Raw genomic sequence first — 57,671 nt, forward strand, 5'->3', positions numbered from 1 at the left:
GTTCCAGGTGTCGCTGCCGCACGGCGCGCTCGGCGCCGCGTTGGGCTTCTGAGGGGACGGGCGATGGAAAACCTTCAATCGCTGCTGCACGGTTTCACCATCGCGATCACCGTTCCGCACCTGACGCTGATGGTAATCGGCGTCCTGCTCGGCATTCTGGTCGGCGTTCTGCCGGGTCTGGGCGCGCCAAACGGGGTATCGTTGTTGCTGCCGCTGACCTTCGGCATGCAGCCGGTATCGGCGATCATTCTGCTTTCGAGTATGTATTGGGGTGCGCTGTTCGGCGGCTCGGTAACCTCGATCCTGTTCAACATCCCGGGCGAGCCGTCGTCGGTCGCCACCACCTTCGACGGCTATCCGATGGCGCGTGACGGCCGGCCGACCACGGCGCTGGCCACCGCCTTCGGCTCGGCGGCGTTCGGTGCGCTTGTCGGCGTGATCCTGATTACGTTTCTGGCATCCTGGGTGGCGCAGGTAGCGCTCGCCTTCGGACCACCCGAATACTTCGCGGTATATTTCCTCGCCTTCGCCAGTTTCGTCGGCATGGGCGGTGCGGCGCCGATCAAGACGGTGGTCGCACTTGCGATCGGGTTTGCCATCGCCGCGATCGGCATCGACACGGTGTCGGGCAGCGTGCGCCTCACCATGGGTATCGACGAACTGGTGAAGGGCGTCAGCTTCGTCGTTGCCGTCATGGGACTGTTCGGCATCGGCGAGTTGCTGATTGCGGTGGAGGAGGAGTTCCAGGCCCGTGCGGTATCGTCGAGGGTCGATTGGAAGGAAGTCTTCCGGGCGCTGGGCCGTCTGCCGCGCCATGGCATTGCCTTGCTGCGCAGCGCCGCCATCGGCTGCTGGATGGGCATTACGCCGGGCGGTCCGACTGCCGCTTCCTTCATGAGCTATGGCATCGCCAAGCGCTTCTCGCGCAATGGCGCGCGTTTCGGCACGGGCGAGGCCGAGGGCATCGTCGCGCCGGAGACCGCCGACCATGCCGCCGGCACCAGCGCGCTATTGCCGATGCTCTCGCTCGGCATCCCCGGCTCGGCGACGGCCGCCGTCATGATGGGCGGGCTGATGATCTGGGGATTGAACCCCGGACCGATGCTGTTCGTCGACCAGAAGGATTTCGTCTGGGGGCTGATCGCCTCGATGTATGTCGGCAACATCGTTGCGGTTGTGCTCGTGTTGCTCACCGTTCCCGTGTTTGCCGCCCTGATGCGCATTCCCTTCGCCGTCATCGCCCCTCTGATCGTCATCATCTGCGTCGTCGGCGCCTATTCGGTCTCGAACTCCTATCTCGACGTCGTCCTGATGCTTGGCTTCGGTGTCGTCGGCTATCTCTTCAAGAAGCTGCACTATCCGTTGGCGCCGTTGGTGCTGGCGATCGTGATCGGCGACAAGGCCGAGGACGCCTTTCGGCAGGCCATGCTGATGTCGAAGGGATCGCTCGGGATATTCTTTGCGAACCGGCTGGTGACGACCCTCGTCCTGGCCGCGATGGCGTTGTTGCTGCTTCCGCTCGCCTTGCATGTTGTGCGCCTGCTGCGAAAACCGGATGAAGCCGCTCATGAAAAGGTGAGGATCATATGAACGTGCAGAGCCCCGGCAAGCCCGTGATCGCGCTGGCAATGGGAGATCCCGCCGGCATCAGCCCGGAGCTGACCGCGAAGCTCGTCTGCCTCGATGAAATCCGCTCTTGCGCACGCATGGTCGTGATCGGAGACCGCCGCATTTTTGACGAAGGCGCGCGGGTAGCCGGCGTCAAGGCGGACCTGCCAAATGTGACGCCATCCGCGGACCCTCGAACCATCGGGGGTGACGCCGCCTTCATGGATATTGGCCATCTCGATCCTGCCAGGATCGAACGGGGTGTCGCCAGCCAGGCCGGCGGCGCATTCGCGCTGGAGAATTACCGTCGCGCGCTCACGCTTGCGCGCGACGGTAAGGCGGATGCGGTCTGCTTCACGCCGTTCAACAAGAAGGCAATGCGGCTCGCGCGCGCGGAGTATGACGACGAGATTGCGTTCTCCACCGAGGTCGCCGGCCTGAAAACGCCGGCCAGCGAATTCAACGTGCTCGACCGGCTCTGGAATGCGCGCGTCACCTCGCACATCCCGCTCAGGGACGTGGCCTCGCGTCTCTCCGTCGAACGTATTCATCGCGCGCTGAAACTGACCGATGCCTGCATGCGACGGGCCGGTTTTGCCGCGCCCCGCATCGCGGTGGCCGGGCTCAACCCGCATGCCGGCGACGGCGGCAATTTCGGCCGCGAGGAGATCGATGTGATCGAACCCGCTGTCATGGCCGGCCGGGCCGAAGGAATAGCGGCGGAAGGGCCGTTTCCAGCCGATACCGTTTTCTTGCGCGCCAAGAACGGCGCCTTTGACGCGGTACTGACGATGTATCACGACCAGGGCCAGATCGCGATGAAGCTGATGGGCTTCGATCGCGGGGTGACAATCCTGGGTGGTTTCCCATTTCCGATCTGCACGCCGGCGCATGGCACGGCCTATGACATCGCAGGCCAGGGCGTCGCCTCGGTCGGCGCCAGCCGGGCGGCTTTGTTGCTCGCGGCCGAGATGGCGGGCGCGGCCAGGATGGGAAATCGGGCGGCGTGAGGTGCCCGCCTAACCGGCGGCCTTCAGCGCCGCAAAACCGCGATCGAGATCGGCCTTGAGGTCGTCGACATTCTCCAGACCGATGTGGAGCCGCAGCGTCGGCCCGCCGGGCGACCATTTGGTCGCAGTGCGGTAGGGATCGCAGTCGAACGGGATGATGAGGCTTTCGAAGCCGCCCCACGAAAAGCCCATGCCGAACAGCTTCACGGTATCGAGCAGGGCGTCGACCGCCTTCTGCGGCACCGGCTTCAACACAATGCTGAACAGGCCGGAGGCGCCGGTGAAGTCGCGCTTCCAGATCGCGTGGCCGGGATGGCTCTCGAGCGCCGGATGCAGGACCGACAAGACTTCGGGGCGGCCGGCCAGCCAGCGCGCCATTTCGAGGCCGGAGCGATAATGCTGCGCGAGCCGCACCGAAAGCGTGCGGGTGCCGCGCAGCGCCAGGAAGACGTCGTCGGGACCGGCGCAGACGCCAAGCAGGCGGATGCCCTCGGCGAGCAGCGGCCAGGCTTTCGCGTTCGCCGAGATCGTGCCGAACATGATGTCGGAATGGCCGCCGATATATTTGGTTGCGGCCTGCATGCTGATGTCGACGCCCTGGTCGAGCGAGCGGTGAAACAGTGGCGTCGCCCAGGTGTTGTCGTCGATGACGAGCGCGCCCCTCGCATGCGCGACTTCGGCGATGGCGGGGATGTCGGTCATTTCAAACGACTGCGAGCCGGGCGCCTCGACCAACACCGCCTTGGTGTTGGGCTTGAACAGGCTTTCGATCCCGGCGCCGATCAGCGGATCGAAATAGCTGACCTCGACGCCGTAGCGGGTCAGCATGCCGTTGCAGAAATTGCGCGACGGCCGATAGACGTTGTCGGTGACCAGCACATGATCGCCGGCACTCAGCACCGAAAGCAGGGTGGTGGTGATCGCGGCCAGCCCCGACGGCGCGAGGCCAACGCCGGCGCATTGCGGGCCTTCCAGCGCCATCAGCACGTCCTGCAGCGCCCGCGTGGTCGGAGAGCCGTGACGCCCGTAGGAGAATTCGGCGCGGTGGGCGTGCAGGTCCTCGGCGGTCGGATAGAGCACGGTCGAGCCGTGGAAGACCGCCGGGTTGACGAACCCCCGTTGCCCCTTGGTGTCGCGGCCGGTGGTGACCAGTCGGGTTTCGGCTTTTTGCGGGTTGGACGGACCGTCGTCGTTCGAAGAGCTCATGCGTTTGCATCATCCAAGACGTTATGCCGCAGCCACAACTTGATCGCGAAAAACACCGCCGGCGGCGGGTCGGGGCCGGGTGAGTTAATAACAAGATACAGAAGACGGCAGTCAACCCCTTGACCCGGCACGCCAGTCGTTCTGAGATGCGGGCCAACTAACAGTCGCTGCAAGTTGAGGGGCCTGCCGCGATATCAGATCCATTGCCTGACCGGATTGCACGTCAAACTGCACGGTCAGGATGACGCTTTTCAGCGAGGGATCAGCGGGTTGGCCCCACAACGTCAGGCGTTGCCTAAAAAACGATCCCCGGACGCCCCCTTGAAAGGCCTTACCCATGAAACGCGTATCTCTGGTTGTTACCCTCGCCTTGGCCGCCGGTCTCTCGGCCCAGGCCGCCTCGGCGCAAACCCTCAAGACAGTCAAGGACCGCGGCATGCTGTCGTGCGGCGTGAGCCAGGGCCTGCCGGGATTCTCGTCTCCGGACGACAAGGGTAACTGGACCGGGCTCGACGTCGACATCTGCCGCGCGATCGCGGCCGCCATCTTCAACGACGCCAGCAAGATCAAGTTCGTGCCGCTGTCGGCCAAGGACCGCTTCACCGCGCTGCAGTCGGGCGAAATCGACGTGTTGTCCCGCAACACCACCTGGACGCTGTCGCGCGATACCTCGCTCGGCGCCAATTTTACTGGCGTGACCTATTACGACGGCCAGGGCTTCATGGTGAAGAAGGCGCTGAAGGTGAATTCCGCGCTGGAATTGAACAGCGCGTCGGTTTGTGTGCAGCAAGGCACCACGACCGAGCAGAATCTGGCCGACTACTTCAAGGGCAACAACATGAAGTACGAGGTGATCGCTTTCGGCACCAATGACGAAACCGTCAAGGCCTATGAGTCCGGACGCTGCGACGTTTTCACCACCGATGTGTCCGGGCTTTATGCCGATCGTCTGAAGCTTGCGAACCCCGCCGATCATGTCGTGCTTCCGGAAGTAATCTCGAAAGAGCCGCTCGGCCCGATGGTGCGCCATGGCGACGACCAGTGGTTCGATATCGTGAAATGGACGCTTTACGGGATGATCACTGCGGAAGAGCTGGGCATTACCCAGAAGAACGTCGACGAGTTGGCGAAATCGGACAAGCCCGAGATGAAGCGGGTATTCGGCACCGACGGCAATCTCGGCGAACAGCTCGGCCTGACCAAGGATTGGGTGTCGCGGATCGTAAAGTCGGTCGGCAATTACGGCGAGTCCTTCGAGCGCAACGTCGGCACCGGTTCTAAACTCGGCATTGCCCGTGGCATCAACAACCTCTGGAGCAAGGGCGGCATCCAGTACGCACCGCCGATCCGCTAAGCGCCAGCGAGAGGGGCTGCGGCGATGGCCATCGAACCCCGAAAACCACCGTCGCTGCTACTTCCCAGGCTGCAGCGGGCGCTGGGCGGGCGGACGGGCTGGAGCGGTTTCGTGCTTCAGCTCCTGTTCGTCGCAGCCCTCGCCTGGATCTGCTACGAGATCGTCGCCAACGCCCGCGCCAATCTGCAAGCGCAGCGGATCACCGCGGGCTTCGGATTCCTCGCCAATACCGCGGGCTTTGACGTCAGCCAGAATCTGATCCCCTATTCGGGGTCCGACAGCTATACCCGCGTGTTTCTGGTCGGGTTGCTCAACACGCTGCTGGTCTCGGTCATCGGCATCTTCTTTGCGACCCTGATCGGGTTCATCGTCGCGCTCAGCCGCCTGTCGCCGAACTGGCTGCTGTCGCGGATCGCCGGCGGCTATGTCGAACTGATACGCAATCTGCCGCTGCTGTTTCAGATCCTGTTCTGGTATCTCGCCGTGCTCGCCGCGCTGCCCAATCCGCGGCAGAGCATTTCGATCTTCGACAGCTTCTTTCTAAGCAACCGCGGCCTGGTCATTCCAAAGCCGATCGGCACCCCCGGTTTTGAGCCGTTCGTCGTTGCGCTACTGGTGGCGATCGTTGCTGCGATTGCACTGTCGCGCTACGCGCGCCAGCAACTGTTCCAGAGTGGTAAGGTCATCAAGGTCTGGCCCTATGTGTTGGGTCTGGTGATCGGCCTGCCATTGATCAGCGCCCTGATCTTTGGTGCTCCGGTTTCGTTTGAAGTTCCCGCGTTGAAGGGGTTTAACTTCGCCGGCGGCGCGCGCGTCATTCCGGAATTCGTCGCCCTGGTGCTGGCGCTCTCGACCTACACGGCTGCTTTCATCGCCGAGATCGTGCGGGCCGGCATTCTGTCCGTCCACAAGGGACAGATGGAGGCTGGCTCCTCGCTCGGGCTGCAGCGCGGTTCGGTGCTGCGGCTGGTCGTGATCCCGCAGGCGATGCGTGTCATCCTGCCACCGCTCACCAACCAGTACCTCAACCTGACCAAGAATTCCTCGCTGGCAGTGGCGATCGGCTATCCCGACCTCGTCTCGGTATTTGCCGGCACGACGCTGAGCCAGACCGGGCAGGCGATCGAAATCATCGGCATCACCATGGGCGTCTATCTGCTGATCTCGCTGGTCACGAGCGCGATCATGAGTTTCTACGGATGGCGTATCAGCCGGAGTATGGGGTGATGAGCGAAACCGCACCATCCGTGTTCGTTCGCCAGGAACTCGTCGGCGAGCGGCCCGCGCCGGTAAAGACCACCGGCCTTGTCGGCTTCCTGCGCACGCGGCTGTTCAATTCGCCGACCAATATCCTGATCACCATCGTCAGCGCGTTGCTGCTCTGGTTCATCCTCGTGCCCGCGATCAAGTTCACGCTGATCGACGCGGTCTGGACCGGCAAGGATCGCACCGCCTGCCTTCCGAAAGGGCCGGGCGACGTGGTAGGCGCCTGCTGGCCGTTCATTCAGGCCAAGTTTTCGCAGTTCATCTACGGATTTTATCCCGAGCCGGAGCGCTGGCGGGTCAATCTGGTGTTCGCTCTTGCCGCGATCCTGCTGATACCACTGCTGATTCCGCGGCTGCCGGGTAAGGCTCCCAACGCCATTCTGTTCTTCCTCGCCTTGCCGGTCGTGGCGTTCTTTCTGCTGCATGGTGGCGGCCTCAACGGTTTCGGGGTGAGTTGGACCGCGGAGTTACTGTCGAGTCTGACAAGCGGAATCAAGAATGCCGGTGTTGCCGGCATCAATGCGAGCCATCCGATCTTTGGACCGTTTCTGTCTCTGCTCGGATGGTTGGGGTTCTCAGTGGGCGTCGTTCTTTCGTATGTCATCTGGCCGCTGACGTGGTTGCGTGACCAGATTCAGGCAACGGGCAGTCCGGTGTGGGCCGACCTCGCGGCGACTGCCGTGATCGTATCGGCATTACTGTTCTGGCTGGCTGGCGGCCTGCGTTCCGGCTGGCGCCCGCTTGTCATCTGCCTTGCGATCTTCGCCGGTATCGGCATCGTTATCGCGGTCATGGGGCTCGACCGTGGCGGATTGCCGGTGGTCAGCACGCGGTTGTGGGGTGGCTTGCTGGTGACGCTTGTGGTGTCGGTCGTCGGCATCGTCGCGTCGATGCCGGTCGGCATTGCGCTCGCGCTCGGCCGGCGTTCGTCGATTCCGCTGATCCGGATTTTCTCGATCGCCTTCATCGAGTTCTGGCGCGGCGTTCCGCTGATCACGGTGTTGTTCTTCGCAACCTACATGTTGCCGCTGTTCGTTCCGGCGGGTTTTACCATCGACGGGCTGATGCGGGCGCTGATCGGGATCGCGCTGTTTGCCGGCGCCTACCAGGCCGAAACCATCCGCGGCGGCCTGGCGGCGATCCCGCGCGGGCAGGGTGAGGCGGCGAGCGCACTCGGCCTCTCCTGGGCCAAGACCATGGCGCTGATCGTGATGCCGCAGGCGCTGCGTCACGTCATTCCCGGCCTCGTCAACAGCTTCATCGCGCTGTTCAAGGATACCTCGCTGGTTTCGATCGTCGCGCTGTTCGATTTGCTGGGGCAGCTCCGGGCCTCCTTCAGCGATCCAAACTGGTCCACGCCGACGACGCTGTTCACCGGCTTTGCCTTCACCGGAATCATCTATTTCGCCTTCTGCTTCGGGATGTCGCGTTACTCGCTGTTCGTCGAGAACAGGCTGAACGCGCATCGGCGCAACTGAGTATAGGACCATGACCACAAACCCGATCGTCGGCATCAACACCCTCAACAAGTGGTACGGGGACTTTCACGTGCTGCGCGACATCAACCTCGATGTCGCCAAGGGCGAGCGCATCGTGATCTGCGGTCCGTCGGGCTCGGGCAAGTCGACGCTGATCCGCTGCATCAATGCGCTGGAGGAATTCCAGGAAGGCAACATCGTCGTCGATGGCATTGAACTCGGGCCGAACCTTCGGAAGGTGGACGAGGTCCGGCGCGAAGTCGGCATGGTGTTCCAGAGCTTCAACCTGTTTCCGCATCTGACCGTGCTGGAGAACTGCACGCTGGCGCCGATCTGGGTGCGCAATATCCCCAAAAAAGACGCCGAGGCGGCCGCGATGAAATATCTGGAGCGGGTCAAGATCCCGCATCAGGCCAACAAATATCCGGGCCAGATGTCGGGCGGTCAGCAGCAGCGCGTCGCGATCGCCCGCGCGCTGACGATGAATCCCAAGGTGATGTTGTTCGACGAGCCGACCTCGGCGCTGGATCCCGAAATGGTCAAGGAAGTGCTCGACACCATGGTCGATCTCGCCAGGGAAGGCATGACCATGCTGGTCGTCACCCACGAAATGGGATTTGCCCGCGAAGTCGCCAATCGCGTCGTCTTCATGGATGCCGGCCAGGTGATCGAGTCAAACACGCCGCAGGAATTCTTCGCCAATCCGCAGCACGCCCGGACGAAGCTGTTTTTGAGCCAGATCCTGCGGCACTGATGGAGCCGTAGGGTGGGCAAAGCGCAGCGTGCCCACCAGCGGTGTCGCGGTTGATAGATGGTGGGCACGGCGCAAGGGCGCCTTTGCCCACCCTACAAAATTCGTCACACCTTCTCGAACGGCACGTCGATCTCGGTGCGCTTTTCCAGCCATGCCGGTACCGGCAGGTTCTTCGAGCGCATGAACTCCGGATTGAACAGTTTTGACTGATAGCGGTTGCCGGAGTCGGCGAGGATGGTGACGATGGTCTTGCCGGGCCCGAGCTGCTTCGCAAGCCGGATCGCGCCGGCGACATTGATGCCGGTCGAGCCGCCAAGGCACAGGCCTTCATGCTCGAGCAGGTCATAGATCACGTTCACGGCTTCCTCGTCCGAAATCAGGAACGCGTCGTCGACAACAGCGGTCTCGATGACGGGCGTGACGCGGCCGAGCCCGATGCCTTCTGTGATCGAGTCGCCCGGCGTCGATTTGGCGGTGCCGTGCTTGAACAGCTCGTACATCGCGAAGCCATGCGGATCAGCGCAGGCGGTGACGACGCCGCTGCTTTTTTCCTTCAGATAGCGGCTGGTGCCGGCGAGCGTGCCGCCGGTGCCGACCGAACAGATAAAGCCGTCGATCTTGCTGCCGGTCTGCTCCCAGATCTCCGGTCCGGTAGACTCGTAATGCGCCTTGGCGTTGTCGAGATTGTTCCACTGGTCGGCGAACAGCACGCCGTTCGGTTCGGTCTTGCGAAGCTGGGCGGCAAGCCGCCGCCCGACGTGCTGGTAGTTGTTAGGATTGGCGTAGGGCAGCTGCGGTACTTCGATCAGCTCGGCGCCGCACAGCCGCAGCATGTCCTTCTTTTCCTGGCTCTGCGTTTCCGGGATCAGGATCAGCGTGCGATAACCGCGCGCGCTGGCGACGACGGCGAGACCGATGCCGGTATTGCCCGCGGTCGATTCCACCACCAGCCCGCCCGGCTTGAGCTCGCCGCGCTTCTCGGCCTCCAGGATCATCCATTTGCCAGCGCGGTCTTTCACCGACTGACCCGGGTTCATGAATTCGGCCTTGCCGAGAATGGTGCAGCCGGTCAGCTCAGAAGCGCGCTTGAGTTTGATGAGCGGCGTGTTGCCGATCGCTTCGATGACGTCTTTGTTGAAGGCCATGTTTTGAAATTGCCGGTTTGTTTGCCTAATCGTTGAGCGACCCTAAAGGACCGCCGCAGGGCATACAAGCCAGCGCTGAAACAGGGCTGTCAGCCCGATTTCGCAAACACCACCTGACGCACGTCGATATTGCCGGACAGGAACCCCGCCTCGCAATATGCGAGGTAATACTCCCACAGCCGCCGGAAACGGTCGTCGAAGCCCGACGGCGTCAGATTGGGCCAGGCCGCGCGGAAATTGCTTCGCCAGATCGCAAGCGTCCTGGCATAATCTTGCCCGAAAATGCGTTCGCGGATGACGGGAACGCCGAAGCGTTCGCCGAGCGTTTTCAGGACCTGCGGCGAGGGCAGCATGCCGCCCGGAAAGACGTAGCGCTGGATGAAATCGACTTCGCGGCGATAGGTCTGGAACAGGCTGTCCTGGATGGTGATGGCCTGTATGCCGGCCAGCCCGCCGGGCAGCAGGCGGTCGCGCAACTGTGAAAAATAGTTCGGCCAGAATTGCTCGCCGACCGCCTCGATCATCTCGATCGAGGCGATCCGGTCATAGCGGTCGCGCTCGTCGCGATAGTCCTGCAGCCTGATCTCGACCTTGTCGCCGAGACCGGCATTGTGAATGCGCGCCTGCGCGAAATCGCGCTGCTCCTTGCTGATGGTGAGGCCGACGACTTTGGCGCCGAACGTCTTGGCGGCGTATTCGGCAAAGCCGCCCCATCCGCAGCCGATCTCCAGAAGCTTCTGGCCCGGCCGCAGATCGATGGCCTCGGCAAGCCGGCGATATTTGTTGTGCTGAGCGGCGGTCAGGTCTGCCGTGTCGTCCTCGAACAGCGCCGATGAATAGGTCATGCTGGGATCGAGCCACGCCGAATAGAACGCGTTGCCGATGTCGTAATGCGCATAGATGTTGCGGCGGGCCTGCCGCCGCGTATTGCGGTTGAGCCAGTGCCGGACGACCTGGAACGTGCGCGTCAGCGGTGTGCCGATCAGCATCTTCTGCATCCAGTCCTGATTGACGCAGAACAGATAGAGGAATTGCGTGAGGTCGGGCGTGTCCCATTCGCCGCGCAAATAGGCTTCCGCGATGCCGATGTCGCCGCCGCGCAGCAGCCGCGAGGCGAAGCCATAATCGTAAATCTTCATGGCAGCGGCGGGGCCTGGCGCATTGCCGCCCAGCCGCACAACGCGGCCGTCGGCCAGCGTCACGTCGAGCGTGCCATGTTGCAGCTTTGAACCAAAGCCCAGCGCCAGCCGGACCAGGCGGGGCAATTCCGGAAACGTCGCGTCTACGGTTTCCGATGTGACCGAAATCAACTCGGACATGGGCGATCCATCGAATTGCGGCTACCCGGACTTCGCATGGCCGATCGACCCTGCTTCAATCCTTGGCACGGGTGGACAACGCCGGCGAAGTATAATCGTTGCCTTTCCCAGTCGCCAAGCCGGTATTGAGGGCTGCGTCCCTCCGCGGCACCAGGCGAGCGCCCTTGAGCCAGAGCCGCAGTGCCTCCCAGTGGATCGCCGCCATGATCTTCATGGTGACCAGCGGGAGGGCGAAGAACGCGCGCAGCAACTCCCTGGTGTTGAGCGCGCGATGGCTGCCATTGAAAGTTGCAGCGAGCAGAGGGCCTTCGCGGTCGGTTTCCAGAATTCGCAACTGGACGCGCTCGCCTGGCGGCAGCACGCGAAAATGGTAGCGCATCGCCATCCCGATGAAGGGCGAGACGTAGAACAGCTTGTCCTGCTGCTGCCGCACGCCGGCGTCGCTGATTTCGCTCGATGTCACCGGCAGGACGTAAGGATGGATGTCGCCAAAGGTGTTGCGCACTTCATAAATCAGCAGTGCCAGCTCTCCATCAGCGCGATAGCAGAAATAGACGGAGAGCGGATTGAAGGTGTAGCCGAGCAGGCGGGGGTAACACAGCAGCAGCACCCGCCCGCCCGTGAGGTCGATGCCGCGCTCGGCCGCGCAACGTTGCGCGTAGGCGCGCAGGGATGATCCGTCCCGCCTGCCATGGTCGGTCTCGTGGAAGCTGTAGAGCGCCGCCCGGTTGACGCCGAACAGCGGCGATTGCCGGTCCGCGTCCGCCAGCCGGTCGAGATCGATCAAGAGGCTCATCACGCGATAGCTGAAGCGATGGCCCATCGGCTTCAGCCGCGCATGCATGACGCGGCCGACGTAAAGCGCCGCGGCGCCGGCGGGAGCGCCAGGTCGTTTTGATCCTGCCGGGGTTGCGCGCATGGCTACTCCGCGGCTTCCGCCAGTTCGGTCGGCGCTTGGCGCCATGGCGCCACCGCGCCGAGCGCCTCGGCGACCGCAAGGCCGGATCGCAATCCGTCCTCGTGGAATCCGTATCCGGTCCATGCGCCGCAGAACCAGGTATGTCGCCGGCCCTGAATTTCGGGCAGGCGCTTCTGGGCGGCAAAGGCGGCGGCATTATATTGCGGATGCTCGCACAGGTACTTGCCGAAGGTCAGCGTGGGATCGGGCGCGACCGGTGGGTTGAGGCTGACGAACAACGGCTTGTCGTCGTCGATGCCCTGCAGCTCGTTCATCCAGTAGGTCACGGACACATCGTTTTCGACGCTTGCCTGGCGCGGCCAGCGCAGGAAATTCCATGAAGCCCAGGCGCGCCGGCGCTTCGGCATCAGCGCGGGATCGCGGTGCAGATAGATCGTGTTGGGGGAATAGCCGATCGCGCCCAGTATGGCGCGCTCGCGGTCGTCAGCATCCGACAGCATTGCCAGTGCCTGGTCGCTGTGGGACGCAATCACGACATGATCGTAGGTGTTGGTCTTGCCGTGGCTGTCGTGGACGACGACGCCATGCGCGGCGCGCTCGATTGCGGTGACGGCGCAGCCAGGCTTGATCCGGTCGCGGAATGAAGCGGTGAGTTTTTCGACATAGTGCTGGCTGCCGCCTTTCACGGTGCGCCACACCGGGCGGTCATATTGCAGCAGACGATGGTTGGCGAAGAAGGCGACGAAATTCTCGGCCGGAAAATCCAGCATCTCGCTCGATGGCGCCGACCAGATCGCCGCGCCCATCGGCACCAGATAATCGGTCAACAGCCGCGGCGCGAAGTGGCGCGTGCGGAAGTATTCGCCGAGCGTCAGCCCGGCTAGTTTTCCGGCCGCGTAATCCTCGGTGCTCTGCTGGTTGAAGGTGAGGATGTCGCGCAGCATCCAGAGGTAGGAGGGCGACAACAGGTTGCTGGCTTGCGCGAACAATCCGCGTGCGGTCTCGAACCAGTTGTTGCCGCCGCCTTTCCACTCGAAGCGGCCGGTGTCCGCCGTCACCGCAAAGCTCATGCTGCTTTCGACGGTCTCGACACCGAGATGGGCGAACAGCGCGGTCAGGTCCGGATAGTTCAGTTCGTTGTAGACGATGAAGCCGATGTCGACCGCAAGCCGCACGCCGTCATAGTCGATGCTGACGGTATGGCTGTGGCCGCCGGGCCTGAGTTCGCGGTCGTAGACGGTGACCGGATAATGATTCGACAAGGTCCAGGCGGCGGCATTGCCGCTGATTCCCGTCCCGACCACCGCGACCCGCATTTTTGGCCCTCCATGGCACGCTGCGAGATACGGGGGGCTGTTCCCTGAGTTTCAAATCGGCCACAGGCACAGATTCGCTGTAGGACAGGCCGATGCGGGACGTCAGAACAGGGGAAAAACCTCAGAAAACCCCCATGAAATCTTCGTAAGATTTCGGCGATCCTGCCGCGTCCCGAGATTGTTCCAACCCCTATAAAATAAGGGTAAGTGAGCTAATTGGCGGCTGTTTTACGTGTCCAAACCAACGATCGGTGAAGGGCCGCGCGGGGCTGTCCGCGCCCCAGTCGCAAGGGTAGTATGGTGTTTCGGATCCAACGGAAGCATCACCCCGTGAACGTTACGCAGGCCATCAGGAGTAGCGCTCGTCGTGCGCCGAGCCGGGATTTGCCCGGTGGAGAACGGGTGTGACCCAGCGAACTGCAACTGCTGCGATAGATGGCTGGCTTGCTCTGGTTCCCGCTGGCAGGCGGCTGGCGCGATCCCTTGCGGTGCTTGGCCTCGTCGCCAGCTCGGCGGGCTGCATCCTGACCAAGGATCTTCCCGATCCTGCGCTCGACATACCCGAAGGTTACAAGGCGGCGGCGCGGCCTTCGAAGGCAGCGGATGCGCCGCCAACGCTCGACTGGTGGCGCGGCTTTCGTTCGCGGGAGCTAACGGGGCTGATGGAGGAGGCACAGACCGTCAATCTGGATATTGCCGCCGCCACCGCGCGGTTCAAGCAGGCCGATGCGCAGGCGCGAATCGCCGGCGCGGCGCTGTTGCCGAGCCTCAGCGGCACCGGTCAGGAAGCCTATTCCCGCACCTCGGGCTCCAGCGCCAGCGGCTTGAGCATTGGCGGCCGTGAGGTGGTCAACTATTCGGCCTCGCTGAGCGCCAGCTACGAGCTGGACTTCTGGGGCAAGAACCGCGACGCCGCGCAAGCCGCGGAAGAGACCGCGGTCGCCAACCGCTTCGATCGCGACGTCGTCGCGCTGACCACGCTGACGACGGTTGCCAACGCCTATTTCCAGGTACTGGCGGCGCAGGACCGGATCCGCACCGCGCAGCGAAACATCGCCAGCGCCGAGCGCATCCTCAATGCCATCAAGGAACGTCTCAGAGCCGGCACCGGCACCGACCTCGACGTCGCGCAGCAGGAAAGCGTGGTCGCCAACCAGCGCGCGCTGGTGCCGCCGCTGCGCCAGACGCTCGACCAGAACATCAACGCGCTGGCAACGCTGGTGTCGCGACCGCCGGAAGCGGTGCGCGTGACCGGCGGTTCGCTCAACCAGATCGCTTCGCCGCGCGTCACGCCCGGCCTGCCATCGGAACTGCTGACGCAGCGTCCCGATATCCGCCGCCAGGAAGCCCAGCTTGCCTCGGCGACCGCCAATGTCGGCAACGCCCGCGCGCAGTTCTTTCCGAGCATTCAACTGACCGGGCAGGGCGGCTATCAGAGCTCGGCGTTGACGTCGCTGTTTCAGCCGCACGCCGCGTTCTTCAGCATGGTCGGCAGCCTGACCCAGCCGATCTTCGACGGCGGCCGGATCCTCGGCAATTTCGAGTTCACCAAGGCGCGGCAGGACGAACTGCTGCAGACCTATCGCAAGACGGTGGTGCAATCCTTTGCCGATGTCGACAATGCCCTGATGTCGATCCGACAGACCACGGAGAGGCTGCGGCTGCAGCGCGAGGTGGTGGCGGCATCGCGGCGGGCCTTCGAATTGTCCGAACAGCAGCTGCGGGCCGGAACCGCCGATATCGTAACTGTGCTAAATACGCAGCAGACATTATTCCAGGCTGAAGATTTGCTGTGGCAGGCTCAACTGGCACGGCTGCTTGCGATCGTCAGCCTCTATCAGGCGCTGGGGGGCGGCTGGGAGCCCAGGATGGAGAGGCCGGTCAATGCTCTTTAAGCCGGAACTAAAGGACGACGCGAAGACGGCGGGCAAGCGCGTCGCGCGTGGCATTGGCCGGCGGATGGTGTCGCTAACGATCACGCTGCTGATCCTCGGCGGGCTCGGCTATCTCGGCTGGAACGCCTTTCAGCAGAAGCAGACCGGCCGTGGCGGGCCCGGCGCACGCCCCGACCTCCCGGTGCCGGTGCTGGCGGCTGTGCCGCGCACGCAGGATGTCCCTGTTTATCTCGATGCGGTGGGCTCGGTCCGCGCGCTGAACACGGTGACGGTGCGCGCCCAGGTCGACGGCAAACTGATCAAGGTGAATTTCGTCGAGGGCCAGGACGTCAAGAAGGACGACGTGCTCGGCGAGATCGATCCCGTAATCTATCAGGCGCAGTATGACCAGGCGGTGGCGAAGAAGGCGCAGGATGAAGCCCTGCTTGCCAACCAGAAGCTTGATCTGGCGCGCTATCAGCAGCTTGCGGCATCGAACGCCGGCTCCAAGCAGCAGGCCGATACGCAGCGCGCGGTGGTGGCCCAGCAGGAGGCGCTGGTAAATGCCGACCAGGCTGCGATCGACAACGCAAAGGCGACCCTCGGCTATACCAAGATCATCGCGCCGTTGTCGGGGCGCGCCGGCCTGCGCCAGGTCGACCAAGGCAACATCATCCGCGCGGCTGATGTAACGGGTCTTGTGATCATCACCCAGTTGCAGCCGATCGCGGTGCAATTCAGCCTGCCGCAGCAGCAGATCGTGCGGGTCAACGCCGCCGCCGGCAAGGGTGTGCTGGCGGTGGACGTGTTCGGCAATGACGGCGTGACGGTCGTCGATACAGGTACGCTCAAGGGCATCGACAACCAGGTCGATCCGACCACGGGCACACTGAAGCTGAAGGCCGAATTTCCGAACGCCAAGTTCCAGCTCTGGCCCGGACAGTTCGTCAATGTGCGGTTGAAGGTCGAAACGCTGGAGAAGGCGATCGTGGTGCCGACGTCGGCCGTGCAGCGCGGCCCGGCCGGCACGTTCAGCTATGTGATCGGCCCCGACAATGTCGCGACCGCCAAGCCGGTCGTGGTGACGCAGCAGAACGAAAGCGATGCCGTCATCGCGAGCGGCCTTTCCACCTCCGACCGTGTCGTGACGACAGGCTTTGCCAACCTATCCGACGGTGCCAGGGTCCTGATCGGCACCGACGACCGGGCGCCGACCGCCGATCTCGCGCCGCGCAAGCGCAGCCGCAGCCCTGACGCCAAGGGAGATGCCAAGGGTGGTCAGGGCAAGGATGGCGAGCACCGCGGCAAGCGCGAGCGCGGCGAGGGCGATCAGAAGGGACAAACCGGCCCGGCACCGGCCGAGCCATCGGGCGGCGCTGCGAAATCGCAGCCATGATCGACGCGCCGCACGCCCATAAATGAATTCGCAAGTGAGGACGCAACCATGAGCGTCTCCGAACCGTTCATCCGCCGGCCGATCGCGACCTCGCTATTGGGGATCGCGCTGATGATTGGCGGCGCGCTCGGCTATTGGGCGCTGCCGGTATCGGCGCTGCCGCAGGTCGATTTTCCGACCGTGCAGGTGACGACGCAGCTGCCGGGCGCCAGCCCCGACGTGATCGCGTCACTGATCACGGCGCCGCTGGAACGCCAGCTCGGACAGATTCCGTCGCTGTCGTCGATGCAGTCGACCTCCTCGTTCGGCGTCAGCCAGATTTCGCTGCAGTTCGACCTCAACCGTGACATCGACGGCGCCACCCAGGACGTGCAGGCCGCGATCAACGCCGCCGCGGGAATCCTGCCGAAAAACCTGCCGTATCCGCCGACCTACGCCAAGGTGAACCCGGCGGACGCGCCGGTCCTGACGCTGGCGTTGACGTCGGACACGATTTCGCTGCGCGCCATGAGCGATATTGCCGACACCATCCTCGGCCAGCGGCTCAGCCAGATTTCCGGCGTCGGGCGTGTTGCAATACTCGGCGGGCTCAAGCCCGCGGTACGGGTGCAGGCCGATCTGGCGCGGCTCGCCGCCTACGGCATCTCGATGGAGGATCTGCGCAACGCCATCGCGGGCGCCAACGTCTCCGGGCCGAAGGGATCGCTCGACGGCGCGCACCAAGCCTACACCATCGCCGCCAATGACCAGATCGCGGCGGCGGAGGCCTACAAGCCGATCATCATCGCCTACCGCAACGGCTCGCCCGTCACGATCGGCGACGTCGCCATCATCATCGATGGGCTGGAGAACGATCGCACCGGCGGCTGGTATCAGGGCACGCCGGCCGTAATCATCGACATCCAGCGGCAACCCGGCGCCAACGTGATCGAGGTGGTCCGGCAGATCCGTGCGGAAATTCCCAAGGTGCAGCGCGCGATTCCGGCGGGCGTCAACCTGACCATCGTCTCCGACCGCACCGTCACCATTCGCGCTTCCGTCCACGACGTGCAGTTCACGCTGATCCTTTCGGTGGTGCTGGTCACGCTGGTGGTGCTGCTGTTCCTGCGGTCGCTGCGCGCGACCCTGATCGCGGGCGTGGCGCTGCCGCTGTCGCTGATCACGAGCTTCGGCATCATGTATTTCGCCGGCTTCAGTCTCGACAATCTGTCGCTGATGGCGCTGACGATCGGCACCGGATTCGTGGTCGACGATGCCATCGTGATGATCGAGAACATCGTCCGCCACATGGAGAACGGCGAATCCGTGATGGAGGCGTCGCTAAAGGGCGCCAGCGAAATCGGCTTCACCGTGATTTCGCTCACCGTGTCGCTGATCGCGGTCTTCATCCCGCTGCTGTTCATGTCCGGACTGGTCGGGCGCATGTTCCGAGAATTCGCGCTCACGCTGACGATCGCGGTTGTGACCTCGGCGATCGTATCGCTGACGCTGACGCCGATGATGTGTTCGCGGCTGTTGAAACATGTCGGCGAGGAGATGACGGTCCCGGGGCTTGCCGCGGTCAGCCGCTTCATCGACCGCATGGTCGCGTTCTACCACCGTACGCTGTTATGGGTGCTGCAGCGCCAGCGCGCGACGCTGGTGGTGACGTTCGCGACCATCGCCGCGACGCTTGTCTTGTATGTGATCGCGCCGAAAGGCTTTCTGCCGCTGCAGGACACCGCGTCGATCACGGCGGTGACCGAGGCCGGGCCCGATGTTTCCTTTGCCGAGATGCAAAGCCGGCAGGCGACGGCGGCGGCCGCGATCCAGGCCGATCCTGACGTGGTCGGCGTGGTCTCCGTGATCGGGGCCGGATCAGTCAATCCGACCACCAATGTCGGGCGTCTGGTGATGACGCTGCGGCCGCGCGGCGAACGGCAAGACGACATTTCCGTCGTGGTCGACCGGCTGAAGCAACGCACCGCATCGATCCCCGGGATGACCATCTATTTCCAGCCGGTGCAGGACGTGCAGATCTCGACCCAGTCGAGCCGTTCGCAGTACCAGTATACGCTGACCGGCACCGATGCGGCGCAGGTGGCGCTGTGGTCGCAGAAGCTGGTTGCCGAAATGCGCCGGGATCCGCTGTTCCGCGACGTCTCGTCAGAAGCGCAGGAAGGCGGCTTGCGCGCCGCACTCAACATCGATCGTCAACGCGCGGGCCAGCTCGGCGTCAGCCTGCAGGCGGTCAACGACACCCTCAACGACGCCTTCGCGCAGCGGCAGATTTCGACGATCTACGGCCAGGCCAACCAGTATCGCGTGGTGCTGGAGGCGATGCCGATGTACCAGCGCGATCCGTCGATCCTGTCAAAGCTCTATCTCCCGGGGGCCGCGAGTACGACCGCAGGCGCCCCCGGCGCCCAGGTGCCGCTGTCGGCGGTGGCGACGTTGACCCGCACCACCGCGCCGCTGGCGATCTCGCATCTCGCGCAGTTTCCGGCGGTGTCGCTCAGTTTCAACCTCGCGCCCGGCGAGGCGCTGGGCGATGCCGTCGCGGCGGTCAAGAAGATCGAGACCAGCATCGGCATGCCCGGCAGTATCGTCGGTGTCTACGCAGGCGATGCGGCCGAGTTCTCGAAATCGCTGGCCGGCCAGCCTTGGCTCATTCTGGCGGCGATCGTCACCATCTACATCGTGCTCGGCGTGCTCTACGAGAGCTACATCCACCCGATCACCATTCTCTCGACGCTGCCGTCTGCAGGCGTCGGCGCCATTCTGGCGCTGATGCTGTTCGGGCAGGACCTGTCTGTGATCGGCCTGATCGGCATCATCCTGTTGATGGGCATCGTCAAGAAGAACGCGATCATGATGATCGATTTCGCGCTGGAGGCGGAGCGGCATCAGGGCATGTCGCCTCATGAAGCCATCGTGCAAGCCTGCCTGTTGCGGTTCCGCCCGATCATGATGACGACGCTGGCGGCGTTGTTCGGTGCGCTGCCGCTGGCGATCGAAAGCGGCACCGGCGCCGAGCTACGCTTTCCGCTCGGCATTTCCATCATCGGCGGCCTGCTGCTGAGCCAGGTGCTGACGCTCTACACGACGCCGGTGATCTATCTGGCGCTTGACCGGCTCAATCGCAAAATCGAGAAGGCAGTGCCGGATCCAGGGCCCCCCGGGCCGACGGTCGCCGGCGCGACCGAGGGGATGCAGTAGATGGCATCGATCTCGGAGCCCTTCATTCGCCGGCCGGTGGGCACCACGTTGCTGGCGATCGGGCTCTTTCTGGTCGGCATCGTCGCCTATGTCTTCCTGCCGGTCTCGTCGGTACCCAACGTCGAGTTTCCGATGATCCGGGTCTCGGCGACGCGGCCGGGCGCGGACCCTTCCGTGATGGCGGCCACCGTGGCAGCCCCCTTGGAGCGGCGGCTCGGTCAGATCGCCGGCATCGACCAGATCACCTCGACCAGTTCGCTCGGCACCACCAGCATCCAGCTTCAATTCTCCATCGGCCGCGACATCGACCGCGCCGCGCGCGACGTGCAGGCCGCGATCAACGCGTCGCTGGCCGATCTGCCGACCGACCTGCCGTCGCTGCCGAGGTTCCGCAAGTCCAATCCCGCGGCATCGCCGGTGTTCGTGCTGGCGCTGACCTCAAAAACCCTGACGACCAGCGCGATGTACGACGTCGCGGATACCGTGATCGCGCAGCGTATCTCGCAGGTGCCGGGCGTCGGCGAAGTCACTGTTTCTGGCGCCGACCAGCCGGCGGTGCGTATCGCGCTCAACCCCGTGGCGCTGTCGAATGCTGATATCGCCACCGACGACGTGCGGCTCGCGATCATCAACGCCAATCCACTGGGGCCGGTCGGGATCTTCAACGGCGGCCGCCAGAGCGAGACGATTTCGACCAACAAGCAGATGCGCACCGCGGCCGAATTCCGCGACATCATCATCAAGAGCTCGGCCGGCAATTTCGTTCGCCTGGCCGACGTCGCCGACGTCGAAGATTCCGTCCGCAACAGCCGCTCGATCGCCTGGTTCAACAAGCAGCCGGCGGTGCTGATCCAGATCACCAAGCAGGGCGACGCCAACGTGATCGACACTGTCGACCGGGTCCGGGCGCTGCTGCCGGAACTGAAAGAGTGGCTGCCCGCCGGGGTGGAGATTTCGACGCTCGTCGACCGCACCGGCACCATCCGCGCCAGCGTGCTCGACATGCAGTTCACGCTGCTGGCGACGGCGTTCCTGGTGATGGTGGTGGTGTTCGCGTTCCTGCGGCGGGTGACGCCGACCATTGCGGCCGGCGTCTCGGTGCCGCTGGCGCTGGCCGGCACCTGCGCCGGCATGTGGCTCGCGGGATTCTCGATCGACAATCTGTCGCTGATGGCGCTGGCGATCTCTGTCGGATTCGTGGTCGACGACGCCATCGTCATGATCGAGAACATGTACCGCAACCTCGAGCAGGGCATGGCGCCGTATCCGGCGGCGCTCGAGGGTGCCAAGCAGATCGGCTTTACCGTGCTGTCGATCAGCCTGTCCTTGATCGCCGCGTTCACGCCGCTGATCTTCATGGACGGGATCGTCGGCCGGCTGTTGCGCGAGTTCTCGCTGACGCTGACCTTTGCCATCGTGGTGTCGACCGTGGTCTCGCTCACGGTCACGCCGATGATCTGCGCGCACTACATCAAGGAGGCGACGTCGGACCGTGCGACCTGGTTCGACCGCCTGGTCGAGGGCACGCTGTCGCGCATCGTTTCTTTCTATACCTGGACGCTGCGGGTAGTGCTGGGCTTCCCGTTCCTGACGTTGGTCGTGTTCTTTGCGACCATCGCGCTGACGGTGGTGCTCTATATCAAGACGCCGAAGGGTTACTTCCCGACCGACGACAGCGGCTTTGTGATCGGCTCCACGCGGGCATCCCCCGACACCTCGTTCCAGGCGATGCTCGGGCTGCAGCAGCAACTGGCCGACATCGTCATGGCCGATCCGGCAGTCGCCAGCATCGGCTCGTCTCTCGGCGGCAGCGGCGGTCCGGGCGGCGGCTCCAACCGCGGCACCATGTTCATTAGCCTGAAGCCGCCCGAGGAGCGGGCAGGCATGTCGACGGCGCAAGTGATCGATCGTCTGCGCAGAAGTCTCTACCGGGTGGCCGGCATCCGCCTGTTCATGTTCGCGGCACAGGACATCCGTACCGGCGGCCGGCAAAGCGATTCCGACTATCAATATACGCTGTCGAGCACCGACCTCGACCTGTTGCAGAAATGGGCGCCGCTGGTCGCCAAGCGCATGGAGACGGTGGAGGGCATCACCGACATTTCCAGCGACCGCGACCCTGGCGGGCTGCAATTGTCGCTGGTGATCGACCGCAAGACCGCCTCGAGCCTCGGCGTTCGCGTCCAGGATATCGACAACGCCCTGAACAACGCATTCGCGCAACGACAGATCTCGATCATCTATACCCAGCGCAACCAGTACATGGTGGTGCTTGAAATAGACCCGAAATTCCAGAGCGATCCCTCAAATCTGGAGCGCATCTTCGTGGCTGGCGCCAATGACGCCCAGGTGCCGCTATCGGCCGTGGTGCGCTACCAGCGCGGCCTGTCGCCGCTCGCGGTGTATCACTCGCAATCGTTTCCCTCGACGACGGTCTCGTTCAATCTGCTGCCCGACGTGCCGCTGGAGGTCGCAACCACAAACATCCAGCGCGCCGTCGAGGAACTGCACATGCCGGAAGGCATCCGCGGCAGTTTTGATGGCAATGCCGGCGATTTCAACAAGACCAGCGGGCGGCAGCCGCTGCTGATCCTGGGTGCGCTGGTCGCGATGTATATCGTGCTCGGCGTGCTCTATGAGAGCCTGGCGCACCCGATCACGATCATCTCGACCTTGCCGTCCGCAGGCCTCGGCGCGCTGCTGGCGCTGCAGCTGACCAACACGCCGCTGACGGTGATCGCCTTTGTCGGCATCATCCTGTTGATCGGCATCGTCAAGAAGAACGGCATCATGATGGTCGATTTCGCGCTCGATGCCGAGCGCAATCGCGGCCTGTCGTCGGCGGACGCGATCTTCGAGGCGTGCCGCGCCCGCTTCCGGCCGATCCTGATGACGACGATGGCGGCCTTGTTTGCCGGCATTCCGCTGGTCATTGCCACCGGCCCCGGCACCGAGCTGCGCCGGCCGCTCGGCATCACCATCATCGGCGGATTGCTCGTTTCGCAGATCCTGACGCTGTACACGACGCCGGTGATCTACCTCCTGATCGACCGGCTGCGGCAGCGATCCCGGCCGGCCGCAGTCGCCGCGCCCGCCGAATAGAGCATTTTCGAGCGAAAGCCTGCCCCGGACTTGATCCGGGGTGGACTCCGGTTCGCGTGAAGAAAACGCGTCAAAACAAAAGACTAGAGCCCCGTTCTGATTCAATCAGAACCGGGCTCTAGTTGAATTACTGGCCACGAAGCGTATAGCGGGCGGATGTCAGAACAAGCCAATCCCAAGTTCGGCGTCCCCAAGCCCGGAGCCGCCGTGGAGGTGGTCCCGGACTGTCCGCATTGCGGCAAACCGCTGCCGCTCTGCATCTGCGACAGCGTCACGCCGATCGAAAGCAGGACCTCGCTCCTGATCCTGCAGCACCCGCAGGAGCAGGACAGGGCGCTCGGCACCGCGCGGCTGACGGCGATGCATTTCAAGGATGCGGTCGTCAAAATCGGCCTGTCCTGGCCAAGCCTCTCCAAGGCGCTGGGACGAACCGTGCACGATCCCTCGCGCTGGGCGGTGCTTTATCTTGGCTCGGCCAAGGTCGCCGATCTCGATACCGATGCCGAGATCGTCGCGATCAACCGCAAGGGCGAGGTCGAGCCGCACCAGCGCGCCATCCTCTCCGACATCGAAGGCATCGTGCTGCTCGACGGAACCTGGAGCCAGGCCAAGGCGCTGTGGTGGCGCAACGCGTGGATGCTGAAGTGCCAGCGGGTGGTCCTCGGACCCAAGCGGCCGTCACGCTACGGCAAGCTCCGCAAGGAGCCGCGCCGTGACGGCCTCTCCACCATCGAGGCCGCTGCCCTGCTGCTGGCGGGGCTCGAAAAGCGGCCCGAGATTGCGGAGGCGCTCAACGCCAGCTTCGATCGAATGCTGGCGCGGTATCGGGAAGTGCAAGCCGAGTTGCCCGAGCTCGCGCCCAAGCCGAAAAAGCGGGACTATCGTCGTCGCAAGCGAGCCTGACTTCCGATTTTTCAATCAGAGGGTGTCAACGTGGTGCACGCATCTCGCTGCGTGTCCAATGTTGCACCGTTACCCGCGGGGTTCCAATGCATGCATCAGGGCATAGGTAATCCTAGTTTGCCCGGAAACGTCTGTGGACAATGGTGACACCGCTCTTGACGGTGATAAATTCCTCATCCTCCGCGTAACAATTTGGAGCTTAGTCGATGACTTTAAGCACAGAAATTCTGACGCGTTCTCCCTTACTCAACGCTGATGAACTCGAAGGAGAGATCGGTGACATTATCCAGAGAACTCGGCGAGGGCCCGTCATCCGGGGACTGTCCGAGAGCCACGATCATCCGTTGCCGAGGGGCCCGATGCCCGATTACGTCGAGCACAAGGAAGGCGTCAATCAAGTCGGCAAGCTCTCAGCCGAAGCCGTGGTCCGCGAATACGACGCGGCGGTGAAAGAGATTGAAGCACTCGGTGCCGAACTGGCCGAGGCCGCCAAGAAATGCGAGGCGATGGTTGCCGGCGTTCACGCCATGGTGACCGAGATCAAGGAATTGGCGGCAAATTATCGCGAGGAAGGCAAGCGCTACTTCTTGCAGATCGAGGATTGTTCCCTGATGACATCCGAAGTCCGCAGCGTCTGCGAGATGCTCAAAAAGAAAATTGCCGCGGGCAGTAGTCTCGCCGCCTGATGTTCCGGCTATGGCCGGTTCTGCTGATGGCCGCGCCGTTCGTCGTCGCGGCCATCAGCTGGGTATTCTAGACGCACCGGGAAAGGCCGCGGTCCAGATAGCGCAAGCCGCGATGGTTGCTCCATTCTTTCGCTCGCACTATGAGGGGTGCGTCGGATGCAGGCGGAGCAACGAGATGGGATTGGTTGCGCATTTGCGCCTGTCGAAACAGGCTTTGATCGATCTGGTTTTCTTCTGCGGCGTTCCGATCGTGCTGGCGATGCTTTCGGCCATTCTCGGACCCTATATGGCCATCATGGGAGCTGCCGGCGCGACGGCCTATGTCCTCTCGCTCGCCATTGTCCCCTGGTGGCTGACCGGCCTGGTCACCCAATTGGTGAGCCAGAGGGGCGGGGGCAAACTGCCGCTTTGGCTGATTGCGGCTATCGGTGCCATCGCCTCCGGCCCGTTCGTGTCGCTGTACGTGTATGTCGTCAATTCGATCGCAGGAGACATCTGGCCCGCTCTGGGCGGCTCACTGCCGGCTATGTTCAGCGCGGGACATATCAAATCCGCCGCCTTGTCCGAGGGGCGCGCCATCGTTCTCTGGATCGCCTTCGTTGTCATTTTCCATGAGACGCTGGGCTGGATGAGGTTTGCTCCGCCAACCAGGGAAGCGAGCCGCGAAGACCGCTTTCAACTGAACGGCGCTGAATGGACAGCAGAAGACGATGCCCTGCTGCGATCGTTGATTGGAAGCGGCAAGCCGCCGAGGACCATCGCGCTCGAAATGAAGCGGACGGTCGGGGGCATTCGGGCAAGGACTGCCAAGCTGGGCCTTCGGAACAACCGTCTCGGCAATACGTCCGCCGACTGAAGTGCGGGGCCGGGCGGAAGATCTGGACTGTTTCAGTTTGCTAACCAGTGCGACGCAGGACCGGCGCTGCTTGGTTGCCTATCGGGGGCGGGGCGTATATGAGTGCGCCCGATGGGGCCACGTGGCGGAGTGGTTACGCAACGGTCTGCAAAACCGTGTACACCAGTTCAATTCTGGTCGTGGCCTCCATCCATACAATCAATGGCTTAGGCCGATTATATGACAGGCCGCAGTAAGCTATCCGCGGTCAGCAGGCGGCGTACCAGCCCTCGGGAAACGGAACCAGCGGCCAAGGGCCCCGGTTGTCGTTGGCAGCACGCGGCGACGGATAAGAGCGCTGGGTCTGGACCACGAAATTATCCTCCGGGGTTGGCGCAATGGCCGTCTGCACGGCTTCCAGCAGCAAATCGTATTCAACTTCGCTCATCGCGCTCTCCGGGTTCCAGAGGCGATGGTCGCAAAAGGATTTTGTTTCCAGATTGAGCGGATTGCTCGAATTTTAACGATTCGGCGACCGCGGCAAAGCTGGTTACTAAAGTGTTGAGTTCCCGCGCAGTTAGTAACCCCGCGCTCGCGGGGCGCCGTGTGAGAAAAATCACATTTTACAAAAATTAGTTCGCGTATTCGGCTGGATGACGCCCGCCTTGTCAAGGTGGGTATGATCCAGGGAGACGCGGTCATGAAGGCAAGGTTTGCGCGAAGTGCGGCACTTCTCCGTCGTTCCCGCCGGGCTTCGACGCTCGGCTTTCTGCTCACACTGATGGCGAGCGGCACGGCCGGCGCTCAGCAAGGCACCCCCGAACAGCGCCGGGCCTGCACGCCCGACGTCTACCGCCTGTGCGCCGGCGAGATCCCGAACGCCCGAGCGATTACCACATGCCTGCGCCGGCAGAAGGGGAGCCTGAGCCCGGCCTGCGCGGCGGTGTTCGGGCAGTAAGAACCGACCGCTTCCTTACATCTCCAGCGCGGCCAGATTCTTCGGCAGCATCCGCTTGAACAGAGTGAGAATGCGGGCCGCTTCCTTCGCGTCCTGCGTGATCGCGTGGCGGACGGTCGCGGCGATCAGCGTCATGATCAGTTGGGAAAACGAGGCGAGGGCGGTGGTGGGCGCGTCGGGTGCGATACGCCGCAGCGCGTCGCCGAGCAGCCCGGCGAGATAGGCGCCGTCCTCCTCGTCGAGTTTTTGCAACGGCCGGTCGGCCTGCGTCGCTTGCCAGATGTCGCGCATGACCGGCACGTCCATGAACATCCGGTAGTAGCTGTCGGTAATGCGACACAACGCCGGATGCAGATCCCGGGTCGTCTTGACCGCGGCGAGGTCGCGCCGGACGCAGTCGCGCCCAACCGCGTTGTAGCGTTCCGCCAGCGTGCCGATAATCGCGGTCTTGTCCGGAAAGTATTGGTAGAGCGAACCGAACGGCACGCCGCTGCGGTCGACGACGTCGCTCATGCGGAAGGCTTCGCTGCCTTTTTCAGCCATCAGCTCGGCCGCGCTGCTGAGAATTTTCTCGAACCGCTCGCGGCTGCGCTGCTGGGTCGGGACGAGTCGCGCCAGTCCCGAAGCGGCGGCTGCGGCGGTTTTCTGTCCGGCTTTTCCCCTCGGCATCGGTCCTCTCACATAAAAGCGACTTGACGTTACTAATACGAGAGTTTATCGGGTTTAGCAAATACGAGATGTTCTCGTATTGCACCCGAAGAGGATGATCCATGTCAGAACTTCCGATCCTGATCATCGGCGGCGCGGGCAAGACCGGCGCGCGCGTCAACGCGCTGCTGAGGGCGAGCGGCGTCCCGACGCGGCCGGTGTCGCGTTCGACGCCCACGCCGTTCGACTGGACCCGTCCCGAGACATGGCCGTCCGCACTTGCCGGCGTCTCGATGGCCTACGTCACCTACCAGCCGGACCTTGCGGTCGAAGGCGCCAGCGATGCGATCGCCGAGGTGAGCCGGTTGGCGCGTGAGAACGGGCTCGAGCGCGTCGTATTGCTGTCGGGCCGCGGCGAGCCGGGTGCGCAACGGGCGGAGGCGGCGTTGCAGCAATCCGGCGTTCCCTGGACCATCGTGCGCGCAAGCTGGTTCGACCAGAATTTCTCCGAGGGCTATCTGCTCGACGGCGTGCTGGCCGGTGAGATCGCCTTGCCGGCCGGAGCCGTACCCGAACCGTTCATCGACGCCGATGACATCGCCGAGGTCGTCGTCGCCGCGCTGACGAACCGGCGCCATGTCGGCAAGCTCTATGAGGTGACGGGGCCGCGCGCGCTGACTTTTGCGCAGGCGGTGGCCGAGATCGGCCGCGCTGCGGGGCGGCCGATCCACTATCGGCAAATCGGTTCGGAAGAATTTGCCGACGGCATGCGGCCCCATGTGCCTGAGGAGTACATCGCGCTTCTGCTCGAGTTGTTCACCGTCGTGCTCGACGGGCGCAATTCCGATGTCGCGCACGGTGTCGAACAGGCGCTCGGCCGGCCCGCGCGGGACTTTGCCGATTACGCCCGCCGAACCGCTGCGACCGGTGTCTGGAGGGCATGATCATGCTGCAGATGTTGATTGTCGGCCTGCTTTGGTTTTCCGCTGTCGGATGCGGCCTGCTAGCCGGTCTCTATTTCGCGTTTTCGGCCTTCATCATGACGGCGCTTGGCCGCATCGGGCAGGCGGCGGGCATCGCGGCGATGAATGCGATCAACGTTTCGATCGTGCAGTCGCTGTTCATGCCGATCTTCCTGGGAACGACGGCTGCGAGCGCAGCGCTGGCGGTGATCGGAGTTTTTCGATGGAGCGAGGCGGGCGCGACGGCGATGGTGGCGGGCGGCGTCCTCTATGTGCTCGGCATGTTCGTCGTCACCATGATCTTCAACGTGCCCCTGAATAATGCGCTGGCCGCGGCCGATCCCGCAAGCCAGGAGGCCGCCTCGCTATGGGCGCGCTATCTGACGGACTGGACGGTGTGGAACCACGTGCGGACGGTTTCATCCACGGTGGCCTGCGCGCTGTTTATTGCGGCGATTGCGGCAAGTTAGGGCGCCAGAGATGCGACAAAACAAAAGCCGCCCGAACCGGGGCGGCTTTTGCGGGGGGCAGCGTGCGAGATCAGGCAGCCGTAAGAGCTTTCCCACTCCGCTTGCGGCGATAGGCCATGAAGCCGACGCCGGCGAAGCCGAGGATCATCATCGCCCAGGTCGACGGTTCCGGTACGGGGGGGATTGCGGGTCCGACCTTGAAGTCTGCCACTATCTTGAGCGTCGACGTGCCACCCTCTGGGTTCGTCCATTTGCCGCTGTATTTGTCGTACCATCCATCGCCATATTCAACGAAGTGAATGTCTTTAACTGTAACGCCGTCGAGCGTGAATGGACCGAGGTTTTTGAGCAATGACTGGCTGATGTTGAACACGTTGTCAGGCGACGGGTTGGTCGTCTGCTGGATGTTCAGGTCGAACACTTGAAAATCAGACGAGTTGCTCGGCTCAGTGAAGTTCAGCGTGAAAGTGTATTTGACGTTGAAGTTCTGGTCGGTGTTGTAGGTGGCGAGGTTCACCCAGGTGATCTTGCCGATGAGGTAGTCGTTCTTGTTGGTCGAGACATCGGTACCGATGATGTCCGTGATGGTCAGCGTGCTCGGCTTGTTGTTATTCGTCGCGCCAGACATTCTGAGCACGTTGCCGTCATCGCTAATGGAGCAGGCGGGGTTACCGCCGTTGCAATTCGCGACGTCGGAAAAATTGCCGTTGCCAGTGAAGCTCACGAGCGCTGCATTTGCCGGTGAATGCACGAGACCGGCGAGCAACCCTGCGGTTAGAATTTTAAATACCTTGCCCATGGCGGGACACCCCGGTTTATTAACGATTTATTATAATGGCACCCTTTCAGGTGCAATATACCCAGTCAAGGGAGTTTATTTAAATTCTCATAATTAAATATCAATCCCCCGGTTGTATGGTGAATGATGTTCGCCTGGAAGGAAGCGGGTCCCGCTGAACGGGCGGCTTTTCAAAGTCCGATGGCCACGGGCCAGAACACCGGCCGGCGCCGTTTCGTGCGCGCAGGCGCGACAGCTTGCGAATTGCGGACGTCCAGCGGCTGCAGGGAGACGGTCGATGCTGGTCTGCGGGCTGCATCAGGAAAGATATTCGGCAAGGGCGTCCGTGACGTATTGCTCGAGGAGTACGCTCGCGCCGTGACCAGGCTAGACGACGTTATCGACGATCTCGTTGACGATCGTTTTCCGAAAGTTCCGCCCGATACTGTTCGGTATGGCGTCCGCCTCGCGCTCGCGGAGTTGGGAAAGGAAGGCACGCCCCGGCAAGAGCGGCTTGAGCGGAAATTCCGGCGGCTTGAACAATTGCGTGCCAAGCCTCCGATGGAGGATTGCGTTTTTTGAAAGAGCTTGGTTCGCCTTGACAGGGGGCGGTTCCGAATTTTCCCGCCTTCGCGGTCCGAGCGGCGGCAGAAAATTTCCGCGTGTTTTTATACCAAACGGTATGAAACCCGACGGCAACCCGGCACCAAACCTGCCGATCCTAATGGAACCTCTGCCAATCCAGAGCAACCGCCAACGCTTGCTGGTCGCATCCAGCGACATGCCGCCTAGCAAGCGCTGTCACCTCGGCCCGCCGAACCCGCATCCGAAGATCGTGAAGTTCAGCAATCAACTGGGTGATTTCCTCGACGCTTTGAAGCAAAGCCTGTTCACGACAACCACTCATAAACGCTACCTGACAAAACCAGAAGTGCAATGCGCTACGAACACATGCACTAGGTATTTGAATTTTCCAACGCCGGAGGAATACGGTTCGACAAAAGGAGAATGCTGCAGGCCGCTGCGATAGCGGCCAGGCAAGGCCCACAAACGTCGAGGCCGAGCGGCCGATCAATTAACTCGGGTGAGAGGCTTGCCCGCCAGGGCGGCCCGGTTCGCTTCCGGCGTTCAGCCGAGGCAATCGAGTTCGGCAATCCAGCTTTGCACGCCGATCACGACCTTGAACGGCTCGGCAGGGACGTGAAATGGCGGCGCTGTTTCGGGTCAAGCATGGCGCGACGATAGCACCGATCGTTAGGAGGCACTGCCCTTGGCCATGCGCGCAATTAACGCTGACCCGGCGCTTGCGGCTGCGGTCAATGCGATCCGGCTGCGGAATTTTGCCTCAACTGGGCGGAGGTGCCGGCTGCCGGCTCTTCCAGGAACTCCGTCACCAGATGGCGGGCATAATCAAGGACCGTCAAAGCCTCGGCAGTATTGTCGGGTAGCTGTGAGACAATCACGATCGCCTGCCGCCGCAGATGGCTGTGTTCTTGCGAATTTGGCATTCCCCAAACTCCCTCCCAGCGGCCCCAGCGCCCCATCGTCGGCCGCCGCCTAGGCAGATTGACGTCGAAATGCTGGGGAAGATTGGGCGGTACGCGGGCGGAAATAAGCACAGGTGACGCTGCTGGACAGGCTGTCTTTTTAGCTGGTGAACAGTACCTCCTGGCGCAGCCGTTTTGTCTTGCCGGTGATCGCCCGCGCGCGGGCGCTGTGGCGCGAAAACACAAATCATTGGCGCGCGATCACAAGCCTCAATCCGATGGGTCGGGTAACACACCAACGCCGCCGAGGCGCGCGTAGCCATTGCAACACCATCTGGCCGACCCGGACTATGACCCGAGACGACGCGCTTATCTGGCTTTCGCTTGCCGGGTTGTTCGCTTCCTACTGTACGGCGATCTCGGTGTCATTTCCGCTTTGAAACCAGCATCAACTAGCAGCACCGACGATGGACCGCGACGACGCACTTTTTTGGCTTTCGCTCTTTTGGTTTGTTGCCCTCTGCGGTTTGGCGATTTGGGAGCTGCTATCCGCTCGATAGCTGGCAGTAGCGACGGCCAGCAATGGTGGCCGCAGTCGCCGAGGTCAGGATGCGAGGTTTTCGCGAGGCGCTGCGAGCCGGCAGCCGATAGCGTCCCGATTTTTAGGAACATCCTAAATCCGCTGTAAGACGGTAATGATCTCTTAACGCCTACGGCAAGTAGCCGTCGCTAAATCGTCATAGCGACGGCTTTTTGCCACCAAGCTGCCACGAGCTTGGCCGACGAATCGCGCGTGTTTGAAATCCCACCTTTTCATTCGCGGGAGATACTGAAGTGGCGATAGGGACAGTGAAGTGGTTTAATGCAACCAAAGGGTACGGGTTTATCCAGCCGGACAGCGGCGGCAAGGATGTTTTCGTGCACATTTCAGCGGTTGAGAAAGCCGGTCTGGGCAGCCTCAATGAGGGTGCCAAGGTGAGCTATGAAGAAGTGAGCAACCGGGGCAAAACGTCCGCGGAAAATCTAAGGGTCGGGTGAGCTCATGCCCGCCGGTTCCACGCTGGCGGGCTTCTTTTGTATTGGGGGCGGGCCGCCCCGAGGGCTCGAAGCGACCCCTGATCGCGCAGTACGCGGGCCAAACTTGGGACTGGCCAATCTGCGTGACTTGCAGCCACGTTATGCCTGTTTAGATCGGCCGCAACGAAACTCGCGTGTTAAGCTTGATGTCCGCGTTGCGGGTTAATTCTGGAACACTTGGGTTCGGCCTTGCCGGCGGGTCACGAGCTTCCGGCCGCGGTAGCGGGACGGGATCTTCAAACCGGGTGGGCCAGGGCAAAGCGAGCCTTCAAAAACAAGAGCAGAACTTCTTGCTTTAGTCGGTCCAGGTGCGATCTCCGCACTGCGGGCATTCAAATATATGAATCACAATTCCGCTTTCAGATTCCATGATCGTCCGGACGAGAGTGAGTTTTCCTCCGCAGAAACGGCAGTCATGGTTTGATTGGTCGTGAACAGTGGCAATCTTCTCAGCTCGAAATAGCTCCATGGCGGGCCCCAAGGAGTAAGATACGGAGCATGGGTTTCGGAAGTGGTAAACAAGCCTTACGGCGCCTTGCGGCGCCGTAGTCTTACGGGAGGACCGTCCCAGCGGTGCGAGAGGCCGTCATTCCCCATGCGCCGGTGCGGCTATCAAGGCCGAAACGGCCCCGGCGCGGAGGCTGGGAGTGCGCGTGCCGGAGCCGTCCCCTTGCGCGCCCTATCCGAGCGCAGGGTCTACACTATCGGGGAAGATTAGAGCCGGGCCGGCCCTCATTGTCATACCCGGAACTTTGGCGGGGTAATCCCTTCGACATATACGCCTAGTCTAATGGAACTTGACGCCGATCAAGCGTTCCGTTCGCCATATCACCGTGCACCCGTGCCTCAACCGGTCAGCACCGATCAGCAGGGTAAATTGCGCCGGGATGCCCAGCGGGCTGGCCACCTCCAGCGACGCCCCAGTGTCGGACTGCTTACGAATGAGACAGGCGATCGTGCGCCCGTTGAACTCGATGCTTCCTGACTTCAAATCGCTTCATTCCAACTAGGCATCACCTCGCGGCGTTATCCCAATTCGAACGGAATATGATCGCTCGGCGGCGTTGGTATTTCCCCGGTCGGCTGCTTAAATGCCGGCTAGCTAAACCTGACGCAGATTTGTGACGCTTTGATTACAAGAGGCCCGTCGTCGTCCATCGAAGAACGGCCTGATATCGGCGCCCCGATGGCCGCAAACCTGACAGATGAACCTTGGCTCCAGATCAGATAGGCGAACGTCGTCGCCCCACGGTTCAGCGTCGATCAAAACGGAATGCGCACACTTGTAATCACCGCAGTAGACGATGAGCCGGGTAGGGCCGGACTCCCGCATTTCCTTGAGGGTGATTTTCTGGGCACGACGAGCAGAACGACAAGGCCGATTGTGTCGGCTGTCCATGACACGCCCCGCGAACGTCTGCAGGATTCTGTGCAGGCACCAAATCCGCGGCCGACTTGGCCGCTCGAATTTTTCGCTAAGTGATTGATGTGATTTGGCTCCCCGGGCTGGATTCGAACCAGCGACCATTCGATTAACAGTCGAATGCTCTACCGCTGAGCTACCGAGGAACAGGCGAAACAAAGGTTCGCGAGCGGGGAGCGTATAACAAAGCCTTTCGGGCTTGCAAAGGACCAAATCACCAGCTGTGCGCTTAGGTGAAGCTGGGCCGGAAAGCCGCTGCGCTACAACGATTTGTCGTGGTTTTCGACCCCCGGGGCAACAGTAGCTGGAACCCGGCCTGTCCAATCCGTCACACACAGGTGTGATGGATCGGGCCGCCAATTCGACTCAATCGCCCAAAAGGCTCCGTGATGTCGGGGTTTCACAGGAGCTGATTCGATGCCAGCCATTGCGACCGACCTGATCCGCGCGGTGCCTTCGATCGTCCCAAGCGACATTCCCGCCATGAGTGACGACGAATGCCTGCTTCGGCTCGCGCGAGCCATTGAAGAAGAGCATGATACCGAACATCTGAATGAGGTCGCGCGGCTGATCGCCCGGCTCGCCGTGACGATCGAGTAGGCGGCTTCCCGGCCTCTCGCGACGGTTCGGCAACAGGCGCCCGCATGTTGCGTTTTGCCGACGCTTGTACCAAAGATGACCCCGGTTTCAGCTCTTCCGGCGGCCACGCCGCATGCTCTCAGGGTCTTAGCCTATGTCCGGTTTTGCGACCGCGCGCCAGAAAATGGTCGATGGTCAGGTGCGTCCGAGTGACGTGACCGATATCCGAATTCTCGATGCCATGCTGGCGGTGCCGCGCGAGGCCTTCGTTCCCGAAAACAAGCAGGCTCTGGCCTATCTGGATCTCGATCTCGACGTCAGCGAAGGCGGCGCGGCCAAGCGGTTCCTGATCAAGCCGGTGGTGCTGGCGAAGATGCTGCAGGCGGCTGACATCAAGGCGACGGACCGCGTCTTGGTGGTGGGCTGTGCCACCGGATACGCCGCCGCCGTGATCGCCCGATTCGCCGCCCAGGTGACCGCGACGGAGAGCGATTCGGCGCTGGCGGCGAAGGCGCAGGCGATTTTGGCCAGCAATGGCTGTGGAAATGTGACGGTCCGCGCCGCGGCGCCGGCCGATGGAGACCCGGCAAGCGCGCCGTATGATGTCATCGTGCTGGACGGCGCAACCGAGGTCGTGCCGGAGCAGCTCTACGGGCAATTGCGCAGCGGTGGCCGGTTGGTGGGCGTTTTTGCGACGTCGCGACCGGCGCGGGCCACCATCGTGACCGCTTCGCATGGCGATTTCGGTCACCGGACGCTGTTCGATGCCGCTGCCCCGGTGCTGCCCGGCATGGAACTCGTTCCCGCCTTCGTTTTCTAGCGTTTCGCCCCTTCCACGCCCAATAATCGCCCTCCGTAGTCAGCTAAATCCTCTTCGAAATCAGAAGTGTGGCCGGATTGCCCCACGTGAAGAGTTTCGACGGCGTTTGCTTGCGGGGGTGTTCCGTCCAGGCTACGTGCGGAATAAGGTGAGCCGGGACTCACTTCAAGTGAAGCGACGTTCGGTTAATGATCGTGTGCGACCATGGTCATCGGCCGGCGACCAAAAATGATTGGATTGCTTGGGATGCGTGGGGTGAAGGAATTTGCCGGAGCTGCGGCTTCGGTCCTTCTATTAGTGTGCATGGGCTCGACGCCCGTCTTGGCCGACACGATTGAGGCAGCGCTGGTACGCGCCTATCAGAACAATCCGCAGCTCAATGCGCAGCGCGCGCAGGTGCGCATCACCGACGAGAACGTGCCGCAGGCGCTGTCGGGCTATCGCCCGAGGGTCTCGGTCACGGCGAGTGCGGGCTACCAATATACGGACTCGCTGAGCACGCAGGGCGGCGGCCCCAACGAAGTCGCGAGAACCGTTATTAACGGCGCCAATCCGCCGCGCAGCGTCGGCGCGACCATTACGCAGACGCTCTTCAACGGCCAGCAGACCGCGAACAGGACCAGAGCCGCGGAGAGCCAGGTTTCCGGCGCGCGCGAAGCCCTGCGGTCGCTCGAATCGACCGTGCTGCTCAGCGGCGCCACGATCTACATGGACTACCTGCGCGATTCCGCGATCGTCGAGGTGCAGAAGAGCAACGTGCGCGTGCTCGAGCAGACGCTGAAGCAGACGCGCGACCGCTTCAATGTCGGAGAAGTCACGCGCACCGACGTTGCGCAGTCGGAAGCCCAGCTCGCCGCCGGCAAAACGCAGCTCCTCACCGCAGAAGCCAACCTCAACACGACGCGCTCGAATTTCCGCCGCATCATCGGCAACGAGCCGCAAAACCTGGCGCCGGGCTCACCGGTCGACCGCTTCCTGCCGGCGACACTGCCGGCCGCCGTCGAGCTCGGCCTGTTACAAAATCCGAACGTCACCGCAGCGATGTTCGGCATCGACGTCAGCTACCTCCAGGTCAAGGTGGCCGAAGGCGCGCTGTTGCCGGTGGTCACGCTGCAGGCCTCCGTGCAACAGTCCTATGAGCAGAGCCTGATCCAGTACCGCTCGTTCGGCGCGTCCGCGGTCGCGCAGCTCAACGTTCCAATCTATCAGGGCGGCGCTGAATACTCGCTGATCCGCCAGTCCAAGGAGACGGCGGCGCAGCAGCGCCTCGTGCTCGATCAGACCCGGGATCAGACCCGCGCCAACGTGGTCACGGCTTGGGGGCAGCTCGTTGCCGGCAAGGCGCAGGTGCAATCAGCGCAATCGCAGGTGCAGGCGTCGGAAATCGCGCTCAACGGCGTGCGCGAGGAAGCCAAGGCCGGACAGCGCACCACGCTCGACGTGCTGAATGCCCAGCAGGCGCTGGTGAATGCGCGCGTTGCGCTCGTCACCGCGCAGCATGATCGCGTGGTGGCGTCATACTCTGTGCTGAACCAGATCGGACGTCTGTCGCCGCAGGTGCTCAACCTGCCCACCACGGTCTACGATCCGAGCGTGCACTATCATCAGGTGCGCGATAGCTGGGCTGGCGTTCGCACACCCGACGGCCGCTGATCTCCGAGTCAATTTCCGCACAGGCGGGATGAAATCGTCGCCCGGCGCCTGAAGCGCCGGGCGCTTTGCTTGCAATCAATTGTGGCCATGACGTACCGTTTCTGTGGCGAGCTGAGCGATTCGTGGCCTGCGTCTGTGCATCTCGCAGACGCCGGGTTGGGGGGCGCCTTGAGGGGGAGCAGGACCTGCGCGCGATGCAGCGGGCGGGCTTGATCTGGGGACAAGTTGGGCTTGTGCGATGAAAATCCCGGCCTGCATATCCGGAACCGGCAATTCCTTCGCGGCTTTGGTGTAAAATGGTTTCGATGTGGAGTCGGAGATGACGCAACCTGCAAAGGTCCAAGAGCCCTCGATGGAGGAGATTCTGGCGTCGATCCGTCGCATCATTGCCGACGACGAGGCAAAGCCTGCGGCTGCCGAAAAGCCGGCGAGCCCGGCGGCTGCCGCAAAGCCGGCCGTGATGAAGGATATTCCGCCGTCGGCGATTGCTCCCGCACCGAAGCCGGTTGCCGCGCCGAAACCAGCCCCGCCACCGCCGCCTGCACCCGAACCGGTCGCCAGCAACAACCAGGACGACATCGACGCGATGCTGGCGAGCCTCGATGCGGCGACGCCCGAGGCGGACATCAGGCCGGCGCCGCAGCCCGAGGCCGAACCCGACGTATTCGAACTTACTGACGAGATGGCGTTGCCTGATCCGACACCAGCCCCTGCCGCAGCAACATTCAACAAGGTCGAACCGCAGGACGACATCGAATTCACCGAAGCCAAGGCGTCACGTCGCCAGCCGGCCTATGAGCCATCGATGGAAAGCCCACCAGCGCGACCGATTTTATCGCATTCGACCGTCTCCGCCGTGGAATCCGCCTTCAACTCGCTGGCCAATACCGTGCTGAGCAACAATGCGCGTACGCTGGAAGATCTGGTCAAGGAAATGCTGCGGCCAATGCTGAAGTCCTGGCTCGACGACAATTTGCCGGGACTGGTGGAGCGGATCGTCAAGGCCGAAATCGAGCGGGTTTCGCGCGGCGGGCGCTAGTCCCAAGGTTGCGCCGAGACAGCGTCAAGGCAGCCTCGGCGGGCGTCGATCGGCAACCCATTCGGACCTTCAAACCGGCGTTACCTCGGCTCCCCGCTGCCCCCCGACTGAGTTGTCAGGTTGACTTGAGGCGCTGTGGCGGCTTTCTAGGGCGCGGCCCGGCGCCGATCGCATCCAAACCGGGCGCTACCACGGTGATTTGATTCACATCCTTTGGGCGGGCCGGCGACGGCTTGGCTCGAGAGCGCCCCCTACATCCTCAATTGCAGTGCCATGATCGAGAAAAACTACCAGCCCGCCGATATCGAAGCCCGCATGTCCCGGATCTGGGAGGAGAGCGGCGCGTTCGAGGCCGGCCGCCCGGAACGAAAAGACGCTACGCCGTTCACCATTGTGATCCCGCCGCCGAACGTGACGGGCTCGCTGCATATGGGCCACGCGCTGAACAACACGCTGCAGGACATTCTATGCCGCTTCGAGCGGATGCGCGGCCGCGACGTGCTGTGGCAGCCCGGCACCGACCATGCCGGCATCGCGACCCAGATGGTGGTCGAGCGGCAATTGATGGAACGGCAGGAGCACCGGCGCGACCTCGGCCGCGCCAAATTCCTTGAACGCGTCTGGCAATGGAAGGCCGAGAGCGGTGGCACCATCGTCAACCAGTTGAAGCGGCTGGGCGCTTCCTGCGACTGGTCGCGCGAGCGCTTTACGATGGACGAGGGCCTGTCGCGCGCGGTCGTGAAGGTGTTCGTCCAGTTGCACCGCGAAGGCCTGATCTACAAGGACAAGCGGCTGGTCAACTGGGATCCGAAGCTGGTGACCGCGATCTCCGATCTCGAAGTGCAGCAGGTCGAGGTCAAGGGCAGTCTCTGGTATCTGCGCTATCCGATCGAGGGCAAGACTTTCAGCCCCGACGATCCCTCGACGTTTGTCGTCGTGGCGACGACGCGACCCGAGACGATGCTCGGCGACACGGCGGTTGCTATACATCCTGACAACGAACGGATCGGGCATCTGATCGGCCAGCACGTCATCCTGCCGCTGGTCGGCCGCCGCATCCCGATCATCAGCGACGACTACGCCGATCCGGAGAAGGGATCTGGCGCGGTCAAGATTACGCCGGCGCACGACTTCAACGACTTCGAGGTCGGCAAGCGTCACGGCCTGCCGCAGATCAACGTGTTCGATCGCGAGGGGAGCATGGCCCTCGTCGACAACGAGGATTATCTGCGCGGATTGCCCGAGGGCGCGGACCAGCTTGCGGAGGAACTCCACAATGTCGAGCGCTTCGCCGCGCGCAAGAAGATCGTGGCGCGGCTGGAGGATTTCGGCTTCCTGGAGAAGATCGAGCCGAACACGCATATGGTGCCGCATGGCGACCGCTCCAACGTGGTCATCGAGCCCTATCTGACCGACCAGTGGTATGTCGACGCCAGGACCATGGCGCAGCCGGCGATCGCGGCCGTGCGCTCGGGCGCGACCACCTTCGTGCCGAAGAATTGGGAAAAGACCTATTTCGAATGGATGGAAAACATCCAGCCCTGGTGCATCTCGCGCCAGCTCTGGTGGGGCCATCAGATCCCGGCGTGGTACGGGCCCGACGGCAAGGTGTTCGTCGCCGAGACCGAAGAGGAAGCGGTCGGCAACGCGCTCGGTTACTACGTCGAGCAGGAAGTCATCACGGAAGAGCAGGGGCGCGAAATGGCGCAAGACCCTGCCAAACGTGACGGCTTCATCACGCGCGATGAAGACGTGCTCGACACCTGGTTCTCTTCCGGGCTGTGGCCGTTCTCGACGCTCGGCTGGCCCGACGAAACGAGCGAAGTGAAGCGCTACTACCCGACCAACGTGCTCGTCACGGGATGGGACATCATCTTCTTCTGGGTCGCCCGGATGATGATGATGGGCCTGCACTTCATGAAGGACGCGCCGTTCTCGACCGTCTACATCCACCGACTGGTTCGCGACGAGAAGGGCGCGAAGATGTCGAAGTCGAAAGGCAACGTCATCGATCCCCTCGGCGTCATCGACGACTTCGGCGCGGACGCGCTGCGCTTCGCGCTGGCGCGCGGCGCGGCCCATAACCACGACATCAAGCTGTCGCCGCAGCTCGTCGAAACCAATCGCAATTTTGCGACCAAGCTCTGGAACGCCTGCCGCTTCGCCGAAATGAACGGCTGTGAGATGCCGGCGGGATTTGAGCCGACGCAGGCAAAGGAAACCTTGAACCGCTGGATCGCACATGAGACTTCGCGGGCCACACGGGAAGTGACCGAGGCGATCGAGGGCTACCGCTTCAACGATGCGGCCAATGCCATCTACCGCTTCGTCTGGAACGTCTATTGCGACTGGTATGTCGAACTCGCAAAGCCCGTGCTGATGGGCGAAGAGGGCGCCGCGAAGGCGGAGACCCGCGCCATGACTGCCTGGGCGCGGGACGAGATCCTCAAGCTGCTGCATCCGTTCATGCCCTTCATCACCGAAGAGCTCTGGGCGGTGACGGCCAAGCGCGACGGCCTGCTGGTGCTGGCCGAATGGCCGCGCAAGGCGAGTTCGGTGACCGCCGAGCAGATCGCTGCGATGGCGCTGGCAGGACCTGGCGATCCGCTGATCGCGCCGGTCATGGCCGCGCTCGATGCCGGCGATTTCAGCGACCCCGCGGCCGAGGCCGAAATCGGCTGGGTGGTGGATCTCGTCACCGCCATCCGTTCGGTGCGCTCGGAAATGAACATCCCGCCGGCAACGTTGATCCCGCTGGTGCTCTCGGGTGCGTCCGCGGAAACCAAGGAGCGCGCGGAGCGCTGGAACGACACCGTGAAACGCCTGGCGCGTTTGGCGGAAATTTCTTTCGCCGATCGCCCGCCGGAAGGCGCCGTGCAACTGCTCGTGCGCGGCGAGGTGGTGGCGCTGCCGCTGAAAGGCGTGATCGACCTTTCGGCCGAAAAGGCCCGGCTCGACAAGGAAATCGTCAAGGCCGACGCCGACATCAAGCGGGTCGACGCCAAACTCTCCAACGAGAAATTCGTGGCGAACGCGCCCGAGGAGATCGTCGAGGAAGAAAAGGAAAAGCGCGCGGCGGCGGTCGCGCGCAAGGCGAAGCTCCAGGAAGCGCTGGAGCGGCTGAAGATGGCGTCCTGACGCAAGGCGCTGAACTATCCGCGTCATTGCGAGCGAAGCGAAGCAATCCATGCCGCCGCGAGGAAGCGTGGATTGCTTCGTCGCTTTCGCTCCTCGCAATGACGACGGAGATTTCTCAGTCATCATCGAGGGCCTGTTCGATGCTGGATCACGTCTCCATCACGGTTTCAGACTTTGCGGCCGCCGAGCGCTTCTACGACGCAATCATGAAGACGCTCGACGTGGTCAAGGTCGGCAGAAGCGACCGCTGGCTCGGCTATGGCGAACGGGCTGACGCTGACCATCCGGACCGGGTCTACATCGCCATCTACAGGGGCGCGAGGCCAGACGAGGCCACCAGCCGGCATTGGTGCTTCAAGGCGAAATCGCGAAGCGAGGTGGACGCGTTCTGGCACGCCGGTATCTCTGCCGGCGGCACCGATGACGGGCCACCCGGCCTGCGCCACTATCACGCCGCCTACTACGGCGCATTTTTGCGCGATCCCGACGGCAACAAGGTCGAGGCGGTGTGCCACCACGCGGTGTAGCAAGCGCAAAGGAATCGCAGCCCGGAAGAGCGAAGCGACATCCGCTGTTGTGGTGGCTCGATACTTGGGGCGTGAATCCATAAATTCAGAGCGGACGGCGGACGGCCGCTTGGTGCGCGTTCCGGACTCAAGCCGGACGTCGCGCGAAGTCGGAAAGTGCCAACACGATAAAAGAAAAGCCGCCTAACGGCGGCTTTCAAATCCAAAACTGCGCAACCTCGTCAGGCTGTGCGCATCGCGCTATTGCGACGGCGATAGGCCATGAAGCCAACGCCGGCAAAGCCGAGGATCATCATCGCCCAGGTAGAGGGCTCGGGGACGGCTCCCACCGCGCCGACGGCGGTGAACGTTTCGGCTCCTCCATCAGCGCCGGAGAGCGATGCATAAATTCCGACATGGCCGGTCTGCCCTGCCGCGTTGAGCAAAGCTTGCAACGCAGCCAGTTCAATTGCGTCCGAGGGGGCCACACCGATCAAAAAGCCTGCCGAGCCTTGTCCGGGCTGGACGGTAGGATAGTTCAATGCGCCAAGATCATTGGTTATGGAACCTACAAAATCGCCCCCGGCAGTAAAGAAGTTCAGGGTTATCGTATCGATCGTGATCCCGGCATTTGGTCCGCCGCCTTCATTGCCGTTAAACAGAACTAGAACATCAGATGCGCTGCTCCATCCGAGAGCGCCAAGCTGGGGGGTGCTGTGTTTCGAATTGTCTCCAACCGGATCTTGCAAGTTACCCTCGGACGAGAACGATCCGCCGAGATATGAAGTGAAACCTGCCTCCGTTCCTGCATTCTGAAGCGTGATTAGGTTGAAGTCCGTCGCGCCTGACCCCTGACCTCCGGCGCTCGCCTCACCGAGGCTGACCAAACTCGCGTGCGCGGGCACACCGGCTGTCGCAGCGATCACATTGAATGCAACAATCGCGATTAACTTGTTTAATTTCGCCATGACGCGACTCCAATAAAATCAACTGATTAGAATTTTACTTAGAATTTTTCTAATTAAGGCCCAGATGCCCCCGTGAGTCAATTAAAACCGGGAAAAACTGGCAAATTGTAAAAAGACTAGATATTTGAATATGTTGTCGAATGCTAAGACTGTATTTCAGCCTTTAAGGTCATCAATCCCAACCAATGCGTGTAAGCAAACACGCTATGGGCTAGGGACCGTCGAAATCGATAGGCCCCTGGGGCGCTGCGCCAATGCGTGATTTCCCCCCGTTGGGGCGGGTTGCGGTGGACGCGGCAGCGTCAGGCGCGAACGGTGTTCGCAGGGCGGTCTCCCGTGAGCGAGCACAGCGCGCAGACGAACGGCGCTTAAACGCTTTCACCATTGCTTCGGCCGGCACGCACTTGGCTGGTTGAAGTCTGTGGTGAGGGAAGCTGCGTACGGCAAAACCGTGTGGTCCTGGCACCCGTGGCTGGTGTCAAGCTGACGGAGGTTTGCAACGCCCAACCGGGTCATGCGAGCCATCAATTCGTCAGCGATGGAGGCAAGAGGAATTCGTCTCCAGGGAGAGCGCGGCATAAGCCGTCAAACCATTGCGCAGGGAATGCCGGAGTGCTCCGGCTGTACCTGTATGCTCGTGTGCGCATTCTTGAGTGCATCTTGCACACGAGACCGCGGGTGCTAGCCGGCACCCGGCATTCCCTGTGCCCTCTCATTTCTGGAGGGCAAACTTCAAGCAACCCTCGGGCGCAACGCGCCGCGAGATCGCGAAGGTGTATCTAGTAGGATGGGTGGAGCGAAGCGATACCCATCAATGCTGGTGCGTAGGGCGATGGGTATCGCTTCGCTCCACCCATCCTACGGACTTCGCTCGCGATGACGGTCTCATGCTCCAGTTGTCAAAACGGCTTGCTCAAGAACCTCGACCCCTTCAAGCCGTAGCGCCACGGCAGATCGACCGCTTTTGTAATTCCGATCCGTACGCCCGCAGCGATGTCGGGTTTGCCGAGCCTCGCATGCAGCGCGAACGGCGGGTGATCGAGCGGCAATTCGTTTTGTTTGACCGAGATGCCCAGCGCCTCGCAGAGCTTGCCCGGGCCGGAGCACAGCGCGCGCTCCTCCTGCAACCCCCGGCGGCGGCGCATCGCAGGCAGACCGTGGGTCGGCTGCAGCGCTCGGATCAGCACGGCGCTCGCCGAGCCTTCCGCCTCGCAGACGAAATTCACGCACCAGTGGATGCCATAGGAGCGGTAGACATAGGCAAAACCCGGCGGGCCGAACATAATCCGGTTGCGCGGCGTCGGCCCATTGAAGGAATGCGCGGCCGGATCGGTGTGATGATACGCCTCGACTTCGGTGATGATGCCGCCAACGCCGTCGACCAGGAGCGTCGCCCCGATCAGGTCGGGCGCGACCTCGTGCACGCTGCGGCCAAAGAACGAGCGTTTCAGCGACTTGCCGAGGCGAGAGGCGGCGACATCGGCCGGCTTCGAATTTTGAGGCATTTTCAGGTGGGAATCACGGCGGAACAGGTGGAAACTGCCAATATCTTGCACGTTTCTGCTAGGCTCGGCGAGCCCGGGTTGCGGGGATCAGCGACACGGATTAGCTAAGTGCTTCAGCAATATCCCGGACTCAGCATGGTCGTCCTCGTCGATACCGTCTCCCTAAACCAGGTGCGCCCGCGTCACCCCGAAAAGGTGAACCGGCCGGATGCGCTGTCGCCGCCCAAACCGGACTGGATCAGGGTGCGGGCGCCGAACACCCGCGGCTATGCGGACACGAGAAAGATCGTCAAGGAGAACGGCCTCGTCACGGTGTGCGAAGAGGCGGGCTGCCCGAATATCGGCGAGTGCTGGGACAAGAAGCACGCGACCTTCATGATCATGGGGGATACCTGCACGCGGGCCTGCGCATTCTGCAACGTCAAGACCGGCATGCCCGGCGCGCTCGACGCCGCCGAGCCGGAACACGTCGCGGAGGCCACCTTCAAGCTTGGGCTTGCTCATGTCGTCGTGACCTCGGTCGATCGCGACGATCTCGCCGATGGCGGCGCGGAGCATTTTGCGCAAGTGATCCGCGCCATCCGCGCACGTTGCCCGACCACGACCATCGAAATCCTCACGCCCGACTTCCTGCGCAAGGAAGGCGCGCTGGAAGTGGTCGCGGCGGCAAAACCCGACGTGTTCAACCACAATCTGGAAACCGTGCCGGCGCGCTATCTCACCGTGCGCCCGGGCGCGCGCTATTTCCATTCGATCCGGCTGTTGCAACGGGTCAAGGAGATCGATCCCACCATCTTCACCAAGTCAGGCATCATGGTCGGCCTCGGCGAGGAGCGGCATGAGGTGCTGCAGGTGATGGACGATCTGCGCTCGGCCGAGGTCGATTTCCTGACCATCGGACAATATCTGCAGCCGACCCGCAAGCATCACGCCGTGATGCGCTACGTCACCCCGGATGAATTCGCGGGCTACGAGAAGGTCGCCTACACCAAGGGCTTTCTGATGGTGTCGGCGAGCCCCTTGACCCGCTCGTCGCACCACGCGGGCGAGGATTTTGCCAAGCTGCAGGCGGCGCGCCTCGCACGGGCCCGCTAGCCTCGGATTGAACCAATGCAACGCGTTCTCGTCATGGGATCGTCGGGGTCCGGCAAGTCGACATTTGCCAGGCGGCTGTCGGAGATGACGGGCATTCCCTTCGTTTCGCTGGATGCGCTGTACTGGAAGCCCGGCTGGGTCGCCTCTGACAATGCCGAGTTCGGGCAGCGCGTGGCCGAGGTCGCACGCCAGCCGCAATGGGTCATGGACGGCAACTACACGAGGCACGGCGCCGGCGAATTGCGCCGCCATTCCAGCGACACCGTGATCTGGTTCGACCTGCCGCGCAGGAGCTGCATGTTCGGCATCATGAAGCGGATCGCCGGCAGCTACGGCAATGTCCGCCCCGAAATGGCCGAAGGCTGCCCGGAGAGAATCGATTTCGAATTCTTTCGCTATGTTTGGACCTATCGCCGGCAACAACGGCCGAAACTCCTGGACTATTTTCAGGGGTTGCGCGCCGATCAGTCGCTGGTGTGTTTCACCGACCGGGCGCAGGCGAACGACTATCTAAGGGAAATCGCGTTCAGGCAGAAACGGGCGAGTATCCACTGATGCCGCGCTTTTCCAGCAAGCGCCGGGTTCATCATACCGCGTCGCAGATGTTCGATCTGGTCGCCGACGTCGAGCGCTATCCGGAATTCGTGCCGCTGTGCCAGTCGCTGAGGATACGTCAGCGCACGTCGAGGGGAGACGGCACGGAAATCATCGTCGCCGACATGACCGTGTCGTTCAAGCTGGTGCGGGAATCCTTCACCAGCCGGGTGACGCTGGACCGGCCGAACCTGAAGATCATGGTCGAATATCTGAAGGGCCCGTTCAGCAATCTCGAAAACCGCTGGACGTTCGAGCCGAAATCCGAAACCGACTGCGACGTCGGGTTCTTCCTGTCCTACGAATTCAGAAGCCGGATGCTGGCGATGCTGATGGGAACGATGTTCGATGCCGCGTTCCAGCGCTTTGCCGCGGCGTTCGAAAAGCGGGCGGATGCGGTTTACGGGAAGGGTGGGGCGCTATCAGGCAAGCCTGGCTAGACATCAGCGAAGTCAGCGCGATCGGCCAGGCGCTGCGCGGCATTGTCATAGTGCTTGCGCGCTTTTTCCCGCGCTGCGACGGGGTCGCCGCGCTTGATGGCTTCGACCAACCGCGCCTGCTCCTCGATCGCGACCGCGGCGAGTTCCGTTGCTTTGGTATTCTTGACAGCGACCGATCGAAGTTTTTCGGCGATCTGGCTGTCGATCATCACGATAAAATTGAGCGCGTGTTCGTTGTCAGCCACTTTGGCGATGGCGTGGATGAGCTGGCGCTCGGCCTCGAAATGACGCTCGGCGCCGTGATCGCTATCGCCGATCGCGTCCCGCATCTCCTTGAGAATGGCTTCCATACGGGCGATGTCGCGGTTGGATCGCGCCTGCGCCGCATCCGCCGCGACCTCGATGACGACGCCGTTCCGCAAACGCAAGAGCTTCAACAGCTCCTTGCGCTTCTTGAAGCATTCCGGGCTGATCCGAAACGCCGTGCGTTCCTGCGGCTGTGCGATGAAGGCGCCGACACCGACGCGACTTTGGACGATGCCATCATATTTGAGCTGCGAAATCGCTTCGCGCACGACGGTTCGCGCGACGCCGAATTCGGTCGCCAGCGCCTGTTCGGACGGCAGGCGATCGCCGGGCCGAAGCTCGCCCGCGAACAGGGCGCTGGTCAGGCTGGCGACGATCTCCTGCGGCAACGAAGGACCGCGCTCGAGGGATTTGAATTTCACCAGATAGTCCTGTCCCAGATGGCGTCGCCGGCTGTATCCGCCGTTGCGATCCTCGCCAGTCGGCAGGCAGGCTTATCCAAATAAGACTGGCGGCGCAATGGATTAATCGGGTTGTCAGACAGCCTGCGGGCATGGTAGCCGAGCAGAAAAGAGGGGGCTGGCGGCAGAGCGATGCTGCCATCGCCGAATGATGCGAATTCCAAGACCGTCAAATCACAGGGAAGGCCGGAGATGACGACATTCGAACGCGTTGGCTTTATCGGCCTCGGCGGAATGGGACGAGGGTTGGTGAAGAATCTCGTCGCCAAAGGCGTGGCGGTCACCGCCTATGATCTCAACCCGGCCGCTGTGGCGGTCGCCAAATCGTTTGGCGCGACCGCTGCCAGGAGCGTTCAGGAGATCCGCGACAATTGCCGCATCATCATGATTTGCGTCAATGAAGCCGAGGATGTCGAGGCGTTGATGATCTGCGGCGACGGGCTGCTTGCCGGCCCGGCGCCCGGGTTCGTCATCGTGGACCACACCACCGGCAGCCCGCAGATGGTCGCGAAGCTGGACCGCATGGTGCGCGCGGCCGGCGGGCGCTACGCCGAGGCGCCGATGACGCGGACCCCGAAACATGCCGATATCGGTAAGGTCAACGTGTTGTTCGGCGGCGAGCGCGACCTGCTCGACGACCTCAGGCCCTATTTCGAGCTCTATGCCGAAAACATTTTCCACATCGGCCCGCTGGGGCACGCCATCCGCCTCAAGCTCATTCACAACTATATCGCCTTCGCCAATGTGGCGGCGTGGTGCGAGGGGTTTGCGCTTGCCGCAAAGGACGGGCTCGATCTTTCCCAGGTGATCGGCATCATCTCGGCCGCCGGCGCCAAGAGCGGCATGCTCGATCTCTATGGCCAGGCAACCCTCGATGGCGACTTCACCCCGCTTATGTCGCTGGCAAACGCCCGCAAGGATGTCCGCTATTACGCGCGCTGGCTGGAGGAGGCGGGCCTGCCGGGGTTCATGGCGGAGGTCGTGCACCAGACCTATCGGCAGGCAGCGCTGCTGGGGCACGACGGCGAGTCCTGCACCGCCGTCATCAAGGCCTATGAGGCCGTGACCGGGGTAGATGCGCGGATCGCACCGAAAGACCAACAACATGGAAAATGACCGGCGGCATATCTGACCTTGCAGGAAAACCGGTTGCTGGTGCCGACGCGATTCTTTAAGCCGGTCCCAAATCCGTAATCCCGTAACCGAAGGACGAGGCGATGGACGCAAATCTTCGAACCGGTGGCCATATTCTGATCGAGCAACTGGCCCTGCACGGCGCGGACACCGTGTTCGGGGTGCCCGGCGAGAGCTTCCTGGCCGCGCTCGACGGCATGTACCAGAGCCAGCGCGTGCGCTTCATCAACGCCCGGCACGAAGGCGGGGCGGCCATGATGGCGGATGCCTATGGCAAGCTGACGGGCCGCCCGGGTATCGCGTTCGCCACGCGGGGGCCCGGCGCCACCAATGCGTCCGCCGGCGTCCATGTCGCATTTCAGGACTCGACGCCCATGATCCTTTTGCTGGGCCAGGTCGGGCGCGACATGATGGAGCGCGAAGCGTTCCAGGAAATCGACTATCGCCTGATGTTCGGGCCGATGGCGAAATGGGTCGCCCAGATCGACGACGCGCGGCGGATTCCAGAATTCATTTCGCGCGCTTTTTTCACCGCGACCTCGGGCCGTCCGGGCCCGGTCGTGCTGGCGCTGCCCGAGGACATGCTCACCGACACCGCCGAGGTGCCGGATGCGCCGCCTTACAATCCGATTCCCGTCGCGCCTGATGACGGTGCCTTGCGGCAATTCCATGCGCTGCTTTCGGAGGCGAAGAAGCCGTTCCTGATCGTCGGCGGCGGCGGATGGAGCGATCAGGCACGCCGCGATCTCGAGGCTTTTGCTTCAGCGCATGAAGTGCCCGTCGGCGTTTCGTTCCGCTGCCAGGACTATTTCGATAATCTGCATCCCTGCTATGGCGGCCATGTCGGCATCGGGCTCGACGCCAAGATCACCGATCGCATCCGAAACAGCGATCTGGTGATCGCGCTTGGGGCAAGGCTGGGGGAGGCCACTACAGGCGGCTACACGCTGTTCGATATTCCGAAGCCGAGGCAGCCGCTGGTTCACGTCTATCCCGACCCCGAAGAGATCGGCCGCGTCTATTCGCCGACGCTCGGCGTGGTCGCGAGCAGCGCGGCTTTTGCGGCGGCGATCAAACGGCTGGAGCCGAAGCATCAATCGCGCGCCGACTATCTCAAGGCGGCGCATGCCGACTATCTCGGATTTACCGAGCCGACGCGTTCGCCGGGCGACGTGCAGCTCTCGCAGATCGTGCGCGGTTTGAGCGATCGCTTGCCCCATGACACCATCATCTGCAATGGCGCCGGCAATTACGCGGTCTGGGTGCATCGGTTCTGGCGCTATCGGCAATATCGAACCGAACTGGCGCCGACCTCGGGTTCGATGGGTTATGGCTTGCCCGCGGCCGTCGCCGCCAAGCTGCTGCATCCGGAACGCACGGTCATCGCGTTTGCCGGCGACGGCTGCTTCCAGATGACCGGGCTGGAGTTCATGACCGCGGTCGAAAATCGGTTGCCGCTGATCGTGATCGTCTGCAACAACGGCATGTACGGCACCATCCGCATGCACCAGGAGCGAACCTATCCTGGCCGCGTCTCCGGCACTGATCTCGCCAACCCCGACTTCGCGGCGCTGGCGCGCGCCTGCGGCGGCTTTGGCGTCCATGTCGAGCGAACCGAAGACTTCGCGCGCGCGTTCGACGAAGCCGTGGCAACCGGACTTCCGGCCATCATCGAGCTTTCGATCAGCCCGGAAGCATTGACGCCGGTAAGCTCGCTGAGCGAAACACGCGCCAAGGCTTTGGCTGCGCAGGGTTGATACTGGCTTTAAGTCCGCGTCGGCCGGCGGCGCTTCACGGCGCTGCGCCGTGGCGTTCGGGCCACCCGTGGACGCAGCCGGCTCATCGTCTGAGGTCGCGGCTTGACTGGCGGCTGCGGGCCGCGCGCCAGTTCCATCAGCATTCGCAGCGCCTCCACGACGGAGCGCTGGCGCACGGTAGTGCGGCCAATTGCGCCGAAACGGAATTCGCGGTGGAGTATTTTTCCGTCGCGCGACGCCACCGCGAAATGGACCAGGCCGACCGGCTTGCCCGGCGTGGCGCCGCCGGGACCGGCGATGCCGGTAATGGACACTGCGAGATCGACGCCAGCTTTCTCCAGGGCGCCGATCGCCATCGCGGTCGCGGTTTCCTTGCTGACCGCGCCGAAGGTCGTAAGTGTTGAGGCCTTGACGCCGAGCATCGCGCGCTTGGCGTCGTTGGAATAGGTGACGAAACCGCGGTCGATCACGTCTGACGAGCCGGGAATGTCGGTGAGCGCGCCGGCAACCAGACCGCCCGTGCAGGACTCCGCCGTCGCGATCGTTAGCTTGCGCATCCGGCATAAATCGAGCAGCGAGCGGGAGAGGGCGCGGGCGTCGCTGCCGCTCATGCTATTCGCCCCAGGGGAGACGGATGGTGGCGCTCGCGGTCGCGGCGATGCCTTCCTCGCGGCCGGTAAAGCCGAGCCGCTCGCTGGTCGTCGCCTTGACGGCGACGCGCGAGACGTTGAGCCCGGTGATCTCGGCGATACGGGCGCGCATGGTATCGCGCAGCGGCCCGATCTTCGGGCGCTCGCAGATCATCGTGACTTCGAGATTGGCGATCCGGCCGCCGCGCGCGGTGACGCGGTCGACGGCATATTTGAGGAATTTGTCGGACGCGGCGCCCTTCCACTGCGGATCGCTCGGCGGAAAGTGCGAACCGATATCGCCGTCCGCCAGCGCGCCGAGGATGGCGTCGACCAGGGCATGCAGGCCGACGTCGCCATCGGAATGAGCAAGAAAGCCGCGGGTGTGCGGCACGCGCACGCCGCAAAGCATGAGATGATCACCGTCGCCGAAAGCGTGCACGTCGTAGCCGGTGCCGGTCCTGATGTCGCCGAGCTGGGCGGCGAGCCGGGCTTCCTCGCGGACGAAATCCTCAGGTGTCGTCAGTTTCATGTTTGCAGGATCGCCTTCAAAGGTCGCTACCGTCAATCCCGCCCATTCGGCGAGCGCCGCATCGTCGGTGAAATCGCTGCGGCCATCGCGCGCGGCACGGCGATGGGCATCGAGAATCACATCGAAGCGAAACGCCTGTGGCGTCTGCGCGATTCGCAGCCGTGCGCGTTCAGGCGTCGCCTCGACGTCGCCGGTATCGCTGACCTGCTTGATCGTGTCTGTGACCGGGATCGCAGGAACCGCGGCGCCGGTGCGGCCGGCGGCATCGATCGCGCGCGAAATCACCGCAGGCGTTACGAAGGGCCGCGCGGCGTCGTGGATCAGGACGATGTCGGGCTTCTCGGCGGCCAGCGCCTCGAGGCCGGCATGCACCGATGCCTGACGCGTTGCGCCGCCATTGGTGGGAGGCTGATGGCGCAGTCCCGCGACGGCTTCATTGAAGATGGCGGTGTCATCCGGATTCACCACCGGCTGCACGGCAAACACGTCCGGATGCCGGCAGAACGCCTCCATGGCGCGGAAGATCACGGTCTGGCCGCCGATCTCGCGATATTGCTTGGGTCCCCCAGCACCGGCGCGAAGCCCGCGTCCGGCTGCGACGAGGATGGCTGCGGTGCGCTCAGGTCTGGGCATCTGGACTCAAATACGAACGAATCGGGGTTGAGGAGGAGGGGCTCGGGCCGCGCTGGCGCCCAGCCCTTACCATGCCGAATACGGAAAACAGAGTGATTCCCATCACCTGTGGGGAAAAGCGGTTTTTGTTGCAGTGCACTTGCACAAATGATAGATCTGTCTAAAGTGTAGGCAAGAAGCTTGACTGCCCAAGATTTGTGCTCACAATATGCCTCGACGGTTGCAATGAAGCCGCCGCCCTAACCATGAGAACGACGTGACCGGCCCGGAAAGTTCACGCTCTAAGCCGTTGAAAATAGGCGAGATTGCTGCCGCCAACCGGGTTCTCCTGGCGCCGATGTCCGGCGTCACCGATGCTCCCTTTCGACGCCTTGCCGCCACCCTCGGCGCCGGGCTGGTCGTCTCAGAGATGACCGCCAGCGACGAACTCGTGCACGGCAGGCCGATGTCGCTTCTGCGCTGCGAGAGAGCCGGTGTCGGACCGCATGTCGTCCAGCTCGCGGGGTGCGAGACGCATTGGATGGCGGAGGGCGCACGGGTTGCGGAAGCGGCCGGCGCCGACATCATCGATATCAACATGGGCTGTCCGGCACGTCATGTCACCGGCGGCCAATCCGGCTCGGCGCTGATGCGTGATCTCGATCATGCGCTCAAGCTGATCGAAGCGACGATCGCAGCGGTGAAAGTGCCGGTGACGCTGAAGATGCGGCTCGGCTGGGACGATCGCTCGCTCAACGCGCCCGAACTCGCGCGCCGCGCAGAACAGGCCGGCGTGCAGATGATTACCGTGCACGGGCGCACGCGTTGCCAGTTCTACAAGGGCGCGGCCGATTGGACCGCCGTGCGCGCGGTCAGGGACGCGGTTTCCGTGCCTCTCGTCGTCAATGGCGACATCACTTCATTCGAGAAGGCGGTCCAGGCGCTGGAAGTGTCGGGGGCGGACGCGGTGATGATTGGGCGCGGTGCGCAAGGTCAGCCCTGGCTACCAGGGCAGATCGGCCGCCGGCTCGAAACCGGACAGGCGGAGACTGCACCGTCGCTGGCCGAACAACTCGCACATGTGCGCGCCCTCTACGACGAAGTCTGCAGCCATTACGGGCTGCGTATCGGGCTCAAGCACGCGCGCAAGCATCTCGGCTGGGCCCTGGAGATCGCGGGCCAATGCAGCCGCGCGCCGGCCGAGACGCTGAAGGGCTGGCGACAAAAGATCCTGACGTCGGAGGATCCGCACCGCGTGCACCGATCGTTGCAGGACGCGTACGACGATTTCGCATGGAGTGCTGCCGCATGACGTCAGCCGCAGAACATCGCCGACCGCTGCCCGCCGACAGCGAGGCCATCCTCAACGCGCTGCCCAATCCGGTGCTGCTGGTGGCGCCCGACGGCCGCATCGTCGACGCCAACATCGCCGCCGAATCGTTCTTCGAGATTTCGACGCAATTCCTGCGCCGGCAGTCCCTGAAGGAGCTGGTGCCGTTCGGCAGTCCGCTGCTGGCGCTGATCGACCAGGTGCGCGCGAGCGCCTCGCCGGTCAACGAATACAAGGTCGATCTCGGCACGCCCCGCATCGGCGGCGACCGCCAGGTCGATCTGCACGTCGCCCCGCTCACCGAACGGCCCGGCCACATCGTCGTGATGCTGCAGGAGCGCACCATCGCCGACAAGATGGACCGGCAACTGACGCACCGAAGCGCGGCGCGTTCGGTGATCGCGCTGGCCGCGATGCTGGCGCATGAAATCAAGAACCCGCTGTCCGGCATCCGCGGCGCGGCGCAATTGCTGGAGCAGGCGGCCTCATCCGAAGACCGCATGCTGACTCGGCTGATCTGCGACGAGGCCGACCGCATCGTCACGCTGGTCGACCGCATGGAAGTGTTCGGCGACGACCGTCCGGTGGCGCGCGGACCGGTCAACATCCATTCCGTGCTCGACCACGTCAAACGGCTGGCGCAGTCCGGCTTCGCCCGCAACATCCGCTTCGTCGAGGAATACGATCCGTCATTGCCGCCGGTGCTGGCCAACCAGGATCAGCTCATTCAGGTGTTCCTCAATCTCGTGAAGAACGCCGCCGAAGCGGTCGCCGATTTAGGCAGCGACGCGGAAATCCAGCTCACCACCGCCTTCCGTCCCGGCGTTCGCCTGTCGGTGCCGGGCAAGAAATCGCGGGTGTCGCTGCCGCTGGAATTTTGCGTCAAGGACAACGGCTCCGGCGTGCCGGAAGACCTGTTGCCGAACCTGTTCGATCCCTTCGTGACGACGAAACAAACCGGCAGCGGGCTCGGTCTCGCGCTGGTTGCCAAGATCGTCGGCGATCACGGCGGCATCATCGAATGCGAATCGCAGCCGCGGAAGACCACCTTCCGCGTGCTGATGCCGATGTTCAGTCCCACCAAACAGTTCGACCAAAGCAACCGCGACGGCGTTCCGGGTACGCTGCCGCCTGCCTCACAGGACGCAAGATGAGGAATAATTATGCCCGCAGGTAGCATTCTCGTTGCCGATGACGACACCGCCATCCGCACGGTTCTGAACCAGGCGCTTTCGCGCGCCGGATATGAAGTTCGCCTGACGGGGAACGCCGCGACGCTGTGGCGTTGGGTCAGCCAGGGCGAGGGCGATCTCGTCATCACCGACGTGGTGATGCCGGACGAGAACGCGTTCGACCTCTTGCCGCGCATCAAGAAGATGCGGCCGAACCTGCCCGTCATCGTCATGAGCGCGCAAAATACCTTCATGACGGCGATCCGGGCCTCGGAACGCGGGGCCTATGAATATCTGCCGAAACCGTTCGACCTGAAGGAGCTCATCACCATCGTCGGCCGCGCGCTGGCCGAGCCGAAGGAGCGGGTGGCAAGTTCAGCCGACGATTCCGAATTCGATTCGATTCCCCTGGTCGGACGCTCGCCGGCGATGCAGGAGATCTACCGGGTGCTGGCGCGGCTGATGCAGACCGACCTCACGGTGATGATCTCCGGCGAGTCCGGCACCGGCAAGGAACTGGTCGCCCGCGCGCTGCATGACTACGGCAAGCGCCGCAATGGCCCGTTCGTCGCCGTCAACATGGCGGCGATCCCGCGTGACCTCATCGAGTCCGAGTTGTTCGGCCATGAGCGCGGCGCGTTCACCGGCGCCAATACCCGCGCTTCCGGCCGGTTCGAGCAGGCCGAAGGCGGGACGCTGTTCCTCGACGAAATCGGCGACATGCCGATGGAAGCGCAGACGCGGTTGCTACGCGTGCTGCAGCAGGGCGAATACACCACCGTCGGCGGGCGCACCCCGATCAAGACCGACGTTCGGATCGTGGCGGCCAGCAACAAGGATTTGCGCATCCTGATCCAGCAGGGCTTGTTCCGGGAAGATTTGTTCTTCCGCCTGAACGTCGTGCCGCTGCGCCTGCCTCCATTGCGGGAGCGGATCGAGGATCTGCCCGATCTCATCAGGCATTTCTTCTCGCTCGCCGAAAAGGACGGCCTGCCGCCGAAGAAGCTCGACACGCTGGCACTGGAGCGGCTCAAGCAGCACCGCTGGCCCGGCAACGTGCGCGAACTCGAGAACCTCGCGCGCCGGCTGGCGGCGCTTTACCCGCAGGACGTCATTACGGCCTCGGTCATCGACGGCGAGCTGGCGCCGCCGGCGGTCACCTCGGGCGGCAACGCCCCGATGGGCGTGGAAAATCTGGGGGGCGCGGTCGAAGCCTACCTGTCCTCGCACTTCTCCGGCTTCCCGAACGGCGTGCCGCCGCCGGGCCTCTACCACCGCATCCTCAAGGAGATCGAGGTGCCGCTGCTCACCGCGGCGCTGGCGGCCACGCGCGGCAACCAGATCCGGGCAGCCGACCTGCTCGGCCTCAACCGCAACACGCTGCGGAAGAAGATCAGGGACCTCGACATTCAGGTCTACCGGAGCGGCGGCTAGGGATTGCGCTGGCCTCTTTCCGCAATAAAGACGGGTGGTGCGACTGGGGGATCGATCGCTTTAGCGGTCGGATGGCCGCGGAATTGTCGTAATTCGGCAACATTGTGATATGAATGCATCAGTCCGCGACAGGCGGGCCCAAGCCCTTTCAAATCACCGATTGCCGGAATGACCAGCGCAGAAACGACCTCGGCATCACCATTCGACCCGTCGCATACCGAATCCACAGGGGGAATCCTGCGGAAGTGGGTGGCACCGTTTGCGGTCGGGATCGCGCTGCTATCGGCGTTCCTGACCTTCGTGGTGCTCAGCGGCCTGACGCCGATCGAGCCCACCCGCCACGTCGTCTATTCATTCCTGCTGATCAACGCGGCGACCATCCTGCTGCTGGTCGGGATCGTCGTTCGCGAGGTCTGGCTGGTGATTCAGGCCCGGCGTCGGGGCAAGGCGGCGGCGCGGCTGCATGTCCAGATTGTCAGCCTGTTCTCTATCATCGCCGTATTGCCGGCGGTGCTGGTGGCGGTCGTCGCCAACGTGACCATCGATCGCGGCCTCGACCGGCTGTTCTCGGGGCCGACGCGCGAGGTGATGCAGAACTCGCTGAGCGTTGCCCGCGCTTACATGCAGGAGCATGCGAGGCTTATCCGCGGCGACATCCTGGGCATGGCCAACGATATTGCCCAAGCCCGGCCATTGTTCGACCAGGACCGCCGGTCGTTTCTGGAACTGCTGACCGCAAATGCGGCCGCGCGAAACCTGCCAGCAGCAATGCTGGTCGACAAGGATGGCAACATCCTGGTGACGGCGAAGACCGGCATCCAGCAGGAGTTCTCGACGCCGCCAAAGGATTTTCTCAGCAACGTCAATGAAGAAGAGCCGCAGATCGTGGTCTTCCCCGAGGCCAATTATGTGGCAGCGGTGATCCGGTTGCGCGCCTTCGACGATACCTTCCTTTACGTCGCGCGCCTGCTCGATCCGCGCGTGATCAGCCAGCTCAAGCAGACCGAGGCCAGCGTCGCCGAATACGCCGCCATCGAAGCCCGCCGGCTCGGCATTCAGGTCGCCTTCGCCCTGATGTTTGCGGTGATCGCGCTGACCATTCTGATGGCGTCGGTGTTGATAGGGTTGAATTTCGCCAACTGGCTGGTGGCCCCGATCCGAAATTTGATGAGCGCGGCCAATATCGTTTCGACCGGCGATCTGCATGTCCAGGTGCCGGTCCACAAATCCGAAGGCGACCTCGCGCAGCTCGGCGAGACCTTCAACAAGATGACGGCTGAATTGCGCACCCAGCGCGACGAACTGGTCAGCGCTTCGGACCTGATCGACAGCCGCCGCCGCTTCATCGAGGCGGTATTGTCCTCGGCCAGCGCCGGCATCATCGGCGTCGACGCCTCGGGCAGCGTCGGCATCCTGAACCGCTCGGCCGAAAAACTCATCGGCCATGCCGAATCCGAGACGCTGGACCATCCGCTGTCGGACGTGCTGCCCGAGCTCGACGACATGATGAAGACCGCGCGCGAGGGCACGCAGCGGCTGGTGCAGGGTCAGATCACGATTACGCGCGACAGCCATGAGCGCAACCTGTCAGTCCGCGTCAGTGCCGAGCAGACCAGCCAGTCGCGCGACAGCTACATCATCACGCTCGACGACATCACGGAGCTCGTCTCAGCGCAGCGGACATCGGCATGGGGCGACGTCGCGCGCCGCATCGCCCACGAAATCAAGAACCCGCTGACGCCGATCCAGCTTTCGGCCGAGCGCATCCGCCGTAAATTCGGCAAGGTCATCATCGAAGACAAGGGCATCTTCGAACAGTGCACCGACACCATCGTGCGGCAGGTCGACGACATCAGGCGGATGGTTGATGAATTCTCTCGCTTCGCGCGGATGCCAAAGCCGGTCATGGAGGGCGAGGACGTTGCCGATACCGTGCGGCAGGCGGTATTCCTGATGAAGGTTGGGCATCCTGATCTCAATATCGAGGCCGATATCAAGCAGGATCCGATGCGCGCGCAGTTCGACCGCCGGCTGATTTCGCAGGCGCTGACCAACATCATCAAGAACGCGACGGAGGCGATCGAGCAGGTGCCGCCGGAAGAACTCGGCAAGGGACGTATCGATGTCGTTGCCGCGCGCGAAAACGACGACATCGTGATCGACGTGATCGACAATGGTATCGGCCTGCCGAAGGTGAGCCGCGCGCGGTTGCTGGAGCCTTATGTGACGACGCGCCAGAAGGGCACCGGGCTCGGGCTCGCCATCGTCGGCCGCGTGCTGGAAGACCATGGCGGCCGCATCGAACTCAAGGATGCCTCCGATTTCCGGCCCGGGCAGCGCGGAGCCTGGATGCGGCTGCGGTTCGCCGTGTCAGGCCATGCGCCGAAGACGGAAGCGAAGCAGCCGGAAGCAAACCAGCAGGGCAATGAAACAAATGCGCCGTCAGGCGAAACCAATGAGGCGGCATCCGCGACCAATGATGAAGCAAAAACCGAAGCGGCAACAGGCAACTGACAAGACAGGTGTAACCCATGGCCAGTGACATTCTGATTGTCGATGACGAAGCCGATATTCGCGACCTCGTTGCGGGCATCCTGGACGACGAGGGTTTCAGTACCCGGACCGCGCGCGACAGCGATTCCGCCCTTGGCGAGATTGCCAACCGCCGTCCGCATCTGGTGTTTCTCGACATCTGGCTGCAGGGCTCCAAGCTCGACGGCCTGCAACTGCTTGAGCAGATCAAGAAGGATCACGCCGACGTCCCCGTCGTGATGATCTCCGGCCACGGCAACATC

The 57,671-nt window shown here is 63.0% G+C and carries 49 protein-coding genes, 2 tRNA genes and 1 pseudogene (2 of these 52 only partly in view); 35 read left to right on the plus strand and 17 right to left on the minus strand.

Features of this window, described 5'->3' with window-relative positions; all coding sequences use genetic code 11:
* The 3 genes in view from IVB22_RS32970 to IVB22_RS32980 are tightly spaced (at most 11 nt apart) and all read left to right on the plus strand, a layout consistent with a single transcriptional unit that may run on beyond the window.
* Positions 1-52, plus strand: partial view of a tripartite tricarboxylate transporter TctB family protein gene (locus tag IVB22_RS32970; protein WP_247521331.1) — the final stretch only. 431 nt of this gene lie to the left of the window's left edge; only the last 52 of its 483 coding nucleotides appear in the window; its start codon lies off the left edge, out of view; its stop codon occupies positions 50-52.
* A gap of 11 nt (positions 53-63) precedes the next feature.
* Positions 64-1,590, plus strand: coding sequence for a tripartite tricarboxylate transporter permease (locus IVB22_RS32975; protein WP_247521332.1), 1,527 nt, complete (start codon positions 64-66; stop codon positions 1,588-1,590).
* A complete protein-coding gene (locus tag IVB22_RS32980; protein ID WP_247521333.1) occupies positions 1,587-2,618 on the plus strand; it encodes a 4-hydroxythreonine-4-phosphate dehydrogenase PdxA in 1,032 nt (343 codons plus the stop codon). Before IVB22_RS32975 ends, IVB22_RS32980 begins: the two co-directional genes overlap by 4 nt.
* 9 nt (positions 2,619-2,627) lie before the next feature.
* On the opposite strand, the gene metC is transcribed toward IVB22_RS32980, so the two are convergent.
* Complete coding sequence (gene metC, locus IVB22_RS32985) at positions 2,628-3,824, minus strand: cystathionine beta-lyase (RefSeq protein ID WP_247521334.1); 1,197 nt, start codon at positions 3,822-3,824, stop codon at positions 2,628-2,630.
* A gap of 337 nt (positions 3,825-4,161) precedes the next feature.
* Between metC and IVB22_RS32990 the strand changes: the two genes are divergently transcribed.
* Genes IVB22_RS32990 through IVB22_RS33005 form a run of 4 tightly spaced genes read left to right on the plus strand, consistent with a single transcriptional unit; the run spans position 4,162 to position 8,676 of the window.
* A complete protein-coding gene (locus IVB22_RS32990) occupies positions 4,162-5,178 on the plus strand; it encodes an amino acid ABC transporter substrate-binding protein (protein ID WP_247521335.1) in 1,017 nt (338 codons plus the stop codon).
* Between the two features lie 24 nt (positions 5,179-5,202).
* The gene (locus IVB22_RS32995; RefSeq protein WP_247521336.1) at positions 5,203-6,405 is read left to right on the plus strand and encodes an amino acid ABC transporter permease; all 1,203 of its coding nucleotides are present in this window, start codon (positions 5,203-5,205) and stop codon (positions 6,403-6,405) included.
* Positions 6,405-7,922, plus strand: coding sequence for an amino acid ABC transporter permease (locus IVB22_RS33000; protein ID WP_247521337.1), 1,518 nt, complete (start codon positions 6,405-6,407; stop codon positions 7,920-7,922). The genes IVB22_RS32995 and IVB22_RS33000 overlap by 1 nt, the downstream gene beginning before the upstream one ends.
* A 10-nt stretch (positions 7,923-7,932) precedes the next feature.
* Entirely contained in the window at positions 7,933-8,676 is a 744-nt protein-coding gene (locus tag IVB22_RS33005) for an amino acid ABC transporter ATP-binding protein (RefSeq protein ID WP_247521338.1), read from the plus strand.
* Between the two features lie 104 nt (positions 8,677-8,780).
* Here IVB22_RS33005 and IVB22_RS33010 read toward each other — a convergent pair whose 3' ends face one another.
* From IVB22_RS33010 to IVB22_RS33025, 4 genes are all read right to left on the minus strand, one after another.
* Positions 8,781-9,821, minus strand: a complete 1,041-nt coding sequence (locus IVB22_RS33010) for a cysteine synthase A (RefSeq protein WP_247521339.1) — start codon at positions 9,819-9,821, stop codon at positions 8,781-8,783.
* Between the two features lie 89 nt (positions 9,822-9,910).
* Entirely contained in the window at positions 9,911-11,140 is a 1,230-nt protein-coding gene (locus IVB22_RS33015) for a cyclopropane-fatty-acyl-phospholipid synthase family protein (protein WP_247521340.1), read from the minus strand.
* Between the two features lie 55 nt (positions 11,141-11,195).
* Positions 11,196-12,059, minus strand: a complete 864-nt coding sequence (locus IVB22_RS33020; protein WP_247521341.1) for a DUF1365 domain-containing protein — start codon at positions 12,057-12,059, stop codon at positions 11,196-11,198.
* Positions 12,060-12,061: 2 nt separating this feature from the next.
* Entirely contained in the window at positions 12,062-13,375 is a 1,314-nt protein-coding gene (locus IVB22_RS33025) for an NAD(P)/FAD-dependent oxidoreductase (RefSeq protein ID WP_247521342.1), read from the minus strand.
* Between the two features lie 431 nt (positions 13,376-13,806).
* Between IVB22_RS33025 and IVB22_RS33030 the strand changes: the two genes are divergently transcribed.
* The 8 genes from IVB22_RS33030 to IVB22_RS33065 all read left to right on the plus strand — a co-directional run bounded on the left by IVB22_RS33030 (position 13,807) and on the right by IVB22_RS33065 (position 25,579).
* On the plus strand, positions 13,807-15,270 hold the full coding sequence (locus tag IVB22_RS33030) for an efflux transporter outer membrane subunit (RefSeq protein WP_247521579.1): 1,464 nt from the start codon (positions 13,807-13,809) through the stop codon (positions 15,268-15,270).
* Positions 15,260-16,645: an efflux RND transporter periplasmic adaptor subunit gene (locus IVB22_RS33035; protein WP_247521343.1), complete on the plus strand. Its 1,386-nt coding sequence runs from the start codon at positions 15,260-15,262 to the stop codon at positions 16,643-16,645. The genes IVB22_RS33030 and IVB22_RS33035 overlap by 11 nt, the downstream gene beginning before the upstream one ends.
* Positions 16,646-16,693: 48 nt before the next feature.
* A complete protein-coding gene (locus IVB22_RS33040; protein WP_247521344.1) occupies positions 16,694-19,843 on the plus strand; it encodes an efflux RND transporter permease subunit in 3,150 nt (1,049 codons plus the stop codon).
* Positions 19,844-22,945, plus strand: a complete 3,102-nt coding sequence (locus IVB22_RS33045; RefSeq protein WP_247521345.1) for an efflux RND transporter permease subunit — start codon at positions 19,844-19,846, stop codon at positions 22,943-22,945. It begins immediately after the preceding gene.
* A gap of 156 nt (positions 22,946-23,101) precedes the next feature.
* On the plus strand, positions 23,102-23,848 hold the full coding sequence (locus IVB22_RS33050) for a tRNA-uridine aminocarboxypropyltransferase (protein ID WP_247521346.1): 747 nt from the start codon (positions 23,102-23,104) through the stop codon (positions 23,846-23,848).
* 359 nt (positions 23,849-24,207) lie between these two features.
* Positions 24,208-24,534 (plus strand): hypothetical protein, encoded by a 327-nt coding sequence (locus IVB22_RS33055; RefSeq protein WP_247521347.1) that lies wholly within the window; start codon positions 24,208-24,210, stop codon positions 24,532-24,534.
* A gap of 10 nt (positions 24,535-24,544) precedes the next feature.
* A complete protein-coding gene (locus IVB22_RS33060; RefSeq protein ID WP_247521348.1) occupies positions 24,545-25,390 on the plus strand; it encodes a hypothetical protein in 846 nt (281 codons plus the stop codon).
* 115 nt (positions 25,391-25,505) lie between these two features.
* Positions 25,506-25,579: transfer RNA gene (locus tag IVB22_RS33065), tRNA-Cys, on the plus strand.
* A gap of 58 nt (positions 25,580-25,637) precedes the next feature.
* On the opposite strand, the gene IVB22_RS33070 is transcribed toward IVB22_RS33065, so the two are convergent.
* Complete coding sequence (locus tag IVB22_RS33070) at positions 25,638-25,817, minus strand: hypothetical protein (protein WP_247521349.1); 180 nt, start codon at positions 25,815-25,817, stop codon at positions 25,638-25,640.
* Between the two features lie 252 nt (positions 25,818-26,069).
* Between IVB22_RS33070 and IVB22_RS33075 the strand changes: the two genes are divergently transcribed.
* Entirely contained in the window at positions 26,070-26,327 is a 258-nt protein-coding gene (locus tag IVB22_RS33075; protein ID WP_247521350.1) for a hypothetical protein, read from the plus strand.
* Positions 26,328-26,342: 15 nt separating this feature from the next.
* Here the strand turns inward: IVB22_RS33075 and IVB22_RS33080 are convergent, their stop codons facing one another.
* A complete protein-coding gene (locus IVB22_RS33080) occupies positions 26,343-26,996 on the minus strand; it encodes a TetR family transcriptional regulator (RefSeq protein ID WP_256467488.1) in 654 nt (217 codons plus the stop codon).
* Between the two features lie 101 nt (positions 26,997-27,097).
* On the opposite strand from IVB22_RS33080, the gene IVB22_RS33085 reads away from it, so the two are divergent.
* Entirely contained in the window at positions 27,098-27,919 is an 822-nt protein-coding gene (locus IVB22_RS33085; RefSeq protein WP_247521352.1) for an NmrA family NAD(P)-binding protein, read from the plus strand.
* A gap of 2 nt (positions 27,920-27,921) precedes the next feature.
* Positions 27,922-28,407, plus strand: coding sequence for a DUF1772 domain-containing protein (locus IVB22_RS33090; RefSeq protein WP_247521353.1), 486 nt, complete (start codon positions 27,922-27,924; stop codon positions 28,405-28,407).
* A gap of 70 nt (positions 28,408-28,477) precedes the next feature.
* On the opposite strand, the gene IVB22_RS33095 is transcribed toward IVB22_RS33090, so the two are convergent.
* From IVB22_RS33095 to IVB22_RS33105, 3 genes are all read right to left on the minus strand, one after another.
* Positions 28,478-29,206: a choice-of-anchor K domain-containing protein gene (locus IVB22_RS33095; RefSeq protein WP_247521354.1), complete on the minus strand. Its 729-nt coding sequence runs from the start codon at positions 29,204-29,206 to the stop codon at positions 28,478-28,480.
* Between the two features lie 366 nt (positions 29,207-29,572).
* Positions 29,573-29,968, minus strand: a complete 396-nt coding sequence (locus IVB22_RS33100; RefSeq protein ID WP_247521355.1) for a hypothetical protein — start codon at positions 29,966-29,968, stop codon at positions 29,573-29,575.
* Positions 29,969-30,501: 533 nt separating this feature from the next.
* Complete coding sequence (locus tag IVB22_RS33105; protein ID WP_247521356.1) at positions 30,502-30,693, minus strand: hypothetical protein; 192 nt, start codon at positions 30,691-30,693, stop codon at positions 30,502-30,504.
* Positions 30,694-31,506: 813 nt separating this feature from the next.
* Between IVB22_RS33105 and IVB22_RS33110 the strand changes: the two genes are divergently transcribed.
* Positions 31,507-31,710, plus strand: coding sequence for a cold-shock protein (locus IVB22_RS33110; protein WP_247521357.1), 204 nt, complete (start codon positions 31,507-31,509; stop codon positions 31,708-31,710).
* 826 nt (positions 31,711-32,536) lie between these two features.
* Here IVB22_RS33110 and IVB22_RS33115 read toward each other — a convergent pair.
* Positions 32,537-32,740 carry a PilZ domain-containing protein gene (locus IVB22_RS33115; RefSeq protein WP_247521358.1) on the minus strand — a complete coding sequence of 68 codons (204 nt, stop codon included), beginning with the start codon at positions 32,738-32,740 and terminating at the stop codon, positions 32,537-32,539.
* Positions 32,741-33,243: 503 nt separating this feature from the next.
* Positions 33,244-33,318 (minus strand) — tRNA-Asn (locus IVB22_RS33120).
* 271 nt (positions 33,319-33,589) lie between these two features.
* On the opposite strand from IVB22_RS33120, the gene IVB22_RS33125 reads away from it, so the two are divergent.
* From IVB22_RS33125 to IVB22_RS33150, 6 genes are all read left to right on the plus strand, one after another.
* Positions 33,590-33,772 (plus strand): hypothetical protein, encoded by a 183-nt coding sequence (locus IVB22_RS33125; RefSeq protein ID WP_247521359.1) that lies wholly within the window; start codon positions 33,590-33,592, stop codon positions 33,770-33,772.
* 133 nt (positions 33,773-33,905) lie between these two features.
* The gene (locus tag IVB22_RS33130; protein ID WP_247521360.1) at positions 33,906-34,571 is read left to right on the plus strand and encodes a protein-L-isoaspartate O-methyltransferase; all 666 of its coding nucleotides are present in this window, start codon (positions 33,906-33,908) and stop codon (positions 34,569-34,571) included.
* 246 nt (positions 34,572-34,817) lie between these two features.
* On the plus strand, positions 34,818-36,224 hold the full coding sequence (locus IVB22_RS33135; protein WP_247521580.1) for a TolC family outer membrane protein: 1,407 nt from the start codon (positions 34,818-34,820) through the stop codon (positions 36,222-36,224).
* Positions 36,225-36,543: 319 nt separating this feature from the next.
* On the plus strand, positions 36,544-37,263 hold the full coding sequence (locus tag IVB22_RS33140; protein ID WP_247521361.1) for a PopZ family protein: 720 nt from the start codon (positions 36,544-36,546) through the stop codon (positions 37,261-37,263).
* A gap of 273 nt (positions 37,264-37,536) precedes the next feature.
* Entirely contained in the window at positions 37,537-40,401 is a 2,865-nt protein-coding gene (locus IVB22_RS33145) for a valine--tRNA ligase (protein ID WP_247521362.1), read from the plus strand.
* Positions 40,402-40,541: 140 nt separating this feature from the next.
* Positions 40,542-40,928 carry a VOC family protein gene (locus tag IVB22_RS33150; RefSeq protein ID WP_247521363.1) on the plus strand — a complete coding sequence of 129 codons (387 nt, stop codon included), beginning with the start codon at positions 40,542-40,544 and terminating at the stop codon, positions 40,926-40,928.
* 221 nt (positions 40,929-41,149) lie between these two features.
* On the opposite strand, the pseudogene IVB22_RS42145 reads toward IVB22_RS33150, so the two are convergent.
* A pseudogene (locus tag IVB22_RS42145) lies at positions 41,150-41,260 on the minus strand (PEPxxWA-CTERM sorting domain-containing protein); the annotation flags it as partial.
* A 1,514-nt stretch (positions 41,261-42,774) separates the two neighbouring features.
* The gene (locus IVB22_RS33160; RefSeq protein WP_247521365.1) at positions 42,775-43,380 is read right to left on the minus strand and encodes a DNA-3-methyladenine glycosylase; all 606 of its coding nucleotides are present in this window, start codon (positions 43,378-43,380) and stop codon (positions 42,775-42,777) included.
* Positions 43,381-43,515: 135 nt separating this feature from the next.
* Between IVB22_RS33160 and lipA the strand changes: the two genes are divergently transcribed.
* From lipA to IVB22_RS33175, 3 genes are read left to right on the plus strand one after another with little or no spacing between them, the layout of a single operon-like run.
* Positions 43,516-44,475: a lipoyl synthase gene (gene lipA / locus IVB22_RS33165; RefSeq protein ID WP_247521366.1), complete on the plus strand. Its 960-nt coding sequence runs from the start codon at positions 43,516-43,518 to the stop codon at positions 44,473-44,475.
* Positions 44,476-44,490: 15 nt separating this feature from the next.
* Positions 44,491-45,030, plus strand: a complete 540-nt coding sequence (locus IVB22_RS33170; RefSeq protein ID WP_247521367.1) for a DNA topology modulation protein — start codon at positions 44,491-44,493, stop codon at positions 45,028-45,030.
* The gene (locus IVB22_RS33175) at positions 45,030-45,509 is read left to right on the plus strand and encodes a type II toxin-antitoxin system RatA family toxin (protein WP_247521368.1); all 480 of its coding nucleotides are present in this window, start codon (positions 45,030-45,032) and stop codon (positions 45,507-45,509) included. The genes IVB22_RS33170 and IVB22_RS33175 overlap by 1 nt, the downstream gene beginning before the upstream one ends.
* Here the strand turns inward: IVB22_RS33175 and IVB22_RS33180 are convergent.
* Positions 45,506-46,237: a FadR/GntR family transcriptional regulator gene (locus tag IVB22_RS33180; RefSeq protein ID WP_247521369.1), complete on the minus strand. Its 732-nt coding sequence runs from the start codon at positions 46,235-46,237 to the stop codon at positions 45,506-45,508. The genes IVB22_RS33175 and IVB22_RS33180 overlap by 4 nt on opposite strands.
* Before the next feature lie 231 nt (positions 46,238-46,468).
* Here IVB22_RS33180 and IVB22_RS33185 point away from each other — a divergent pair, with 231 nt between their 5' ends.
* Positions 46,469-47,392 (plus strand): NAD(P)-dependent oxidoreductase, encoded by a 924-nt coding sequence (locus tag IVB22_RS33185; RefSeq protein WP_247521370.1) that lies wholly within the window; start codon positions 46,469-46,471, stop codon positions 47,390-47,392.
* A 101-nt stretch (positions 47,393-47,493) separates the two neighbouring features.
* Positions 47,494-49,167 carry a thiamine pyrophosphate-binding protein gene (locus tag IVB22_RS33190; RefSeq protein ID WP_247521371.1) on the plus strand — a complete coding sequence of 558 codons (1,674 nt, stop codon included), beginning with the start codon at positions 47,494-47,496 and terminating at the stop codon, positions 49,165-49,167.
* Positions 49,168-49,175: 8 nt separating this feature from the next.
* On the opposite strand, the gene IVB22_RS33195 is transcribed toward IVB22_RS33190, so the two are convergent.
* Complete coding sequence (locus IVB22_RS33195) at positions 49,176-49,778, minus strand: CinA family protein (RefSeq protein ID WP_247521372.1); 603 nt, start codon at positions 49,776-49,778, stop codon at positions 49,176-49,178.
* Between the two features lies 1 nt (position 49,779).
* Positions 49,780-50,961, minus strand: a complete 1,182-nt coding sequence (locus IVB22_RS33200) for a bifunctional 2-C-methyl-D-erythritol 4-phosphate cytidylyltransferase/2-C-methyl-D-erythritol 2,4-cyclodiphosphate synthase (RefSeq protein ID WP_247521373.1) — start codon at positions 50,959-50,961, stop codon at positions 49,780-49,782.
* 289 nt (positions 50,962-51,250) lie between these two features.
* Between IVB22_RS33200 and dusB the strand changes: the two genes are divergently transcribed.
* The 5 genes from dusB to IVB22_RS33225 all read left to right on the plus strand — a co-directional run.
* Entirely contained in the window at positions 51,251-52,252 is a 1,002-nt protein-coding gene (dusB, locus tag IVB22_RS33205) for a tRNA dihydrouridine synthase DusB (RefSeq protein WP_247521581.1), read from the plus strand.
* Positions 52,249-53,424: a nitrogen regulation protein NR(II) gene (locus IVB22_RS33210; RefSeq protein WP_247521374.1), complete on the plus strand. Its 1,176-nt coding sequence runs from the start codon at positions 52,249-52,251 to the stop codon at positions 53,422-53,424. Before dusB ends, IVB22_RS33210 begins: the two co-directional genes overlap by 4 nt.
* Positions 53,425-53,433: 9 nt before the next feature.
* Positions 53,434-54,876: a nitrogen regulation protein NR(I) gene (ntrC, locus tag IVB22_RS33215; RefSeq protein WP_247521375.1), complete on the plus strand. Its 1,443-nt coding sequence runs from the start codon at positions 53,434-53,436 to the stop codon at positions 54,874-54,876.
* A 168-nt stretch (positions 54,877-55,044) separates the two neighbouring features.
* Entirely contained in the window at positions 55,045-57,390 is a 2,346-nt protein-coding gene (locus tag IVB22_RS33220; RefSeq protein ID WP_247521376.1) for a PAS domain-containing sensor histidine kinase, read from the plus strand.
* 17 nt (positions 57,391-57,407) lie between these two features.
* Positions 57,408-57,671, plus strand: partial view of a sigma-54 dependent transcriptional regulator gene (locus IVB22_RS33225; protein ID WP_247521377.1) — the start only. 1,107 nt of this gene lie beyond the right edge of the window; only the first 264 of its 1,371 coding nucleotides appear in the window; its start codon is at positions 57,408-57,410; the stop codon falls past the right edge of the window.

Origin of the sequence: Bradyrhizobium sp. 190 (genome assembly GCF_023073415.1) — a bacterium.
Taxonomy (GTDB): domain Bacteria; phylum Pseudomonadota; class Alphaproteobacteria; order Rhizobiales; family Xanthobacteraceae; genus Bradyrhizobium.

Bases quoted from the DNA above. Each gene is read 5' to 3' on its own strand.
- IVB22_RS33035 (WP_247521343.1), top strand. From the start codon at position 15,260: ATGCTCTTTAAGCCGGAACTAAAGGACGACGCGAAGACGGCGGGCAAG.
- IVB22_RS33070 (WP_247521349.1), bottom strand. From the start codon at position 25,817: ATGAGCGAAGTTGAATACGATTTGCTGCTGGAAGCCGTGCAGACGGCC.
- IVB22_RS33055 (WP_247521347.1), top strand. From the start codon at position 24,208: ATGCCCGATTACGTCGAGCACAAGGAAGGCGTCAATCAAGTCGGCAAG.
- IVB22_RS33050 (WP_247521346.1), top strand. From the start codon at position 23,102: ATGTCAGAACAAGCCAATCCCAAGTTCGGCGTCCCCAAGCCCGGAGCC.
- IVB22_RS33010 (WP_247521339.1), bottom strand. From the start codon at position 9,821: ATGGCCTTCAACAAAGACGTCATCGAAGCGATCGGCAACACGCCGCTC.
- IVB22_RS32990 (WP_247521335.1), top strand. From the start codon at position 4,162: ATGAAACGCGTATCTCTGGTTGTTACCCTCGCCTTGGCCGCCGGTCTC.
- IVB22_RS33220 (WP_247521376.1), top strand. From the start codon at position 55,045: ATGACCAGCGCAGAAACGACCTCGGCATCACCATTCGACCCGTCGCAT.
- IVB22_RS33105 (WP_247521356.1), bottom strand. From the start codon at position 30,693: ATGCCAAATTCGCAAGAACACAGCCATCTGCGGCGGCAGGCGATCGTG.
- IVB22_RS33130 (WP_247521360.1), top strand. From the start codon at position 33,906: ATGTCCGGTTTTGCGACCGCGCGCCAGAAAATGGTCGATGGTCAGGTG.
- IVB22_RS33140 (WP_247521361.1), top strand. From the start codon at position 36,544: ATGACGCAACCTGCAAAGGTCCAAGAGCCCTCGATGGAGGAGATTCTG.
- IVB22_RS33060 (WP_247521348.1), top strand. From the start codon at position 24,545: ATGGCCGGTTCTGCTGATGGCCGCGCCGTTCGTCGTCGCGGCCATCAG.
- IVB22_RS33020 (WP_247521341.1), bottom strand. From the start codon at position 12,059: ATGCGCGCAACCCCGGCAGGATCAAAACGACCTGGCGCTCCCGCCGGC.
- IVB22_RS33045 (WP_247521345.1), top strand. From the start codon at position 19,844: ATGGCATCGATCTCGGAGCCCTTCATTCGCCGGCCGGTGGGCACCACG.
- IVB22_RS33040 (WP_247521344.1), top strand. From the start codon at position 16,694: ATGAGCGTCTCCGAACCGTTCATCCGCCGGCCGATCGCGACCTCGCTA.
- IVB22_RS33200 (WP_247521373.1), bottom strand. From the start codon at position 50,961: ATGCCCAGACCTGAGCGCACCGCAGCCATCCTCGTCGCAGCCGGACGC.
- IVB22_RS32975 (WP_247521332.1), top strand. From the start codon at position 64: ATGGAAAACCTTCAATCGCTGCTGCACGGTTTCACCATCGCGATCACC.
- IVB22_RS33095 (WP_247521354.1), bottom strand. From the start codon at position 29,206: ATGGGCAAGGTATTTAAAATTCTAACCGCAGGGTTGCTCGCCGGTCTC.
- IVB22_RS33160 (WP_247521365.1), bottom strand. From the start codon at position 43,380: ATGCCTCAAAATTCGAAGCCGGCCGATGTCGCCGCCTCTCGCCTCGGC.
- IVB22_RS32995 (WP_247521336.1), top strand. From the start codon at position 5,203: ATGGCCATCGAACCCCGAAAACCACCGTCGCTGCTACTTCCCAGGCTG.
- IVB22_RS33145 (WP_247521362.1), top strand. From the start codon at position 37,537: ATGATCGAGAAAAACTACCAGCCCGCCGATATCGAAGCCCGCATGTCC.
- IVB22_RS33175 (WP_247521368.1), top strand. From the start codon at position 45,030: ATGCCGCGCTTTTCCAGCAAGCGCCGGGTTCATCATACCGCGTCGCAG.
- metC (WP_247521334.1), bottom strand. From the start codon at position 3,824: ATGAGCTCTTCGAACGACGACGGTCCGTCCAACCCGCAAAAAGCCGAA.
- IVB22_RS33150 (WP_247521363.1), top strand. From the start codon at position 40,542: ATGCTGGATCACGTCTCCATCACGGTTTCAGACTTTGCGGCCGCCGAG.
- IVB22_RS33080 (WP_256467488.1), bottom strand. From the start codon at position 26,996: ATGCCGAGGGGAAAAGCCGGACAGAAAACCGCCGCAGCCGCCGCTTCG.
- IVB22_RS33210 (WP_247521374.1), top strand. From the start codon at position 52,249: ATGACGTCAGCCGCAGAACATCGCCGACCGCTGCCCGCCGACAGCGAG.
- lipA (WP_247521366.1), top strand. From the start codon at position 43,516: ATGGTCGTCCTCGTCGATACCGTCTCCCTAAACCAGGTGCGCCCGCGT.
- IVB22_RS33015 (WP_247521340.1), bottom strand. From the start codon at position 11,140: ATGTCCGAGTTGATTTCGGTCACATCGGAAACCGTAGACGCGACGTTT.
- IVB22_RS33005 (WP_247521338.1), top strand. From the start codon at position 7,933: ATGACCACAAACCCGATCGTCGGCATCAACACCCTCAACAAGTGGTAC.
- IVB22_RS33170 (WP_247521367.1), top strand. From the start codon at position 44,491: ATGCAACGCGTTCTCGTCATGGGATCGTCGGGGTCCGGCAAGTCGACA.
- IVB22_RS33000 (WP_247521337.1), top strand. From the start codon at position 6,405: ATGAGCGAAACCGCACCATCCGTGTTCGTTCGCCAGGAACTCGTCGGC.
- IVB22_RS33195 (WP_247521372.1), bottom strand. From the start codon at position 49,778: ATGAGCGGCAGCGACGCCCGCGCCCTCTCCCGCTCGCTGCTCGATTTA.
- IVB22_RS33100 (WP_247521355.1), bottom strand. From the start codon at position 29,968: ATGTCGCTGGATGCGACCAGCAAGCGTTGGCGGTTGCTCTGGATTGGC.
- IVB22_RS33025 (WP_247521342.1), bottom strand. From the start codon at position 13,375: ATGCGGGTCGCGGTGGTCGGGACGGGAATCAGCGGCAATGCCGCCGCC.
- IVB22_RS33135 (WP_247521580.1), top strand. From the start codon at position 34,818: ATGCGTGGGGTGAAGGAATTTGCCGGAGCTGCGGCTTCGGTCCTTCTA.
- IVB22_RS32980 (WP_247521333.1), top strand. From the start codon at position 1,587: ATGAACGTGCAGAGCCCCGGCAAGCCCGTGATCGCGCTGGCAATGGGA.
- IVB22_RS33185 (WP_247521370.1), top strand. From the start codon at position 46,469: ATGACGACATTCGAACGCGTTGGCTTTATCGGCCTCGGCGGAATGGGA.
- IVB22_RS33085 (WP_247521352.1), top strand. From the start codon at position 27,098: ATGTCAGAACTTCCGATCCTGATCATCGGCGGCGCGGGCAAGACCGGC.
- IVB22_RS33075 (WP_247521350.1), top strand. From the start codon at position 26,070: ATGAAGGCAAGGTTTGCGCGAAGTGCGGCACTTCTCCGTCGTTCCCGC.
- IVB22_RS33090 (WP_247521353.1), top strand. From the start codon at position 27,922: ATGCTGCAGATGTTGATTGTCGGCCTGCTTTGGTTTTCCGCTGTCGGA.
- IVB22_RS33125 (WP_247521359.1), top strand. From the start codon at position 33,590: ATGCCAGCCATTGCGACCGACCTGATCCGCGCGGTGCCTTCGATCGTC.
- ntrC (WP_247521375.1), top strand. From the start codon at position 53,434: ATGCCCGCAGGTAGCATTCTCGTTGCCGATGACGACACCGCCATCCGC.
- IVB22_RS33190 (WP_247521371.1), top strand. From the start codon at position 47,494: ATGGACGCAAATCTTCGAACCGGTGGCCATATTCTGATCGAGCAACTG.